The 57347-nt window shown below is 70.9% G+C and carries 50 protein-coding genes and 1 tRNA gene (1 of these 51 only partly in view); 12 read left to right on the forward strand and 39 right to left on the reverse strand.

What is annotated here, in order from left to right; genetic code table 11:
• Nucleotides 1-264: 264 nt before the first annotated feature.
• Both meaB and AB0472_RS22885 read right to left on the reverse strand, forming a co-directional pair.
• On the reverse strand, nt 265-1221 hold the full coding sequence (gene meaB, locus AB0472_RS22880; protein ID WP_366358408.1) for a methylmalonyl Co-A mutase-associated GTPase MeaB: 957 nt from the start codon (nt 1219-1221) through the stop codon (nt 265-267).
• A 55-nt stretch (nt 1222-1276) separates the two neighbouring features.
• Complete coding sequence (locus AB0472_RS22885; RefSeq protein ID WP_366358409.1) at nt 1277-2482, reverse strand: acetyl-CoA C-acetyltransferase; 1206 nt, start codon at nt 2480-2482, stop codon at nt 1277-1279.
• A gap of 149 nt (nt 2483-2631) precedes the next feature.
• Between AB0472_RS22885 and mce the strand changes: the two genes are divergently transcribed.
• The 7 genes from mce to AB0472_RS22920 all read left to right on the forward strand — a co-directional run bounded on the left by mce (nt 2632) and on the right by AB0472_RS22920 (nt 12537).
• Complete coding sequence (gene mce / locus AB0472_RS22890; RefSeq protein WP_123974084.1) at nt 2632-3072, forward strand: methylmalonyl-CoA epimerase; 441 nt, start codon at nt 2632-2634, stop codon at nt 3070-3072.
• A gap of 222 nt (nt 3073-3294) precedes the next feature.
• Complete coding sequence (gene scy / locus AB0472_RS22895; RefSeq protein WP_366358411.1) at nt 3295-7143, forward strand: polarized growth protein Scy; 3849 nt, start codon at nt 3295-3297, stop codon at nt 7141-7143.
• A 195-nt stretch (nt 7144-7338) separates the two neighbouring features.
• The gene (locus tag AB0472_RS22900) at nt 7339-8274 is read left to right on the forward strand and encodes a cellulose-binding protein (RefSeq protein ID WP_366358412.1); all 936 of its coding nucleotides are present in this window, start codon (nt 7339-7341) and stop codon (nt 8272-8274) included.
• Between the two features lie 271 nt (nt 8275-8545).
• A complete protein-coding gene (locus AB0472_RS22905) occupies nt 8546-9502 on the forward strand; it encodes an ATP-binding cassette domain-containing protein (protein ID WP_366358414.1) in 957 nt (318 codons plus the stop codon).
• Between the two features lies 1 nt (nt 9503).
• Nucleotides 9504-10280, forward strand: a complete 777-nt coding sequence (locus AB0472_RS22910; RefSeq protein ID WP_366358416.1) for an ABC transporter permease — start codon at nt 9504-9506, stop codon at nt 10278-10280.
• Between the two features lie 122 nt (nt 10281-10402).
• Nucleotides 10403-11659: an ATP-binding cassette domain-containing protein gene (locus AB0472_RS22915; protein WP_366358417.1), complete on the forward strand. Its 1257-nt coding sequence runs from the start codon at nt 10403-10405 to the stop codon at nt 11657-11659.
• Nucleotides 11656-12537, forward strand: coding sequence for an ABC transporter permease (locus AB0472_RS22920; protein ID WP_366358419.1), 882 nt, complete (start codon nt 11656-11658; stop codon nt 12535-12537). Before AB0472_RS22915 ends, AB0472_RS22920 begins: the two co-directional genes overlap by 4 nt.
• Before the next feature lie 25 nt (nt 12538-12562).
• Here AB0472_RS22920 and AB0472_RS22925 read toward each other — a convergent pair whose 3' ends face one another.
• The gene (locus AB0472_RS22925) at nt 12563-12904 is read right to left on the reverse strand and encodes an ATP/GTP-binding protein (RefSeq protein WP_366358421.1); all 342 of its coding nucleotides are present in this window, start codon (nt 12902-12904) and stop codon (nt 12563-12565) included.
• Between the two features lie 223 nt (nt 12905-13127).
• Here AB0472_RS22925 and AB0472_RS22930 point away from each other — a divergent pair, with 223 nt between their 5' ends.
• A complete protein-coding gene (locus AB0472_RS22930; RefSeq protein WP_366358423.1) occupies nt 13128-14156 on the forward strand; it encodes an LLM class flavin-dependent oxidoreductase in 1029 nt (342 codons plus the stop codon).
• 103 nt (nt 14157-14259) lie between these two features.
• Here AB0472_RS22930 and AB0472_RS22935 read toward each other — a convergent pair whose 3' ends face one another.
• Nucleotides 14260-14652 carry an SCO5389 family protein gene (locus AB0472_RS22935; RefSeq protein WP_093499046.1) on the reverse strand — a complete coding sequence of 131 codons (393 nt, stop codon included), beginning with the start codon at nt 14650-14652 and terminating at the stop codon, nt 14260-14262.
• A 305-nt stretch (nt 14653-14957) separates the two neighbouring features.
• Between AB0472_RS22935 and nucS the strand changes: the two genes are divergently transcribed.
• Complete coding sequence (gene nucS, locus AB0472_RS22940) at nt 14958-15629, forward strand: endonuclease NucS (protein ID WP_366358425.1); 672 nt, start codon at nt 14958-14960, stop codon at nt 15627-15629.
• 607 nt (nt 15630-16236) lie between these two features.
• Here nucS and AB0472_RS22945 read toward each other — a convergent pair.
• The 3 genes from AB0472_RS22945 to AB0472_RS22955 all read right to left on the reverse strand — a co-directional run bounded on the left by AB0472_RS22945 (nt 16237) and on the right by AB0472_RS22955 (nt 20625).
• Nucleotides 16237-18825 carry an ATP-binding protein gene (locus AB0472_RS22945; protein ID WP_366358427.1) on the reverse strand — a complete coding sequence of 863 codons (2589 nt, stop codon included), beginning with the start codon at nt 18823-18825 and terminating at the stop codon, nt 16237-16239.
• A gap of 442 nt (nt 18826-19267) precedes the next feature.
• Complete coding sequence (locus tag AB0472_RS22950; protein WP_093499049.1) at nt 19268-19591, reverse strand: STAS domain-containing protein; 324 nt, start codon at nt 19589-19591, stop codon at nt 19268-19270.
• A 185-nt stretch (nt 19592-19776) separates the two neighbouring features.
• Nucleotides 19777-20625, reverse strand: coding sequence for a 3-hydroxyacyl-CoA dehydrogenase family protein (locus AB0472_RS22955; protein WP_366358430.1), 849 nt, complete (start codon nt 20623-20625; stop codon nt 19777-19779).
• Nucleotides 20626-20834: 209 nt separating this feature from the next.
• On the opposite strand from AB0472_RS22955, the gene AB0472_RS22960 reads away from it, so the two are divergent.
• Nucleotides 20835-21407, forward strand: a complete 573-nt coding sequence (locus AB0472_RS22960; RefSeq protein ID WP_366358432.1) for a cob(I)yrinic acid a,c-diamide adenosyltransferase — start codon at nt 20835-20837, stop codon at nt 21405-21407.
• 31 nt (nt 21408-21438) lie between these two features.
• On the opposite strand, the gene AB0472_RS22965 is transcribed toward AB0472_RS22960, so the two are convergent.
• The 4 genes from AB0472_RS22965 to AB0472_RS22980 are packed head-to-tail and all read right to left on the reverse strand — an operon-like array spanning nt 21439 to nt 24265.
• The gene (locus AB0472_RS22965) at nt 21439-21651 is read right to left on the reverse strand and encodes a hypothetical protein (protein WP_366358434.1); all 213 of its coding nucleotides are present in this window, start codon (nt 21649-21651) and stop codon (nt 21439-21441) included.
• Nucleotides 21648-22061: a hypothetical protein gene (locus AB0472_RS22970; RefSeq protein ID WP_366358436.1), complete on the reverse strand. Its 414-nt coding sequence runs from the start codon at nt 22059-22061 to the stop codon at nt 21648-21650. The genes AB0472_RS22965 and AB0472_RS22970 overlap by 4 nt, the downstream gene beginning before the upstream one ends.
• 51 nt (nt 22062-22112) lie before the next feature.
• Nucleotides 22113-23576: a HAMP domain-containing sensor histidine kinase gene (locus AB0472_RS22975; RefSeq protein ID WP_366358438.1), complete on the reverse strand. Its 1464-nt coding sequence runs from the start codon at nt 23574-23576 to the stop codon at nt 22113-22115.
• Nucleotides 23573-24265 (reverse strand): response regulator transcription factor, encoded by a 693-nt coding sequence (locus AB0472_RS22980; protein WP_366358440.1) that lies wholly within the window; start codon nt 24263-24265, stop codon nt 23573-23575. Before AB0472_RS22980 ends, AB0472_RS22975 begins: the two co-directional genes overlap by 4 nt.
• Nucleotides 24266-24590: 325 nt before the next feature.
• On the opposite strand from AB0472_RS22980, the gene AB0472_RS22985 reads away from it, so the two are divergent.
• Nucleotides 24591-26417 (forward strand): glycoside hydrolase family 18 chitinase, encoded by a 1827-nt coding sequence (locus AB0472_RS22985; protein ID WP_366358442.1) that lies wholly within the window; start codon nt 24591-24593, stop codon nt 26415-26417.
• Nucleotides 26418-26503: 86 nt separating this feature from the next.
• On the opposite strand, the gene AB0472_RS22990 is transcribed toward AB0472_RS22985, so the two are convergent.
• The 26 genes from AB0472_RS22990 to AB0472_RS23115 form a co-directional block, all read right to left on the reverse strand.
• Nucleotides 26504-26950, reverse strand: coding sequence for a DUF2550 domain-containing protein (locus tag AB0472_RS22990; protein ID WP_366358444.1), 447 nt, complete (start codon nt 26948-26950; stop codon nt 26504-26506).
• 130 nt (nt 26951-27080) lie between these two features.
• Nucleotides 27081-27455 carry a F0F1 ATP synthase subunit epsilon gene (locus AB0472_RS22995; protein WP_181805896.1) on the reverse strand — a complete coding sequence of 125 codons (375 nt, stop codon included), beginning with the start codon at nt 27453-27455 and terminating at the stop codon, nt 27081-27083.
• Between the two features lie 134 nt (nt 27456-27589).
• Nucleotides 27590-29023, reverse strand: coding sequence for a F0F1 ATP synthase subunit beta (gene atpD / locus AB0472_RS23000; protein WP_366358445.1), 1434 nt, complete (start codon nt 29021-29023; stop codon nt 27590-27592).
• Nucleotides 29024-29944, reverse strand: coding sequence for a F0F1 ATP synthase subunit gamma (locus AB0472_RS23005; RefSeq protein ID WP_366358447.1), 921 nt, complete (start codon nt 29942-29944; stop codon nt 29024-29026).
• A gap of 21 nt (nt 29945-29965) precedes the next feature.
• Nucleotides 29966-31555: a F0F1 ATP synthase subunit alpha gene (gene atpA / locus AB0472_RS23010; protein WP_351497084.1), complete on the reverse strand. Its 1590-nt coding sequence runs from the start codon at nt 31553-31555 to the stop codon at nt 29966-29968.
• 122 nt (nt 31556-31677) lie between these two features.
• Nucleotides 31678-32499, reverse strand: coding sequence for a F0F1 ATP synthase subunit delta (locus AB0472_RS23015; protein ID WP_366358449.1), 822 nt, complete (start codon nt 32497-32499; stop codon nt 31678-31680).
• The gene (locus tag AB0472_RS23020; protein ID WP_294011079.1) at nt 32496-33041 is read right to left on the reverse strand and encodes a F0F1 ATP synthase subunit B; all 546 of its coding nucleotides are present in this window, start codon (nt 33039-33041) and stop codon (nt 32496-32498) included. The genes AB0472_RS23015 and AB0472_RS23020 overlap by 4 nt, the downstream gene beginning before the upstream one ends.
• Nucleotides 33042-33078: 37 nt before the next feature.
• Nucleotides 33079-33330 carry an ATP synthase F0 subunit C gene (atpE, locus tag AB0472_RS23025; RefSeq protein WP_093499060.1) on the reverse strand — a complete coding sequence of 84 codons (252 nt, stop codon included), beginning with the start codon at nt 33328-33330 and terminating at the stop codon, nt 33079-33081.
• Nucleotides 33331-33401: 71 nt separating this feature from the next.
• Nucleotides 33402-34238, reverse strand: a complete 837-nt coding sequence (atpB, locus tag AB0472_RS23030; protein WP_093499061.1) for a F0F1 ATP synthase subunit A — start codon at nt 34236-34238, stop codon at nt 33402-33404.
• 210 nt (nt 34239-34448) lie between these two features.
• Nucleotides 34449-34880, reverse strand: coding sequence for a hypothetical protein (locus AB0472_RS23035; protein WP_366358452.1), 432 nt, complete (start codon nt 34878-34880; stop codon nt 34449-34451).
• Between the two features lie 302 nt (nt 34881-35182).
• The gene (locus tag AB0472_RS23040) at nt 35183-36604 is read right to left on the reverse strand and encodes an MraY family glycosyltransferase (protein WP_366358453.1); all 1422 of its coding nucleotides are present in this window, start codon (nt 36602-36604) and stop codon (nt 35183-35185) included.
• A gap of 150 nt (nt 36605-36754) precedes the next feature.
• Entirely contained in the window at nt 36755-37999 is a 1245-nt protein-coding gene (glyA, locus tag AB0472_RS23045; protein WP_366358455.1) for a serine hydroxymethyltransferase, read from the reverse strand.
• 426 nt (nt 38000-38425) lie between these two features.
• Complete coding sequence (locus AB0472_RS23050; protein WP_093499065.1) at nt 38426-39109, reverse strand: protein-tyrosine-phosphatase; 684 nt, start codon at nt 39107-39109, stop codon at nt 38426-38428.
• Nucleotides 39106-39753 carry an L-threonylcarbamoyladenylate synthase gene (locus AB0472_RS23055; RefSeq protein ID WP_350777730.1) on the reverse strand — a complete coding sequence of 216 codons (648 nt, stop codon included), beginning with the start codon at nt 39751-39753 and terminating at the stop codon, nt 39106-39108. Before AB0472_RS23055 ends, AB0472_RS23050 begins: the two co-directional genes overlap by 4 nt.
• A gap of 61 nt (nt 39754-39814) precedes the next feature.
• Nucleotides 39815-40660 carry a peptide chain release factor N(5)-glutamine methyltransferase gene (gene prmC / locus AB0472_RS23060; RefSeq protein ID WP_093499067.1) on the reverse strand — a complete coding sequence of 282 codons (846 nt, stop codon included), beginning with the start codon at nt 40658-40660 and terminating at the stop codon, nt 39815-39817.
• Between the two features lie 42 nt (nt 40661-40702).
• Complete coding sequence (prfA, locus tag AB0472_RS23065; protein WP_366358458.1) at nt 40703-41779, reverse strand: peptide chain release factor 1; 1077 nt, start codon at nt 41777-41779, stop codon at nt 40703-40705.
• Between the two features lie 112 nt (nt 41780-41891).
• Entirely contained in the window at nt 41892-42116 is a 225-nt protein-coding gene (gene rpmE, locus AB0472_RS23070) for a 50S ribosomal protein L31 (protein ID WP_030049623.1), read from the reverse strand.
• Between the two features lie 286 nt (nt 42117-42402).
• The gene (locus AB0472_RS23075) at nt 42403-43527 is read right to left on the reverse strand and encodes an LCP family protein (RefSeq protein ID WP_366358460.1); all 1125 of its coding nucleotides are present in this window, start codon (nt 43525-43527) and stop codon (nt 42403-42405) included.
• Between the two features lie 229 nt (nt 43528-43756).
• A complete protein-coding gene (locus AB0472_RS23080) occupies nt 43757-45559 on the reverse strand; it encodes a trypsin-like serine protease (RefSeq protein WP_366358461.1) in 1803 nt (600 codons plus the stop codon).
• A 287-nt stretch (nt 45560-45846) separates the two neighbouring features.
• Entirely contained in the window at nt 45847-47898 is a 2052-nt protein-coding gene (gene rho / locus AB0472_RS23085; protein WP_366358463.1) for a transcription termination factor Rho, read from the reverse strand.
• A 407-nt stretch (nt 47899-48305) separates the two neighbouring features.
• On the reverse strand, nt 48306-49235 hold the full coding sequence (thrB, locus tag AB0472_RS23090) for a homoserine kinase (protein ID WP_366358465.1): 930 nt from the start codon (nt 49233-49235) through the stop codon (nt 48306-48308).
• Between the two features lie 288 nt (nt 49236-49523).
• Entirely contained in the window at nt 49524-50582 is a 1059-nt protein-coding gene (gene thrC, locus AB0472_RS23095; protein ID WP_366358467.1) for a threonine synthase, read from the reverse strand.
• A gap of 6 nt (nt 50583-50588) precedes the next feature.
• Nucleotides 50589-51881 carry a homoserine dehydrogenase gene (locus AB0472_RS23100; protein ID WP_366358469.1) on the reverse strand — a complete coding sequence of 431 codons (1293 nt, stop codon included), beginning with the start codon at nt 51879-51881 and terminating at the stop codon, nt 50589-50591.
• A 158-nt stretch (nt 51882-52039) separates the two neighbouring features.
• Nucleotides 52040-53431, reverse strand: a complete 1392-nt coding sequence (gene lysA / locus AB0472_RS23105; RefSeq protein WP_366358471.1) for a diaminopimelate decarboxylase — start codon at nt 53429-53431, stop codon at nt 52040-52042.
• A 16-nt stretch (nt 53432-53447) separates the two neighbouring features.
• A complete protein-coding gene (nrtL, locus tag AB0472_RS23110) occupies nt 53448-54425 on the reverse strand; it encodes an ArgS-related anticodon-binding protein NrtL (protein ID WP_366358473.1) in 978 nt (325 codons plus the stop codon).
• 443 nt (nt 54426-54868) lie between these two features.
• Nucleotides 54869-55315 (reverse strand): response regulator, encoded by a 447-nt coding sequence (locus tag AB0472_RS23115; RefSeq protein ID WP_366358475.1) that lies wholly within the window; start codon nt 55313-55315, stop codon nt 54869-54871.
• A gap of 152 nt (nt 55316-55467) precedes the next feature.
• Between AB0472_RS23115 and AB0472_RS23120 the strand changes: the two genes are divergently transcribed.
• Nucleotides 55468-55539 (forward strand) — tRNA-Arg (locus tag AB0472_RS23120).
• A 175-nt stretch (nt 55540-55714) separates the two neighbouring features.
• Here AB0472_RS23120 and AB0472_RS23125 read toward each other — a convergent pair.
• Together AB0472_RS23125 and AB0472_RS23130 are read right to left on the reverse strand one after the other, a co-directional pair.
• A complete protein-coding gene (locus AB0472_RS23125; RefSeq protein WP_366358476.1) occupies nt 55715-56098 on the reverse strand; it encodes a DUF6083 domain-containing protein in 384 nt (127 codons plus the stop codon).
• A gap of 202 nt (nt 56099-56300) precedes the next feature.
• Nucleotides 56301-57347: the 3' portion of a tyrosine-type recombinase/integrase gene (locus tag AB0472_RS23130; RefSeq protein ID WP_366358477.1), read on the reverse strand. 327 nt of this gene lie beyond the right edge of the window; the window shows 1047 of its 1374 coding nt (coding positions 328-1374); its start codon lies beyond the right edge, outside the window; its stop codon occupies nt 56301-56303.

The raw sequence follows: 57347 nt of genomic DNA on the forward strand, positions 1-57347 counted from the left end.
ACCCACGCCACCCCGACCAAACAGAGCCGACGAAATCCACAACAGCACGACAACGCCCCGCAAGGGGCGCGGGGAACTGCGCGACCGGCCCCCACCGACGCACACCCGACGCACCACCCACGCCACCCCGACCAAACAGAGCCGACGAAATCCACAACAGCACGACAACGCCCCGCAAGGGGCGCGGGGAACTGCGCGACCGGCCCCCACGGGCCCGCAGGCGAACACGAGACCCCGCGCCCACCGTTGTCGGCCCGGCCCGCGTCAGCCCTCCGTGAGGCTTGCCACGAGTTCGTCGGCCGCCCGGTACGGGTCCAGGTCGCCGGCCACGATGCGGTCCGCGAGAGCGTCGATGTGGCGGTCGCCGTGGAGGTCGCCGATCCGGGCGCGCAGCGCCGTCACCGCGATGGTCTCGACCTCGCGAGCGGCACGGGCCAGGCGGCGCTCCGCGAGGACGCCCCGCTCCTCCATCCAGGCGCGGTGCTTCTCCAGCGCTTCCACCAGCTCGTCGATGCCCTCCGCCCGCGCGGCGACCGTCTTGACGATCGGAGGCCGCCAGTCACCGGGGCCCCGGGACTCGCCGAGGCCGAGCATGTGGTTCAGCTCGCGGGCCGTGGCGTCCGCACCGTCCCGGTCGGCCTTGTTGACGACGTACACGTCCCCGATCTCGAGGATGCCCGCCTTGGCCGCCTGGATGCCGTCCCCCATGCCGGGGGCGAGGAGCACCACGCTGGTGTCCGCCTGGGAGGCGATCTCGACCTCGGACTGGCCGACGCCGACCGTCTCCACCAGGATCACCTCGCAGCCCGCCGCGTCCAGGACCCGGATCGCCTGGGGAGCCGCCCAGGCGAGGCCGCCCAGGTGACCCCGGGTCGCCATCGAGCGGATGTAGACGCCGGGGTCGGAGGCGTGGTCGGACATGCGGACGCGGTCGCCCAGGAGGGCTCCGCCGGAGAACGGGGAGGACGGGTCGACGGCCAGCACGCCGACCCGTCTGCCCTGTTTGCGATAGGCGGTCACGAGCGCCGAGGTGGAGGTCGACTTGCCGACGCCCGGGGAGCCGGTCAGCCCCACCACGTAGGCGTTGCCGGTCAGCGGCGCGAGTGCCGCCATGACCTCCCTGAGCTGCGGGGACGCCCCCTCCACCAGGGAAATCAGACGGGCCACCGCTCGCGGTCGGCCCTCCCTGGCCTGGGCCACCAGTGAGGAGACGTCCTGCATCACAGCTCCGTTCGCTCCGTTCGTTGCCGTTCGCCGTCAGCCCGGCGAAACGTACTCAGGCCTTCGGTACCCGCACGATCAGCGCGTCACCCTGACCGCCGCCACCGCACAGCGCGGCCGCGCCGACCCCGCCGCCCCGGCGCTTGAGCTCCAGGGCCAGGTGCAGGACGAGCCGGGCGCCGGACATGCCGATGGGGTGGCCCAGGGCAATGGCACCACCGTTCACGTTCACCTTTTCGGTGGACACCCCGAGGTCCTTCATTGACTGGACGGCGACCGCGGCGAAGGCCTCATTGATCTCGATGAGGTCCAGGTCGCCGACGTTCAGGCCCTCCTTCTCGAGCGCGTGGTTGATGGCGTTCGACGGCTGGGACTGGAGGGAGTTGTCCGGTCCGGCCACGTTGCCGTGGGCGCCGATCTCGGCGAGCCACTCCAGGCCCAGCTCCTCGGCCTTGGCCCTGCTCATCACGACCACGGCCGCCGCGCCGTCGGAGATCTGCGAGGAGCTGCCGGCGGTGATCGTGCCGTCCTTCGTGAACGCCGGGCGGAGCCTGCCCAGCGACTCGGCCGTGGTGTCGCCGCGGATGCCCTCGTCCTTGCTGAAGACGACCGGCTCGCCCTTGCGCTGCGGGATCTCGACCGGGGTGATCTCGGCCTCGAAGATCCCGTTCTTCTGGGCGGCGGCGGCCCGCTGGTGGGACAGCGCGGCCACCGCGTCCTGCTCCTCGCGGCCGAGGCCGAGGCGGGTGTTGTGCTTCTCGGTCGACTCGCCCATCGGGATGTTCTCCCAGGCGTCGGTCAGGCCGTCGTACGCCATCGCGTCGAGCATCTCGATGGAGCCGTACTTGAAGCCCTCGCGGGACTTGGGCAGCAAGTGCGGGGCGTTGGTCATCGACTCCTGGCCGCCCGCGACCACGATGTCGAACTCGCCGGCGCGGATCAGCTGGTCGGCCAGCGCGATGGCGTCGAGGCCGGAGAGGCACACCTTGTTGATCGTGAGCGCCGGGACGCTCATCGGGATGCCGGCCTTCACGGCGGCCTGGCGCGCCGGGATCTGGCCGGCGCCGGCCTGGAGCACCTGCCCCATGATCACGTACTGCACCTGGTCGCCGCCGATCCCCGCACGGTCGAGGGCGGCCTTGATCGCGAAGCCGCCGAGGTCGGCTCCGGAGAAGGACTTCAGCGAGCCCAGCAGTCGTCCCATGGGCGTCCGCGCGCCCGCGACGATCACCGAGGTGGTTCCCGAGGTTCCAGAGGTCATGAGCTGCGAATCCCCTTACCGGCTGCACTGCCGAGGAGTGAACGAGGGTTTACTTCGAATGTATTGCGTGGCACTCCGTGCCGTCATCGGGCCGTCAGTGTGATCGCTGGCACGTTGCGTAACCATCTCCGTGGCGCTGGACTGAGTCCATGCTGACGCGAATCGACCACATCGGGATCGCCTGCCACGACCTCGACGCGACCGTCGAGTTCTACCGGGCCACGTACGGCTTCGAGGTGTTCCACACCGAGGTCAACGAGGAGCAGGGCGTGCGCGAGGCCATGCTCAAGATCAACGAGACGTCCGACGGCGGCGCCTCCTACCTGCAGCTTCTCGAACCGACCCGGGAGGACTCGGCGGTCGGCAAGTGGCTCGCGAAGAACGGCGAGGGGGTCCACCACATCGCCTTCGGTACGGCGGATGTGGACGGGGACGCGGCCGACATCCGGTCCAAGGGCGTACGCGTTCTGTACGACGAGCCACGGATCGGCTCCATGGGGTCGCGGATCACCTTCCTGCACCCCAAGGATTGCCACGGCGTACTGACAGAACTGGTCACTTCGGCGGCTGTTGAGTCACCTGAGCACTGACCCTCGTACATATGGGCCGGTAGGGTTGGGGGCGGTCGCCCCTTCGCACGTTCGCAGGGCCGGGGCGGCCGCATGCCGGGGTCCGGGTTTCGGGGGACGAGCGTCGGGGCAGCAGCCCGTGCTCCGCCGTTGATCTGACACCATTCCCCGGGGGCCCCGTTCGGCGGATGGACGGAGCTCGTTCGGAGAAGGTTGCGACCAGGGGACGGATGGGACCGCGCAGTGCGGGGCTACGAGAGCCAGGAGCGAGAGCCGGCGGCTGACGTCGACCACCTCTCTCGGTTCGAGGCCGAGATGAAACGGCTGAAGACCGAGCGGGAAAAGGCGATCCAGCATGCCGAGGACCTCGGCTACCAGGTCGAGGTGCTGCGCGCCAAGCTGCACGAGGCGCGGCGCACCATCATGTCCCGGCCCGCGTTCGACGGCGGTGACATCGGGTACCACGCCGAACAGTTGCTGCGGAACGCCCAGGTACAGGCCGACCAGATCCGCCAGGAGGCGGAGCGGGTGGCCGCGGAGGCCCGGGCGCAGACCCAGCGCATCCTCCAGGAGCACGCCGAGCAGGCCGCGCGGCTCCAGGCCGAGCTGCACCAGGAGGCGGTGACCCGCCGCCAGCAGCTGGACCAGGAGCTGGCCGAGCGCCGGCAGACCGTCGAGTCGCACGTCAACGAGAACGTGGCCTGGGCCGAGCAGCTGCGCGCCCGCACCGAGTCGCAGGCCCGGCGGCTGCTCGACGAGTCGCGGGCCGAGGCCGAGCAGGCGATGACGGCCGCCCGCGCGGAGGCCGAGCGGCTGGCGACCGAGGCGCGGCAGCGGCTGCAGGCCGACGCCGAGGCGGCCCGCGGGGAGGCCGAGCAGCTGCTGCTGCGCGCCCGCCGGGACGCCGAGCGGCTGCTGAACGCCGCGTCCACGCAGGCCCAGGAGGCCACCGACCACGCGGAGCAGCTGCGCAGCTCCACCGCGACGGAGTCGGACACCGCCCGCCGGCAGGCGAGCGAGCTGAGCCGGGCCGCCGAGCAGCGGATGGCGGAGGCGGAGGAGGCGCTGCGCAAGGCGCAGTCCGAGGCCGAGAAGCTGGTCACGGAGGCCGAGGCGAGCGCCTCGAAGGCCCTGTCCAGCGCCGAGGCCACCAACGAGCAGCGCACCCGCACCGCCAAGGAGCAGGTCGCCCGGCTGGTCAGCGAGGCCACCAAGGACGCCGAGGCCACCAAGGCGAGCGCCGAGCAGGTCGTCGCGGACGCCAGGGCCGAGGCGGAGAAGATCATCGCCGAGGCCTCCGAGAAGGCCCGCAGCCTCACCGCCGAGGAGAGCGCCTCCCAGCTGGCGAAGGCCGCCAAGACCGCCGAGGACGTCCTGAACAAGGCGTCCGAGGAGGCCAAGCAGACCACGAAGGCCGCCGCCGAGGAGGCCGAGCGGATCCGCACCGAGGCGGAGACCGAGGCGGACCGGCTGCGCGCCGAGGCGCACGACATCGCCGAGCAGCTCAAGGGCACGGCGAAGGACGACACCAAGGAGTACCGCGCCAAGACCGTCGAGCTGCAGGAGGAGGCCCGCCGGCTGCGCGGCGAGGCCGAGCAGCTGCGGTCCGACGCGGTCGCCGAGGGCGAGTCGATCCGCGCCGAGGCCCGGCGCGAGGCCGTGCAGCAGATCGAGGAGGCGGCCAAGTCCGCCGAGGAGCTGCTCGCCAAGGCCAAGGCGGACGCCGACGAGCTGCGGCAGACCGCGACCGCGGACAGCGAGAAGGTCCGCACCGAGGCCATCGAGCGCGCCACCACGCTGCGCCGGCAGGCCGAGGAGACCCTGGAGCGCACCCGCCAGGAGGCCGAACGGCTCCGCGCGGAGGCCCAGGAGCAGTCCGAGGCGATGCAGGCGGACGCCGAGCGGGCCGCGCGCGAGTTGCGCGAGGAGACCGAGCGCGGCGTCGAGGCCCGGCGCGCGGAGGCCGCCGCCGAGCTGACCCGCCTGCACACCGAGGCCGAGGACCGGCTCGCCCACGCGGACCAGGCGCTGACCGAGGCGCGCGAGGAGGCCGGCCGGATCCGCCGGGAGGCCGGCGAGGAGACCGACAGGCTGCGCTCCGAGGCCGCCGAGCGGATCCGTACGCTCCAGCAGCAGGCCGAGACCGAGGCGGAGCGGCTGCGGGACGAGGCCGCCGCCGACGCGTCGGCCTCCCGTGCGGAGGGCGAGAGCGTCGCCGTACGGCTGCGGTCCGAGGCCGCGGCCGAGGCGGAGCGGCTCAAGCAGGAGGCCCAGGACACCGCCGACCGGGTCCGGGCCGAGGCGCAGGCGGCCGCCGAGCGGCTGTCCACCGAGGCGTCCGAGACGCTGGCCGCCGCCCAGGAGGAGGCCACCCGGCGGCGCCGCGAGGCCGAGGAGCTGCTCGGTTCCGCCCGCCAGGAGGCCGACCAGGAGCGCGAGCGGGCCCGCGAGCAGAGCGAGGACCTGCTGGCCCAGGCGCGCAACCGCGTCGAGGAGGCACAGGCCGAGGCCGTACGGCTGATCGAGGAGGCGGACCGGCGGGCCACCGAGATGGTGTCGGCCGCCGAGCTCCACGCCCAGCAGGTGCGGGACTCCGTCTCCGGGCTGCACGAGCAGGCGCAGGAGGAGATCACCGGGCTGCGCTCGGCCGCCGAGCACGCCGCGGACCGCACCCGGCGGGAGGCCGAGGAGGAGTCCGACCGGGTCCGCGCCGACGCGTACGCCGAGCGGGAGCGGGCCAGCGAGGACGCCACGCGGATCCGGCGCGAGGCGGCCGAGGCGTCCGAGGCGGCGAAGTCGCTCGCCGAGCGGACCGTCGCCGACGCGATGACCGAGTCGGAGCGGCTGCGGTCCGAGGCGGCGTCGCACGCCCAGCGGGTGCGCACCGAGGCCTCCGACGCCATCGCCCAGGCGGACCAGGACGCCACGCGCACGCGTGCCGAGGCGCGTGAGGACGCCAACCGGATGCGTTCGGACGCGGCGACCCAGGCGGACACCCTCATCACCGAGGCGCGCGGCGAGGCCGAGCGGCTGCAGAACGAGACCATCGCCGAGGCCGACCGGGTCCGCGCCGACGCCATCGCGAAGGCGGAGAAGCTGATCTCGGACGCCACCGGCGACGCGGAGCGGCTGCGCGCCGAGGCCGCCGAGACGGTCGGCTCCGCCCAGCTGCACGCCGACCGGACCCGGGCCGACGCCGAGCGGCTCAAGGCGGATGCGGAGGCCGAGTCCGAGCGGATGCTGAACGCCGCCCGCGAGGAGGCCGATCGCACCCTCGACGAGGCCCGCAACGACGCCAACAGGCGCCGTCAGGACGTGGCCGAGCAGGTCGACACGCTCATCAACGAGACGACCGCCGAGGCCGACAAGCTGCTCACCGAGGCGCAGCAGCAGGCGATGAAGACCACCGCGGACGCCGAGTCGCAGGCCGACACCATGGTGGGCGCGGCCCGCAAGGAGGCCGACCGGCTGGTGTCCGAGGCCACGGTCGAGGGCAACACGCGGGTGGAGAAGGCCCGCACGGACGCGGACGAGCTGCTGGTGGGTGCCCGCCGGGACGCCACCGCCATCAGGGAGCGGGCGGAGGAGCTGCGCGAGCGCGTCACCGCCGAGATCGAGGAGCTGCACGAGCGGGCCCGCCGCGAGGCCGCCGAGACCATGAAGTCCACCGGCGACCGCTGTGACGCACTCATCAGGGCCGCCGAGGAGCAGCTCGCCAAGGCCCAGGCCAAGGCCAAGGATCTGGTCTCGGAGGCGAACTCGGAGGCCGGAAAGGTCCGGATCGCCGCCGTCAAGAAGGCCGAGGGTCTGCTCAAGGAGGCCGAGCAGAAGAAGGCCACGCTGGTCCGGGAGGCCGAGGAGCTCAAGGCCGAGGCGATCCGCGAGGCCCGCCGCACGGTCGACGAGGGAAAGCGCGAACTGGAGATCCTGGAGCGCCGGCGGGAGAACATCAACGGCGAGATCTCCCGTGTCCAGGACGTCCTGGAGGCGTTGGAGTCCTTCGAGGCGCCGTCGGCCGGCAAGGACGGCGGGGTCAAGGCGGGCAGCACGGTGGGCGCGCCGCGTTCGGGTGGCAAGTCGTCAGAGGGCTAGAGGCCGGGGGTGGTTCTGTAGTGTTCTGGGGCTTTTGATTAAATCTGTGGCAGAGGCTTTGGCAAGCGATCTCACAGCTAGCCACTCAAAAGGGGTGTCATTCTCCAGATCAAACACGTATCCGCTCGATGACACACCGCTTCGGCCCCTAGGATTCCCCCTATCACCTCACCGGTCTCTTTCGACAGGAACCCCATGAGCGACACTTCCCCCTACGGCTTCGAGCTAGTGCGGCGTGGGTACGACCGCGCTCAGGTGGACGAACGGATCTCCAAGCTCGTCTCCGACCGTGACAGCGCTCTCGCCCGCATCACCGCTCTGGAAAAGCGCATCGAGGAGCTCCACCTCGAGACGCAGAACGCCCAGGCCCAGGTAAGCGACGCTGAGCCGTCGTACGCCGGCCTCGGCGCGCGTGTCGAGAAGATCCTCCGCCTCGCCGAGGAGGAGGCGAAGGACCTGCGCGAGGAGGCCCGGCGCGCCGCCGAGCAGCACCGCGAGCTCGCGGAGTCGGCGGCCCAGCAGGTGCGCAACGACGCAGAATCGTTCGCTGCGGAGCGCAAGTCCAAGGCCGAGGACGAGGGCGTCCGGATCGTCGAGAAGGCCAAGAGCGACGCCTCGCAGCTGCGCGCCGACGCGCAGAAGGACGCGCAGTCCAAGCGTGAGGAGGCGGACGCCCTCTTCGAGGAGACCCGTGCGAAGGCCGCGCAGGCCGCCGCCGACTTCGAGACGAACCTCGCCAAGCGCCGCGAGCAGTCCGAGCGCGACCTGGCGTCCCGCCAGCAGAAGGCCGAGAAGCGCCTCGCGGAGATCGAGCACCGCGCGGAGCAGCTGCGGCTGGAGGCCGAGAAGCTGCGCACCGACGCCGAGCGCCGCGCCCGCCAGACCGTCGAGACGGCGCAGCGGCAGGCCGAGGACATCGTTGCGGACGCGAACGCCAAGGCCGACCGGATCCGCTCGGAATCCGAGCGCGAGCTGGCCGCCCTGACCAACCGCCGCGACAGCATCAACGCCCAGCTGACCAACGTCCGCGAGATGCTGGCGACGCTGACGGGGGCGGCGGTGGCCGCCGCCAGCTCGCCGACGGAGGACGAGCCGATCTCCCGCGGAGTCCCGGCGCAGCAGTCCCGGTAAGCGCTAGCAACGTCAAAGGCCCGCGTTCCCTTCGGGGGGTGCGGGCCTTCGTCGTGGGGTGCGGTGAGTTGTTACCGGGGTGGCTGATCTCCGTTCCGACAGTGCGGGATGCGTGTGGTTGCTCGCGCAGTTCCCCGCGCCCCTGAAGGGGCGCCGGCCGCAGTGCCCTTCTTCTAGGGGCGCGGGGAACTGCGCGACCAGCCCCCACCGGCGTGCACCCGGCCACGGCGCTCAGGTGGCAGCCCCGGTAGGCCGGTCTTAGCGTGGCCGCATGATCGAGTTGGCGGGACTGACGAAGCGCTACGGCGACACGACGGCGGTCGACGACCTCACGTTCACCGTCAGGCCCGGCATCGTGACCGGGTTCCTCGGGCCCAACGGTGCCGGGAAGTCCACCACCATGCGGATGATCCTCGGGCTCGACCACCCCACGGCCGGCCGGGTGCGGGTCGACGGCAAGCGGTACGAACAGCTCAAGGACCCGCTGACGTACATCGGGGCGCTGCTCGACGCGAAGGCCGTGCACGGCGGGCGCAGCGCCTTCAACCACCTGCTCTGCCTCGCGCAGAGCAACGGGATCCCGCGGGCGCGGGTGGCCGAGGTGCTCGACACCGTCGGGCTGACGGCGGTGGCGCGGAAGAAAGCCAAGGGCTTCTCGCTCGGGATGGGGCAGCGGCTCGGGATCGCGGGGGCGCTGCTCGGCGACCCGCGGATCCTGATGTTCGACGAACCGGTCAACGGCCTCGACCCCGAGGGCATCCACTGGATCCGGACCCTGATGAAGACCCTGGCCGCCCAGGGCCGCACCGTGTTCGTCTCCTCGCACCTGATGAGCGAGATGGCGCTGACCGCCGAGCACCTGGTCGTCATCGGGCAGGGACGGCTGCTCGCCGACACCTCGATGGCCGACTTCATCCGGACGAACTCCCGGTCGTACGTCCGGGTCCGCTCCCCGCAGCGCGAGCGGCTGCTCGACGTGCTGCACGCGGCCGGGATCACCGTCGTCGAGACGGGGACCGGGGCCCTGGAGGTGGAGGGCGGGAAGGCCGAGCCGATCGGGGAGCTGGCGGCGCAGAACGGGGTCGTCCTGCACGAGCTGAGCATCCAGCAGGCCTCCCTGGAGGAGGCGTTCATGCAACTGACGGCGGAGTCCGTGGAGTACCACGCGCACGCCGACTCGCCCCCGGTGCCGCAGGCCTGGGGCTCCGGCTGGGACAAGGGAGCGTGAGATGGCCGTCGTCACCCAGGTCGTTCGGTCCGAGTGGACCAAGATCCGGTCCGTCGCGTCGACGGTGTGGACGCTGTCGCTGGCCGTGGTGGTCACGGTGGCCCTCGGAACGCTGCTCTCCGCGCTCGCGAACAGGCAGTTCTCCAACATGCCGGCCCGTGAACGGCTCTCCTTCGACCCGACGAACATCAGCTTCGCCGGGATGACCCTCGGTCAGCTGGCGATGATCGTGTTCGGGGTGCTCGTCGTGTCGAACGAGTACAGCACCGGCATGATCAGGGTCTCGCTGGCCGCTGTGCCGCAGCGGGCCACCTTCCTGTTCAGCAAGATCGCGGTGGCGGCCGGTCTGGTGCTGGTGGTCGGCATGGTGACGAGCTTCGCCGCCTTCTTCCTCGGGCAGGCCGTGCTCGGCTCGCACCGGGCCCACCTCGGCGATCCCGGGGTGCTGCGTGCGGTGGTCGGCGGCGGGCTCTACATGACGCTGATCGCGATGTTCTCCATGGGCGTGGCCGCGATGCTGCGCTCGCCGATGCTGTCGCTGGGCATCCTGATGCCGTTCTTCTTCCTGATCTCCAACATCCTCGGGAACGTCGACGCGACCAAGAAGATCGGCCGGTTCCTGCCGGACCAGGCGGGCAGCCACATCATGCAGGTGGTGCCGAGGGTCGGCGACGACGTGCCGTACGGCCCCTGGGGCGGGCTCGGGATCATGGGGCTGTGGGTGGTCGCGGTGCTGGCCGGCGGGTACGTCCTGCTGAAGCGGCGCGACGCCCAGTGACCGGGCCTGCGAGGCCGAGACTTTGCTCGCTCTTGGCCGGAACCGTCAGCTCCCCGATATCCTCCTAACCCTTACGGGGGGCGTCTGCCCCGCTGTCCTGATCCTTTCGATGGGTGCGGAGCATGATCGAGGCTGTAGGCCTGACCAAGCGCTACGGTGACAAGACCGCCGTGTACAACCTTTCCTTCCAGGTACGACCCGGAGCCGTCACCGGCTTCCTCGGGCCGAACGGCTCGGGCAAGTCGACGACCATGCGCATGATCCTGGGCCTGGACAACCCGACCGCCGGCTCCGTGACGATCGGCGGCTTCCCCTACCGCAGGCTCCCCAACGCCGCCCGTCAGGTCGGCGCGCTGCTCGACGCCAAGGCGGTGCACGGTGGCCGGTCCGCCCGCAACCACCTGCTCTCCCTGGCCCAGCTGTCCGCCATCCCGGCGCGCCGGGTCGACGAGGTGCTCGGCGTGGTGGGCCTCCAGGAGGTGGCCGCAAAGCGCTCGAAGGGCTTCTCGCTCGGCATGGGCCAGCGCCTCGGCATCGCCGCCGCGCTGCTCGGCGACCCCCAGGTACTGCTCTTCGACGAGCCGGTCAACGGCCTCGACCCCGAGGGCATCCTCTGGGTGCGCAACCTGATGAAGTCCCTCGCCGCCGAGGGCCGTACGGTCTTCGTCTCCTCGCACCTGATGAGCGAGATGGCGCTGACCGCCGACCACCTCATCGTCATCGGCCGCGGCCAGCTGCTCGCCGACATGAGTGTGACGGACTTCATTTCGGCCAACTCCGCCGACTTCGCGCGGGTACGCACCCCGGACACCGAGCCGCAGCTGCGCGAGAAGCTCAGCTCGGCGCTGACCGAGGCCGGCGGCCACGTCCTGCCGGAGCAGGACGGTGCGCTCAGAGTGACCGGGCTGCCGCTGCCCCGGATCAGCGACCTCGCGCACGAGGCGGACGTACGGCTGTGGGAGCTCTCGCCGCACCAGGCCTCGCTGGAGGAGGCGTACATGCGGATGACGCAGGGCGCCGTGGACTACCGGTCCTCGATCGACCAGAAGGAGGGCCTGCAGCAGCCCCTGCCGCCGGGCGCCCAGCCGCCGATGCCGGTGCCCGGGCAGGGCCAGCCGGGCTGGTACGCCCCGCCGCCGCCCCAGCAGGGCGGCCGGCCGTTCGCGGGGCCGTACGGGGCGCCGGGGGCGCCCGCCGCGCCCGGGACCGGGTACGGCGCCCCGCAGGGCCCCTACGGGCCTCCGCAGGCCGCCCCGAACCCCTACGCGCAGCCGGCTCCGGCTCCGGCGGCCGCTCCGGCCCCCGCCGCCCCTGCTCCGGCCCCCGCCGCCCCTGCTCCCGCCCCCGCCGACCTGACCAAGCCCGAGGACGCCCGATGAGCACCCACCAGCCTCCGCTGCCGCAGGCCGCCCCGTCCGCGCCCGACTGGCAGCCGGCGTCCGGCGGTTCGTACCCCGGCTACGTCTCGCCGATCCCGGTGGTGCGCACCCACCTCGGGCACGCGATCGCCTCCGAGTGGACGAAGATCAGGTCGGTGCGTTCGACGATCTGGACGCTCGGCGTCTTCGTCCTCCTCGTGATCGGCATCGGCCTCCTGGCCGCCGCGGTGGTCAGCAACTCCTCCTCGTCCGACGAACTGACCGGCAACAACGCGCTGTCGCTCGGCTTCTTCGGCCTGCTGCTCGGCAGCATGTGCATCATCACGCTCGGCGTGCTCACGACCGCCTCGGAGTACGGCACGGGCATGATCCGTACGACGACGGTGGCCTGCCCCTCCCGCGCCCGCGTGCTCGCGGCGAAGGCGATCGTCTTCTTCGCGGTCGCCTTCGTGATCACCCTCGCGGCGAGCGCGTTCGTGGCCATGACGCAGGTGTCGATGCTGAGCGACGTCGCCCGGACGCCGACCGGCGGGGAATGGCTGAAGGGAACCGTCGGCGTCAGCCTCTACATCGCGCTGCTCGGGCTGCTCTCGCTGATCATCGGCTCGATCATCCGGCACTCGGCGGGCGCCATCACCATCATGATCGGCGCGGTCCTCGCCCCGCTGGTGATCGCGCTGTTCATGTTCTCGTCGTCGCTGGAGACGGTGCGCACGGCCCTGTTCGAGTACTCGATCCCGAACCAGCTGAGCATCTTCTACTCCAACTCCCTCAGCGATTCCGGCCCCACGGGCTGGGACCCGCTGTGGATCATCCTGGGCGTGACGGCCGTCGCCTTCGCGGGTGCGTACGTGCTCCTCGAGAAGCGCGACGTGTAGAACGGCGTCACGGCCTGTACGGCGCTCAGAACTTCGGCGCGTTCCTGGACCGCTGCACCCGCGTGGTGCGGCGGTCCTTCGCGTTCCAGCAGGCCTTGTGCCAGTGCCGGCGCTCGTCCACGCCCGAGTGCTCCGGCCAGGCCACCACGTGCGGGACGCCGGAGGCGATCACCTGGTCGCAGCCCGGGCAGCGGTACGTCTTGCCGAGGGCGCTGGCGCCGGCCACGTGCCGGACGCTCCACTCCTCGCCCTGCCAGCTCTCGGTGGACTGCCAGCCGCCGTAGCGGTCCGCGCGGTCGTCCTCGGCGCTCCGGCCGGACGAGGCCGCTCCGTTCGGGCCCTTGGGTCGGTTGCGACGCGGGGACACGGGACACCTCTCGGGGCTATACAGGAAGCACGGGCTGTGTCCAGCCTACGACGCGCGCGTGGGGGTACGCGTAGGGCACGAACCCGCACAAGTCCCCCTCCAGGGCGACCCATTCTCCAGACAATCCGCAAATCTCTCCGCCAGGCCGTGTCCTCGGCACGTGTCAGACGGTTATGCCCGGTGGGGGAGCTCCGGGTCGGAGCCAGGAAAGCAGGAAGAAACGATGCGCGTAGGTAGTTTTGTGCTGGCCGCCCAGTTCCCGGGCCAGGGTCAGGGGGAAGCCCTGCACCGGGCGGTACGCACGGCGGAGGTGGCCGAGGAGTCCGGTCTGGACGCGGTCTGGCTGGCCGAGCACCACTTCGTGCCGTACGGCACCTGCCCGTCGGCGGTCACGCTGGCGGCTCTGCTGCTGGGCCGCACCCGGCGGCTGCGGGTCGGTACGGCGGTGAGCGTCCTGCCGACCGTCCATCCGGTCGCCCTCGGCGAGCAGGCCGCGCTGCTGCACGTGACGAGCGGCGGCCGTTTCACGCTCGGCGTGGGGCGGGGCGGGCCGTGGGTGGATCTGGAGGTCTTCGGATCGGGTCTGGAGGCGTACGAACAGGGCTTCCCCGAATCACTCGATCTGCTGATGCGGTGGCTGCGCGAACCGGCCGTGTCGGCGTCCGGACCGCGCTTCTCGTTCCGTGAAGTCCCCGTCGTGCCACGCCCGTCGGAGGCGCTGACGGAGGCGCCGGGACCGGAGGTGGTGGTCGCCTGCACCTCGGCGGCGAGCATCCGGCTGGCCGCCGAGCGGGGGCTGCCGATGCTGCTCGGGATGCACGTCGGCGACGAGGAGAAGGCCGAGATGGTCGCGTTGTGGCGGCAGCACGCGCGGACGGCCGGGCGGCCGGGCGACGAGATCGCCGCGGCGGCCCATGTCTCGGCCGGCGTCTGCCAGATCGCGGACAGCCGCACCGACGCCGCGGAGACCCTGACCAAGGCGATGCCGGGCTGGCTCAAGCAGGGCCTGGAGGCGCACGTGACGGTGGACGGCCGGTTCCGCTCCATGCGGGACCCGCTCGCGTACACCGAACTGCTCTGCGGACTCCACCCGGTGGGTACCCCGCGGCTGTGCGCCGACCGGCTCGCCGCGACCTCCGAGCGGACCGGCATCTCCCGTTTCGCCCTGCTGACCGAGGGCTCGGGGGATCTGGCGGCCACGGAGGAGAACGTACGACGGCTGGGTGCCGAGGTACTGCCGCACCTCCGGTGACCTCACCGCCGCGGGGAGCTTGCCGCCCCAGTGACTGATGCACCTCCCGCGTGTGGAGCGGCAAGCAAGCGGCTCACTGCGTCAGCAGGACCGACGCACGGCGTCAGCAGTCCCGTAGCTCCGGGGACTGGTTCAGCAGCTGGTTGCGCACAGAGGTGAAGCGGGCCAGCGTCTCGTCGACCGAGGCGTCCAGCGGGAACACCGCCACACGGTGGCAGTTCTGGAAGGCCAGCCGGACACCGAAGTGCCGCTGCAGGGCGCCGCGTATGGCGTCACTCGCGAGCGCACGCAGCAGCTGACCGCGTGCCTGCTCGTCCGGCGGAGGCGTCTGGTTGTCGGCGAACTCTCCGCCGTCCACCTTCAGCTGGGCCACCAGGGAGCTGATCATCTCCCATGCGTAGGGCAGGGAGGTCCGGACGCAGTCGACGAAATCTGCTTCGTCGACCTCGCCTCGCTCGGCCTGTTCGAGTAGGGCCGGTGAGACGTCGAGCGACATGGGTACTCCTCTCGCACCCCCGAACAGCAGGGGTTGGCGGACAGGTAAGGGAGTTCGCGATACCGAACACGCTGAGTACACAATCCGCGACCTCCCGTTTACTACGGTAGGCAACGGGCGGTGACCCCACCAGGAGATTGCGTATATGCGACGGTCCCTTTAGGCACACAATCGGCCAGGTTTGAACAGGCGTGTGCAGGCGACCCTTCAGGAGCGGTCGCGGGGGCGCGTCCGAGGCCGCTCGGATGCCGCTCGGTTCCGGGCGAATCGCGTGGAGGGCGGCGCGTCGAGTAGCGTTGCCGACCATGCGTCTCGTCATCGCCCGGTGCTCCGTCGACTACGCCGGCCGGCTCACCGCCCACCTTCCCTCCGCTCCCCGTCTGATCCTCGTCAAGGCGGACGGCAGTGTCTCGATCCACGCGGACGACCGGGCCTACAAGCCCCTCAACTGGATGTCGCCGCCGTGCACCCTCAAAGAGGGAACGGGGGACGAGGACGGCGTCTGGACCGTCATCAACAAGGCGGGCGAGAAGCTCATCATCACGATGGAGGAGGTCCTGCACGACTCCTCGCACGAGCTGGGCGTCGACCCGGGGCTGATCAAGGACGGCGTGGAGGCGCACCTGCAGGAGCTGCTGGCCGACCGGATCGAGACGCTCGGCGACGGCTACACGCTCATCCGGCGCGAGTACATGACGGCCATCGGGCCGGTGGACATCCTCTGCCGCGACGCCGAGGGCCAGACCGTGGCGATCGAGATCAAGCGCCGAGGCGAGATCGACGGCGTCGAACAGCTCACCCGCTACCTCGAACTCCTGAACCGCGACCCCCACCTCGCCCCCGTCCGGGGCATCTTCGCCGCCCAGGAGATCAAGCCCCAGGCCAAGGTCCTCGCCACCGACCGCGGCATCGGCTGCACCATCCTCGACTACAACGCCCTCCGCGGCATCGAGGACGACAAACTCCGCCTGTTCTGACCGGGCGGGCCGACGCCCCTGAACCAGGCCGACACATGGGGCCCCTTCTGCCAGGGCCCGACAAGTCCGCGCCGCCCCACCTCCAAACCGCCGCAACGACACCCAGCCCCGACGGCGGTCAACGCCGGTACCGGACCGACCTGAGCCGGGCTCGGCACCGCCGTGTCGCGTCACCGTGGCTGAGCGCCGCCGCGGCGGACCCGGCGTGGGCCCACGCCCCCGAGCAAACCGACGCGTCCGCCCGACACACTCGGCCGCCCAACCCCCCTGAAACCGCCGCAGCGACGCACCACCCCTACGACGAAGACCGGCGCCGCCGAACCGGCTCAAGGCGGACTCGGCACCGCCGGTCCACGCCATCGTGGCTGAGCGCCGCTGCGGCGGATCGAGTGCGGGCGACTCCGCTCCGCCCGCACCCCACACATGGCGCCGCCCAACCCCATTGACGCCGCCCCGCCCTCAACGGCACCGCCCGCTCCGGAACCGCCGCGACGGCGCTCAGCCCCTACGGCGGTGGGCGGCGGTGCCGTACCGGCCTGGGGCGGGTTCGGCATCGCCGGTTCGCGTTGCCGGGGATGAGCGCCGTCGTGGCGGAGTGGGGCGAGGGTCAGATCAGTGTGCCGGTCGATCTTCCGGGGCTGACGCCGTCCGATCCGGAGGCGCTCGTCGCGACGCTCGGCGAGTTGGACGCCGGGCCGCTCGCCGAGTTCGTGGCGTCGGAGGGCGTGGCGGAGTCCGTGGGTCCACCGGAGGAGGACGAACCGCCGGTCGGCGTGCCGGACGATGAAGAACCTCCGGTCGGCTGACTCGACGCCGTTCCCGAGGACGACGGGGACGTCGGTGGCTTGCTCGTCGTCGGCTTCGTCGGCTTGCTCGTCGTACCGCCCCCGGAGGACCCCTTCGTCCCCGATGCCGAAGCCGAAGGCGTCTCCGTGTCGGACGGGGGTGTGGGGTCGTCCGACGTGCCCAGGGTGCCGTCGGGGCCCGGATCCGTCGGCTTGGGCGTCGTCGCGCCGGTGTTGCCCGTGCCCGTGGTCCGGCCGGGGTCGGCGCCCAGACTGCCGTCGCCGGTGTCCTCGCTCGCCGACGGGTTGACGCTCACGTTGTTGGACGGGTCGTCGGCGTTGTTGTTGGAGGTCATGCCGAGGGTGACCACGGTGCCCAGGACGGCCGTCAGGAGCACGCCCGCGCCCACCGCGACCAGGTTGCGGCGGGCCATGCGGACCAGGCCGCCCCCGCCGCCCTGGGAGGGCGCCGGCTGCCCCGGGACCCTCTGGGTCACCAGCGTGTCGGAGACCGGCGAGTGCACCGCGGGGAAAGGCGTGGTGACCCCGCCGGCCGGGGATATGGACTCCTCGTGGCGGGCGTCGGAAATCTCGTCGCCCGCCATCGCGGCGGCCGGGATGACCTCGCCCGAGCGGTCGGCCACCAGGGCGAGAGCCCGTCGGCCGGCCGTCGTGCCCCGCTTGTCGGAGAGCGCCCCGCGCAGCCCGATCGAGGCCTCCAGCTCGGCCCGCGCCCGGTCCAGCCAGCCGCCGCAGAGCGCGAAGATGCCGAGTTCGTGGTGGAAGTAGGCCTGGTCGCCGACCTCGCCGGCGAGGCGGGAGGCCTCGGCGCCGGCCCGCAGGGCGTGTTCCCAGGCGCTCCAGTGCAGCCCCGCCGCGAACGCGGGCGCGGCCGTGCGGGCCAGTCGTACCGGCGTGCTCTCCTCGTCCTCCGCCGGCGGCACCGTCTCGGGGACGATCACCGTCAGGGCGGCGAGGATCGCGTCGGACTCGGCGCAGACCCGCTCCGGGGTGACCGAGGGGTGCCCGGCCCACCAGCCGTAGTGCTGGGCGGCGGTGAGGGCCTGGGCCGCCGCGTCGTCGGCGTATCCGGCGGCCTCCAGCTGCTGCAGGACGCCCGCGGCGAGCCGGTAGCGGGAGCCCACCGGGGAGACCAGTCCGCAGCCCGCCAGCTCGCCGAGGGCCGCGTCCGCGTGGGTGTCGCCGACGAGGGCCGGCAGATGGGCCTGGTGCGGCACCTCGCCGCCGAGGGCGACCGCGAAGCGCAGGGTGGCCCGGGCGGAGGCGCTGAGCCGGGAGGCGAGCAGCGGGGCGGCCGCGGCGGCCTCGCCGAGGGACGGCAGCGGGACCTCGTCGGTCGCCTCGGTGTCGAAGGTCGCCTCGACCGGGAGGTCGGAGAGCGCGGCGATGTCGGACAGCTCGGGCAGGTCGGACGCGAAGACGCCGTATTCGTCCACGGCGCCCGTGGTGGCCCGCACCTGGTCGCGCTGGCGCAGCAGCGCGCCCGCCTGGACGAACCGCAGCGGCAGGCCCTCGGACTCGAACCAGAGGTCGCCGGCCCAGTTGGCCTCCTCCTCGGTGAGGACGCGGCCGACCGCGCGCTCCAGGATGTCGACGCCGCCGGCCCGGTCCAGGCCGCTGAGGAAGACCTCCTCGACGGCGGAGTCGGCGGACGGCGCCGGCACGTCCGGGGTGGCGCCGATCAGGAAGGCGCACTCGGGGGTGGCGTCGATCAGCTCGTCGAGCCCGGTGCCGCCGAACTCGATGTCGTCGAGGACGACGACGGCGCCGATGTCCCGGACCAGTCCGAGGAGCTCGTCGTGGTCGGGGCGGTGCTCGGACGCCTTGTAGACGGCGTGGAAGAGGTCGTGGAGCAGGTCCTCGTGCGTGCGGTGGAAGCCGTTGAGGCGGACCACGCCGTCGGGGGCGAGGTCGGAGCAGTCGTCGGCGACCAGGTCGAGGAGGGCGGTGCGGCCGGAGCCCGCGGGGCCGGTGAGGCGCACCGAGCGGCCGCGGGCGAGGAGCCGGACGAGCCGCTCGCGGTCGTCCTGGCGTTCCAGGAGCGGCAGCTCGGTCCGGGCGGGGCCGGGCGGAACCGGCGGCCGGACGGCGCGCTCGTACTCGGCGCGCTCGGCGGCCGTGCGCTTCTCCGGTCGGGCGGGGCGCTCGGTCGGCGGGCAGGGTTCTATCTCGCTGCCGTCGACCGGATTGACGGTCAGCAGGAAGTCGCCGGTGACCAGCCGCGTGATGCGGGCGGCCGCCGGCGTGCTCTGACCGAAGTCGGTGGTGAGGGAATCCCTGGGCGGGCGCTGGCGCGGCGTGCTGCCTCCCCCAGTCTCGAACAGGCTCGACCGGGAGGTACCCCCATCGTCCTGGCCGTACCCCGCGGGTCCCGGGTTGTTCGGGTCCATAGGTTCCTAGCCCCCCAAAAGCGTCGTGTGCCGTGAAAACCGGCCCCTCCCGGCCTGTTGCACACCGCGCTGTCGCTTCTGGTCCGGGCCCGCGCTCGAAGGGTGGCAAGGGCGGCGGGCGACCGAACCTTAAACCTTCGCACAGTATCTACGACAGCCCGGGGTACCGCGCCGTCCGAGACATCACGGTCTCGTGAGGATTGCGTCTGACGTGCGGATGCGCGCCGTCCGACCGGGTCACCCCCGTCGCCCGGTTCACACCGGATCGCCGCGTCCCGGCGATTCGCCACCGCACACCCGGCCGGCCACCACGGGCCGGCCCGCCATCGGCCTCCCGTCACCACGGCCCAGCCGGCCGGCGGTCACCGCGGCAGAACCGGTCACCGCTCGCCGCGGCCCGGCCCGGTCCGGTCGGGCACGGCCCGGCCGCCGAGTCCCGGTGTCACACCCGCGGCAGCGACTCCGCCCCGATACCCCCCTCGATCGCCAGGATCCGGTGCAGCCTGGTGGCCACCAGCAGGCGCTGCATCTGCGGCGGCACGCCGCGCAGCACCAGACGGCGGCCGCAGCGGCCGGCCCGCCGGTGGGCCCCCATGATCACCCCGAGTCCGGTGGCGTCCCAGGAGTCCAGCTCGGACAGGTCCAGCACCAGATCGCCGACTCCGTCGTCGACGGCCGAGTGCAGGACCGTACGGGCGTCCGCCGCGCTGCGGACGTCGAGGCGGCCCCCGACGACCAGCTCGGCGTGGTCGCCCCTGATGTACATATGCGCTCCCCGAGAGTGCGTGTCCTACTCCGTGAAAGTGTTGTCCGGTATTGCAACGTCTGACTGCGTTCGCCGGTCAGAGGTTGCCATCTGTAAGCGAACCGATACCGAATTCACCCCGGAGAGTGAAACCTCCGGGGTTTGTGCGTTTTGACAGGCGGTCAGAGGGTCTACGTACTGATGTTTCAGTACGAGTAGAAGCCCTGCCCGCTCTTGCGCCCGATGTCACCGGCGTCAACCATCCGGCGCATCAGCTCCGGCGGGGCGAACTTCTCGTCCTGCGACTCGGTGTAGATGTTGCTGGTGGCGTGCAGCAGGATGTCGACGCCGGTGAGGTCGGCCGTGGCCAGCGGCCCCATGGCGTGACCGAAGCCCAGCTTGCAGGCCAGGTCGATGTCCTCGGCGGTGGCGACGCCCGACTCGTAGAGCTTGGCGGCCTCGACGACGAGCGCCGAGATCAGCCGGGTCGTCACGAAGCCGGCGACGTCCCGGTTGACGACGATGCAGGTCTTGCCGGTGGACTCGGCGAACTCCCGCGCGGTGGCGAGGGTTTCGTCGCTGGTCTTGTAGCCGCGGACCAGCTCGACGAGCTGCATCATCGGCACCGGCGAGAAGAAGTGGACACCGACGACCCGTTCCGGGTGCTCGGTGACGGCCGCGATCTTGGTGATCGGGATCGCGGAGGTGTTGGAGGCGAGCACGGCGTCCGGGCGCACGATCTTGTCGAGCGCGCGGAAGATCTCGTGCTTGACCTCCAGCTTCTCGAAGACGGCCTCGACCACGACGTCCGCGTCGGCTACCGCGTCCAGGTCGGTGGTCGTGGTGATGCGGGCCAGGGCGGCGTCGGCGTCGTGCGCCTCCAGCTTCCCCTTGCTCACGAACTTGCCGTACGAGGTCTGGATCCCGCCCACGGCACGGTCCAGTGCCTCGTCGGTGACGTCTCGCAGGACCACGTCCCAGCCGGCCTGCGCGGCGACCTGGGCGATGCCCGAACCCATCAGGCCGGCCCCGATGACGGCAAGCTTCCGTGCCACTCCGCTCCCCTTACACGCTGTTGAGGTATGCCTCTTGGGCGGGACCCTAGCGCTGGTCGGGGGCCGGGAAACCCGGTAAGTAATGCGTGTCACGGTCTCAGGACGTGAGACAACCGTCACGTCCCGTCAGCCGGCCCCGGCGCCGGCGTCCGTTTCGGGCCGGGTACGGCGCGGTCCGCCGCCACCGGGGACACCCTTACGCTGGCCGCATGGTCAATCTGACGCGCATCTACACCAGGACCGGCGACCGGGGCACCACCGCTCTGGGGGACATGAGCCGGGTCGCCAAGACCGATCTGCGGATCTCCGCCTACGCCGACGCCAACGAGGCGAACGCGGCGATCGGGACGGCGATCGCGCTGGGCGGCCTGCCGGAGGAGGTCGTCAAGGTGCTCACCCGGGTGCAGAACGACCTCTTCGACGTCGGCGCGGACCTGTCGACCCCCGTGGCGGAGAACCCCGAGTTCCCGCCCCTGCGCGTCGAGCAGTTCTACGTGGACAGGCTGGAGGCGGACTGCGACCGCTTCAACGAGCGGCTGGAGAAGCTCCGCTCCTTCATCCTGCCGGGCGGCACCCCGGGCGCGGCCCTGCTCCACCAGGCCTGCACGGTCGTACGGCGGGCCGAGCGGTCGACGTGGGCCGCGCTGGAGGTGCACGGCGAGGTGATGAACCCGCTGACGGCGACCTACCTCAACCGGCTGTCGGACCTGCTGTTCATCCTGGCCCGGACGGCCAACAAGGAGCTCGGGGACGTGCTGTGGGTGCCGGGCGGGGAGCGCTGAGCGGCCAGACGCCCCCGCCCGCCCCGTCGCCTCAGCGGCCCGTGTCGTCCTGGGCCGCGTCCTTGTCCGCCTGCGCGAGCGCGGACTCGGCCGCGTCCGCCTTCTGCTGCATCTCCACGTAGCCGGAGGGCGCGCCGGAGGGCGTGGCTGCCGCCTTCCCCGGTGTTCCGGCGCCATGGGCACAGCCGGCGGCGAGTCCCGCGAGGGCGGCGAGCGCGACGGCCGCGAGCCTGAGGCCCCTCAACTCGCGCTCCCCGCCGCGTCCCCGGCGTTGTCCTGGCACCAGGCCCGGACGTCGGCCAGATCCCGCTTCCGCTGCTCCAGGGTCGGCACCAGGGACCTGCGGAAGGTGAGCCGGTCCTGGAGGTACGTGGCGACCTCGTCGTGCCCCGCCGCCTTCGCGTTGTCCAGCCGCCGCTGCAGCCGGGCCACGGAACCCCGCTCGTCCGCCCCGGCGTTCAGCCGCCGCAGTGCCCGGTCGATGCGCTGGTCGATCCTGGGGACCCGCTTGCACAGGGCCCGGGCCCCGTCGCCGGTGGGGGTCGCCTTCGGCGCGGGCGTGGCGTCGGCGACGGCCGCGCCGGTACCGGCGGCCAGCAGGGCCGCGGTGGCGAGCCCCACGAGCAGGGTGCGCCGGTGCTGTCGTGCGTGCATCGTGTTCTCCGTTCCGCGGACGGCCCCGTCGTCCGTCCGACGCGACGGAGGCTAGGAACCGTCTTTGGGAAAACCCTGTGACTGGTTTGTCCGGGCTGTGGCGATCAGCCAGTCCCGGTGGGCCGGGAGCGCACCGCCCGCCCGGGGCAGCCGTACCTCGAAGCGGGCGCCGCTGCCGTCCGGACCGGCCATGACCGTGACCCGGCCCCGGTGCAGTGCGGTCTGCTGGGCGACGAGGGTCAGGCCGAGCCCCGAGCCGGAGCTGCCGGGGCCACGCCGGAACCGCTCGAAGACCCGGCTCCGTTCGGCGGGCGGCACGCCCGGCCCGCGGTCGTCGACGGTGATCACGGCCTGCCCGTCCGCGCCGCGCAGCCCGACCGTGACGGTCGCCCGGCCGTCCGGCTCCCGGCCGTGCGCAAGGGCGTTGGCGAGCAGGTTGTCCAGGAGCAGCCGCAGCCCGGGCTCCCAGCCGTGGACCGTGAGCCCGGGTGCCGCCTCGACGGTGATCAGGGCGTCCGGGGCGCCCCGCCGGGCCTCGGCCGCCGCCGCGTCCGCGGTCTCCGCGAGGTCCACGGTCACCAGGGCCTCGGCCTCGACCAGGTCGCCGCGGCCGAGTTCACGCAGCATCACCAGCAGGCCGAGCAGCCGGGCGTGTTCGTGGCGCAGATCGGCGAGGACCTCCGTGCGGTCCGGCTCGGAGAGGTCGGGGTGGGCGGCGAGGATGTCGAGGTTGGTGCCCATGCTCATGAGCGGGGTGCGCAGTTCGTGGGAGGCGGCGGCGGAGAAGGAGCTGGCGGTGTGCAGGGCCTCGGCGGTGCGGGCGGCCTGTTCGTCGTAGCGGGCGAGGGCCTTCTGGAGGGTGGCCGCCAGCTCGTCGACCTCGGTCACCCCGGTCGGCTCGTGGTGCAGCCGGGCGGCGCTGGTGCGCGGGTCGAGTCCGGCGGTACGACGGCCCAGGCGGCGCAGCGGGCCAGTCGCGCCGGTGGCGATGCCCCAGGCGAGCAGGCCGGACAGGGGGGCGGCAAGGACCGTCGTCACCGCCACCCGGCGCCGCACGAGGCGGAGTTGGGTCTGGTCGGCGGCGTCGGTGGAGAAGACCCACAGTGTCCCGGGGCCGCGGGCCGTCCGGATCGGCACGGACAGCGCGCGCCAGCCGGTGGCACCGTCCCGGACGGTGACCGGCGTGTCCGCCCGCGCCGGGAGCCGCACCGTGGTGTCCGGCTGGGGGCCGCCGCTGAAGGTGGCGTCGGGTCCGACGACGCGGACGCCGACGTCGAGGGCGGCGCTGTACAGCAGGCGTTCGCGGTTGTCGGCCGCCTTGGGCCGGCCGCCGGCACTGGCCCGCAGCAGGGCGCGGGCGTCCGGGGTCACGGCGGCGGCGCGGGTCCGCAGGTGGTCGTCCTCGGCGCCGTGCAGATCCTGCCTGACGAGCTGGAGCAGCAGCCATCCGGAGGCCAGCACCAGCAGCGGCACGGTGACCCCGACCGCGAGTCCGATGCGGGTGGACAGCCTCATGGTGCGTCCCGCAGGACGAAGCCCACACCGCGGACGGTGTGGACGAGCCGGGGCCGGCCGCCGGCCTCCAGCTTGCGCCGCAGATAGCTGACGAAGGTGTCGACGGCGTCGGTGCGCACGTCGAAGTCGTAGCCCCACACCCGTTCCAGGAGCTGGTCCCTGCTGAGGACGAGCCCGGCGTTCCGCGCGAGCACCGCCAGCAGTTCGAACTCGCGCCGGGTCAGCTCCAGCGGCCGGCCGTCCCGCGTGGCGGTACGGGCCGCCGGGTCGATCACCAGGCCCGCGATCCTCAGCACCTCGCCCGCGGGCGGCCGGCGGCGCAGCAGCGCGTGCAGCCGCAGCACCAGTTCCTGCAGGGCGAACGGCTTGACCAGGTAGTCGTCGCCGCCCGCCTGGAGACCGGCGATACGGTCGGCGGTCTCGTCGAGCGCCGAGAGCATCAGGACGGGGAGGTCCCGGCCGTCGCCGCGGAGCCGTTCGCACACCTCGATGCCGCTCAGGCCGGGCATCGACACGTCGAGGACGAGGACGTCCGGCGGGGTCCGCCCGATCGCCGCGAGCGCCGCGTGGCCGTCGTCCGCCGTCCGCACCCGGAAGCCGCTCAGCCGCAGTCCGCGCTCCAGCGAACGCCGGATGGCGGGATCGTCGTCCACGACCAGGACCGATCCGGGGCCGCCCGTCGCATCCATGTGCCCTCCCCTCACCGTCCGGTCAGGGTACGGCTCTCCTGCTCGGGGCGTACGGGGGGCCGGCCGGGGCCTTGCCGGGCCGGAGCGGGCCGAGGCCACGGTGCGGGCCCTCGTCAGCCGGTCGCGGGCCGAGCGGGAACCGCGCAGCCGGGGGCAATCGACGGTGCCGGGGCGGGAGTTGGGATCCGCGGATTCGTATACGGAGCCGCACACAGAGTGGTCCAGACCTATTGACCGGTGGTCCAGACCTTTCTATTCTCGCGGCACCATGGGCATGAAGGCTCAGTCATGCCCACGTCACCCCCGATCAAGAGGGAGGCGCAGCATGCGCTTCAGACACAGAGTCGCGGCAGGGCTCGCGACGCTGGTGCTCCCCCTGGCCGGTCTGGTCGGCCTCGCGGGCCCCGCCCAGGCCGCGACGTCCGCCACCGCGACCTACGCCAAGACCTCGGACTGGGGTACCGGCTTCGGCGGCCAGTGGACCGTCAAGAACACCGGCACCACCACCATCAGTTCCTGGACCGTCGAGTGGGACTACCCCTCCGGAACCTCGGTCACCTCCGCGTGGGACGCGGACGTCACCTCCTCCGGCACCCACTGGACCGCCAAGAACAAGTCCTACAACGGCTCCATCGCCCCCGGCGCCTCCGTCTCCTTCGGATTCAACGGCGCGGGTTCGGGATCGCCGAGCAACTGTCTGCTCAACAGCACGAGTTGTGACGGCGGCACCACCACCCCCGGCGACTCGGCGCCCTCCGCGCCGGGCACCCCGACCGCCTCCGGCATCACCGACACCTCGGTGCAGCTGAGCTGGTCCGCCGCCACCGATGACAACGGCGTCAAGAACTACGACGTCCTGCGTGACGGCAAGGTGGTCTCCACGGTGACCGCCACGTCGTACACCGACTCGGGCCTCACGGCCGGCACCGACTACTCGTACACGGTCCAGGCCCGCGACACCGCGAACCAGACCGGACCGGCCAGCGGCGCGGTCGCCGTCCACACCACCGGCGGTACGACCACTCCCCCGACCACCGGTTCCAAGGTCAAGCTCGGCTACTTCACCGAGTGGGGCATCTACGGCCGGAACTACCAGGTCAAGAACCTGGTGACGTCCGGGTCCGCGGCGAAGATCACGCACATCAACTACGCCTTCGGCAACGTGACGAACGGCCAGTGCGCGATCGGCGACGCCTACGCCGACTACCAGAAGACGTTCACCGCCGACCAGTCGGTCAGCGGCGTCGCCGACACCTGGGACCAGCCGCTGGCCGGCAACTTCAACCAGCTGCGCGAGCTGAAGGCCAAGTACCCGAACATCAAGATCCTGTGGTCCTTCGGCGGCTGGACCTGGTCCGGCGGGTTCGCGCAGGCGGCGGCCAACCCGACCGCGTTCGCCAACTCCTGCTACAACCTGGTCGAGGACCCGCGCTGGGCCGATGTGTTCGACGGCATCGACATCGACTGGGAGTACCCGAACGCCTGCGGGCTGAGCTGCGACACCAGCGGCTCGGCGGCCTTCAAGAACCTGATGGCCGCGCTGCGCGCCAAGTTCGGCTCGAACAACCTGGTCACCGCGGCCACCACCGCCGACGGCTCGGCCGGCGGCAAGATCGACGCCACCGACTACGCGGGCGCCTCCCAGTACGTCGACTGGTACAACGTGATGTCGTACGACTTCTTCGGCGCCTGGGCGACCACCGGCCCGACCGCCCCGCACTCCCCGCTCACCTCGTACTCGGGCATCCCGACCGCCGGCTTCGACACGGCCGACGCGATGGCCAGGTTCAAGGCGCAGGGCGTGCCGGCGAGCAAGCTGCTGATCGGCATCGGCTTCTACGGCAGAGGCTGGACCGGCGTCACCCAGGACGCACCGGGCGGCACGGCCACGGGCGCGGCGACCGGGACGTACGAGGCGGGCATCGAGGACTACAAGGTCCTCAAGACGTCCTGCCCCGTCACCGGCACCGTCGCGGGCACGGCGTACGCCCACTGCGGCACCAACTGGTGGTCCTACGACACCCCGTCGACGATCGCCGGCAAGATGAGCTGGGCCAAGTCCCAGGGCCTCGGCGGCGCCTTCTTCTGGGAGTTCAGCGGCGACACCAGCAACGGTGAACTGGTGAGCGCCATCAGCTCCGGGATGTCGTAGCCCCCTGAGGAAAAGGTGTCCTGAGCAACATCGACCCTCCCCCGGACTGCGTCCGGGGGAGGACCCCACCCAGCGGGTGAATGCGGCTACGCCACGTTCACCCGCTGTCCTGGCGGGGCTGCTTCCAGCCACGCGAGGAATCCGGTCAGCGCGTCCTCGCTCATCGCGAATTCGAGGCGGGTGCCGCGATGGGTGCAGGCCAGGATGACGGCGTCGGAGAGCAGGGCCAGTTCCTCCTCGCCCTCGGGCAGGCGGCGGCCGGCCACCTCGATCCGGTCGCGTTCCAGGACCCGGCGGGGCCGGTAGGCGTAGGAGAAGACGCGGTACCACTCGACGCTGTCGCCGTTGTAGCGGGCCACGCCGTAGCTCCAGCCCTTGCCGCTGGTGTCCGTGTTCTCAGGGACGTCCCAGCGCAGGGAACAGTCGAAGGTACCGCCGGAGCGCTGGATCAGTCTGCGGCGCAGGCCGAACAGGAAGAGTCCCACCACCACCAGCACGACCACGATTCCGGCCACAGTCAGAGCGAGGACCATCGGCACCGACCTCCCCGTCTCCTAGGTAATGGAACGTAAAAACACCCAGATCCACCTCAGCCGCGGCTGGGACCGGAGTGGCTCCGGTCCCAGCCGCGGCTGGGTTACGTCAACGCATGAACGCAGTCTGTCAGCGCGCGGTCGCCGCCCGCAGACGGACGTCGGCGCGTCGCTCGGCGGTGGCGTCACCTTCCGCCTTCGCGCGCTCCAGCTCACGCTCCTCACGCTGGACGTCGATCTCGTCCGACAGCTCGGCGGTCTCGGCGAGCAGCGAGAGCTTGTTGTCCGCGAACGAGATGAAACCGCCGTGCACCGCGGCGACGACCGTTCCACCATCACTCGTACGGATGGTCACCGGGCCCGACTCCAGCACACCGAGCAGCGGCTGGTGACCGGGCATGACGCCGATGTCGCCGGACGTGGTGCGCGCGACGACCAGGGTGGCCTCGCCGGACCAGACCTGGCGGTCCGCGGCGACGAGCTCGACGTGCAGCTCAGCAGCCAAGGGTGGCTCCTCGGGTCACCACCCGGCAGGGGCGCCGGGTGTTGGGGTCAATTCTAGTAGGCGTGCGTGAGGGGGCGGGACGCGCCCGCCCCCTCACACGAAGAACACAAGGAGTTCCGGAGAACTCAGGGTGTTCAGGAGACGCCCAGCTCCTTGGCGTTGGCCTTGAGGTCCTCGATGCCACCGCACAGGAAGAACGCCTGCTCCGGGAAGTGGTCGTACTCGCCGTCGATGATCGCGTTGAACGCGGCGATCGACTCGTCCAGCGGGACGTCCGACCCGTCGACGCCGGTGAACTGCTTGGCGACGTGGGTGTTCTGGGACAGGAAGCGCTCCACGCGACGGGCACGGTGGACGACGAGCTTGTCCTCCTCGCCGAGCTCGTCGATACCGAGGATCGCGATGATGTCCTGGAGGTCCTTGTACTTCTGGAGGACCGTCTTCACGCGCATCGCGGTGTTGTAGTGGTCCGCCGCGATGTAGCGCGGGTCCAGGATCCGGGACGTGGAGTCCAGCGGGTCCACGGCCGGGTAGATGCCCTTCTCGGAGATCGGACGGGAGAGAACCGTCGTCGCGTCGAGGTGGGCGAAGGTGGTGGCCGGGGCCGGGTCGGTCAGGTCGTCCGCGGGGACGTAGATCGCCTGCATCGAGGTGATCGAGTGACCGCGGGTCGAGGTGATGCGCTCCTGGAGGAGACCCATCTCGTCGGCAAGGTTCGGCTGGTAGCCCACCGCGGAGGGCATGCGGCCGAGCAGGGTCGAGACCTCGGAACCGGCCTGCGTGAAGCGGAAGATGTTGTCGATGAAGAACAGCACGTCCTGCTTCTGGACGTCACGGAAGTACTCGGCCATGGTGAGGCCGGCCAGCGCGACGCGCAGACGGGTGCCCGGGGGCTCGTCCATCTGGCCGAAGACCAGGGCGGTCTTGTCGATGACGCCCGAGTCGGCCATCTCCTCGATGAGGTCGTTGCCCTCACGGGTGCGCTCGCCGACACCGGCGAACACGGAGACACCGTCGTGGTTGTTGGCGACGCGGTAGATCATCTCCTGGATGAGCACCGTCTTGCCGACGCCGGCACCGCCGAACAGACCGATCTTTCCACCCTTGACGTACGGGGTGAGAAGGTCGATGACCTTGACGCCGGTCTCGAACATCTCGGTCTTCGACTCGAGCTCGTCGAAGTTCGGGGCCTTGCGGTGGATGGACCAGCGCTCGCCCGTGTACTGCTCGTCGACGTTCAGCACGTCACCGAGGGTGTTGAACACCTTGCCCTTGGTGAAGTCGCCGACCGGGACGGTGATGCCGTCGCCGGTGTCGGTGACCGGGGCCTGGCGGACCAGACCGTCGGTGGGCTGCATGGAGATGGTGCGGACCAGGCCGTCACCCAGGTGCTGGGCGACCTCCAGGGTCAGCGTCTTCTTCTCGCCGGCGTTGGCCGGGTCGGCCACCTCGACGTGAAGGGCGTTGTAGATGTCCGGCATCGCGTCGACGGGGAACTCCACGTCGACGACCGGGCCGATGACCCGGGCGACGCGGCCCGTGGCCGTCGCGGTCTCAACAGTGGTCATTTATCGGTCACTCCCCGCGGTCGCGTCGGCCAGAGCGCTGGCGCCACCGACGATCTCGCTGATTTCCTGGGTGATTTCGGCCTGGCGGGCCGCGTTGGCAAGACGGGAGAGCGTGTTGATCAGCTCGCCCGCGTTGTCGGTGGCCGACTTCATCGCGCGCCGCGTGGCGGCGTGCTTCGAAGCCGCCGACTGGAGGAGCGCGTTGTAGATGCGGCTCTCCACGTAGCGCGGCAGCAGGGCGTCGAGGACGTCCTCCGCCGAGGGCTCGAAGTCGTACAGCGGGAGGATCTCGTCGCCCTTGGCGGCACCCTCCTCCGCGACCTCGTCGAGGCTGAGCGGCAGCAGCCGGTCGCCGAGCGCCGTCTGCGTCATCATCGACACGAACTCGGTGTAGACGATGTGGAGTTCATCCACCCCGCCGTCCACCGTCTCGGTCTCGATGGCCTCGATCAGCGGCGCCGCGACCTTCTTGGCGTCCGCGTACGAGGGCTCGTCGGTGAAGCCCGACCACGACTCCACGACCTTGCGCTCGCGGAAGTTGTAGTGGGCCAGACCGCGGCGGCCGACGATGTAGGTGTCGACCTCCTTGCCCTCCGCCTCAAGGCGCGCCGTCAGCTGCTCGGCGGCCTTGATGGCGTTGGAGTTGAAGGCGCCGGCCAGACCGCGGTCGCTCGTGAGGAGCAGGACCGCGGAACGGGTCGGCGTCTCCGCCTCGGTGGTCAGCGGGTGCTTGGTGTTCGACCCGGTACCGACCGCCGTGACCGCGCGGGTGAGCTCGTTCGCGTACGGTGCGGAGGCCCGCACCTTGCGCTGCGCCTTGACCACACGCGAGGCGGCGATCATCTCCATCGCCTTGGTGATCTTCTTGGTCGCGGTGACGGATCGGATGCGACGCTTGTAGACCCGGAGCTGGGCTCCCATGAGTCAGGTCCCTTCCTTACGTCACTTGGCCGCGGCCGGGGCGTCCTCGCCGAGAAGCTTGCCGTCCGAGGTCTCGAACTGCTTCTTGAAGTCGGCGATCGCGTCGGCAACAGCGGTGAGGGTGTCGTCCGACATCTTGCCGCCCTCCTTGATGGAGGTCATGAGGCCCTGCTCCTTGCGGTGCAGGTACTCGAGCAGCTCCTTCTCGAAGCGGCGGATGTCGGAGACCGGGACGTCGTCCATCCGGCCGGTGGTGCCGGCCCACACGGAGACGACCTGGTCCTCGGTCGGCATCGGCTGGTACTGCGCCTGCTTGAGCAGCTCGACCAGACGCTGACCGCGCTCCAGCTGCGACTTCGACGCGGCGTCCAGGTCGGAACCGAAGGCGGCGAACGCCTCCAGCTCGCGGTACTGGGCCAGGTCCAGACGCAGACGGCCGGAGACCTGCTTCATCGCCTTGTGCTGCGCGGAACCGCCGACTCGGGAGACGGAGATACCGACGTTCAGCGCGGGGCGCTGACCGGCGTTGAACAGGTCCGACTCCAGGAAGCACTGGCCGTCGGTGATGGAGATGACGTTGGTCGGGATGAACGCCGAGACGTCGTTGGCCTTGGTCTCGACGATCGGGAGACCGGTCATCGAGCCGGCACCCATCTCGTCGGAGAGCTTGGCGCAGCGCTCCAGCAGGCGGGAGTGCAGGTAGAAGACGTCACCCGGGTAGGCCTCGCGGCCCGGCGGGCGGCGCAGCAGCAGCGACACGGCGCGGTAGGCGTCGGCCTGCTTCGAGAGGTCGTCGAAGATGATGAGGACGTGCTTGCCGTCGTACATCCAGTGCTGACCGATGGCCGAGCCGGTGTACGGCGCCAGGTACTTGAAGCCGGCCGGGTCGGACGCCGGGGCGGCGACGATGGTCGTGTACTCCAGCGCGCCGGCCTCTTCCAGGGCGCCACGCACGGAGGCGATGGTCGAGCCCTTCTGGCCGATGGCGACGTAGACGCAGCGGACCTGCTTCTTCGGGTCGCCCGAGCGCCAGTTGTCACGCTGGTTGATGATCGTGTCGACGGCCAGGGCGGTCTTGCCGGTCTGGCGGTCGCCGATGATCAGCTGACGCTGGCCGCGGCCGACCGGGGTCATCGCGTCGACGGCCTTGTAGCCGGTCTCCATCGGCTCGTGGACCGACTTACGGGCCATGACGCCGGGAGCCTGCAGCTCCAGGGCACGGCGGCCGGACGTCTCGATCTCGCCGAGGCCGTCGATCGGGTTGCCGAGCGGGTCGACGACGCGGCCGAGGTAGCCCTCGCCGACCGCGACGGAGAGGACCTCACCGGTGCGCTGCACCGGCTGACCCTCCTCGATGCCGCTGAACTCACCGAGGACGATGGCGCCGATCTCGCGCTCTTCCAGGTTCAGCGCGAGGCCGAGGGTGCCGTCCTCGAACTTCAGCAGTTCGTTGGCCATGGCCGAGGGAAGACCCTCGACCTTCGCGATGCCGTCGCCGGCAAGGGTGACCGTACCGACCTCCTCGCGCGAGGCCGCGTCCGGCTTGTACGACTGGACGAAGTTCTCCAGCGCGTCCCGGATCTCCTCCGGCCGGATCGTGAGCTCCGCCATCTGGGTTCCCTGCTCTCCTTGTTGGGCCCGAAGTTTCACTTGGGGGGTCTGGGGGCGACCCCCAGGATTCTTCTGCACGGCCCAACCAGGGCCGTAAGTACGTACTGCTTCTTGAGTTGGTGCTAGCTCGCCATACGGCGGGCGGCGTCCTCAAGGCGGTCCGCGATGGAACCGTTGATGACCTCGTCACCGACCTGCACCCGGATCCCGCCGACGACCGCGGGGTCGACGTCGAGGTTGAGGTGCATCGTGCGGCCGTAGAGCTTCGCGAGGGCGGCACCCAGGCGCTGCTTCTGCGGCTCGCTCAGCGGCACCGCGGAGGTGACGACGGCGACGACACGGCTGCGGCGCTCCGCGGCGAGCTTGGAGAGGGCCTCCAGGCCCGCTTCCAGGCTACGTCCCCGCGGCACCGTCACAAGGCGCGTGACCAGACGCTCGGTGACCGGCTTGGCGCGGCCGCCGAGCAGCTGGTGCAGCAGCTCGGTCTTCGCGGCGGCGCCGGCCTTGCGGTCGGTGAGCGCGGCGCGCAGTTCGGTGTTCGAGGAGACGATCCGGCCGAACCGGAACAGCTCGTCCTCGGCGTCGTCCAGCGTGCCGGACTTCTCCGCGGCGGTGAGGTCGGCGGTGTTCGCCAGCTCCTCCAGCGCGTCGACCAGGTCACGGGACTGCGACCAGCGGGACCGGACCAGGCCGGACACCAGGTCGGCGGTGGTCTCGGAGACCTGGCCGCCGATCAGGCGCCGGACCAGCTCGGCCTTGGCCTCGCCGGCCTGTGCCGGGTCGGTGAGGACCCGGCGCAGGCCGCCCTCGCGGTCGAGCAGCGCGGTGACGGCCGCCAGCTCGTCGGCGAGCCGCGTCGCGTCCACGGACGTGGAGTCCGTCAGCGCGTCGAGACGCTCACGTGCGGCTGCCAGGGCCTCGCGGCTCGCTCCGTGGGCTGTCATCGAGCCGCCTCGGCCTTCTCCTCAAGCTCGTCGAGGAAGCGGTCGATCACACGGCTCTGCCGGGCGTGGTCCTCGAGGGACTCGCCGACGAGCTTGCCGGCCAGGTCGGTGGCCAGGTGGCCGACGTCCTGACGGAGCGCCTGCGCGGCGGACTTGCGGTCGGCCTCGATCTGGGCGTGACCGGCGGCGACGATCTCCTCACGCTGCCGCTGGCCCTCGGCGCGCATCTCGGCGATGAGCGCGGCGCCCTGCTCCTGAGCCTCCTGGCGCAGGCGCGCGGCCTCGTGCCGGGCCTCCGCCAGCTGCGCCTTGTACTGCTCGAGGACGCTCTGGGCCTCGGTCTGCGCGGCCTCGGCCTTCTCGATACCGCCCTCGATCGCCTCGCGGCGCTGCTCCAGAACCTTGTTGATGTTCGGAAGGAGCTTCTTGGCGAGGAAGCCGAAGACGATGACGAAGGCGATCAGGCCGATGACGAGCTCTGGAACCGGCGGGATGAGAGGGTTTTCGGGCTTCTCCGCCGCCAGCTGAACCAAGAGGCTCATATCAGTGCCTTTCGTCTATTGGTGCGCGACGGTCGGGTCAGGAGGTCGGGTAGACGAACGGCATGACCAGACCGATCAGGGCGAGCGCCTCACAGAAGGCGAAGCCGAGGATCTGGTTGGCGCGGATGAGGCCGGCAGCCTCGGGCTGACGGGCGAGCGCCTGCGTACCGTTACCGAAGATGATGCCGATGCCGACGCCCGGGCCGATCGCGGCGAGGCCGTAACCGATCGAGCCGAGGTTGCCCTTGATCTGGGTGGCGGCGAGGGTGGCCTGCGCAAGAGCGGACATGCCGGTTCTTCCTTCTCTTTCAAGGACCGGTGGGGGTTGGCCACCGGATGACGGGGTGGTGGTGGGACGGCTCAGTGGTGCTCGGCGAGCGCGCCCTGGATGTAGCTGCAGGTCAGCAGTACGAAGACGTACGCCTGGACAGCCTGGATGAAGAGCTCGAAGGCGGTCATCACGAGGACCATGACGAACGAGACACCGGAGTAGGCGATGCCGATGCCGTTCAGCATGTACCAGCTGGCGATCGTGAAGAGCAGCAGCAGGGTGTGCCCGGCGAACATGTTCGCGAAGAGTCGGACGGCGTGGGTGAACGGCCGGACGATGAGGTTCGAGAAGAACTCGATCGTCATGGACAGCGGCAGCACCGCGCCCAGCGTCTTGTCGTAGCCGGTGACGTTCTTGAAGAAGCCGACGAAGCCCTGGCGCTTGAAGGTGAGCGCGACCCACGTGATGTACACGATGCCGGCCAGGGCCGCGGGGTACGAGATGATCGCGGTGACCGGGAACTGGGCGACCGGGATGATCGACCAGAGGTTCATCATCCAGATGAAGAAGAACAGCGAGACGACGAACGGAACGTACTTCTCGCCCTCCTTCTTGCCGATCGTCTCGTAGACCACGCCGCGCCGGACGAAGTCGTAGCCGGTCTCGGCGATCATCTGGAGCTTGCCCGGGACGACCTTCGGCTTGGCGAAGGCAGCCCAGAAGAAGCCCACGATGACGATCGACCCGAGCAGCGCCAGCAGCATCGTCTTGTTGAAGTACAGGTTGCTGTCCGCGTCGCCGAAGAGCGGCTTGAACAGGAACGAGTGGAGGCCCGGAGCCGGGAAGCCACACCCGTCGAACAGGTGACAGCTCGTGTCGAAAGCGAGCGTCTGCGTCGGGTCAGCACTCACCGCGGGCTCCTTCATCGTGGCGCATGGGTACGGCAACCTCGTTGTGTCGGCGCGGCGCAGGGCCGCGGTTCGGCACGGGACTGGTGTTACGGATGTGGGGGCGGCTGGGGGGCATCTCGCCTCGCGATTGAACAGGCGTCAGCTCAGATGCCCGCGCCCGCGATGCCGCAGTTGGCACCGGACGATAGCAGCATCTCTCGTACGCCTTTATCCCGGCCCTACCTCTCACGACGACTGTCCGGTCTTCTCGGACTTCTCGGACTTCTCGGGTTCGACGTAGAGGATCTTGGCCTTCATGTGGGCGCGGGTCTGTGCGGTGATCCACGTGAGCGTGGCGACCACCAGCACGATGGCGAAGGCCCGGGGATTGAACAGCGTCGTGTTCTTGAACACGGCCATGAAGACGATCAGCAGCAGCAGTTGGGCCGCGTAGAGCATCAGGCCCATCATCTGGAACAGCTGAGGGTACGACTTCGCGGTGCGCTGGAGGACGTAGAGACCGATCCCCATGAAGAGGATCACGATCACCGTCGCGACGAGCGCCCCGATCGCCCCCTTGCCGCCCGCGACCACCCCGCTGACGACGGCGGCGAGCACGCCGACGGCGGCCGTGGGTACGGCGGCCTGGGCCAGGTTCCGGGCGTCATTGGACGGCATGGCGGCAACTCCGCTTTCACAGGGGGGCAGGTGTCGTCATGGACGAGCGTAGTCCCGGTCGGAGGGTCGAAGACCTCACGCTGACGGACCGTCGCAGTCGGGTCCTTCGACTCTGTCCGGGGTTCTCGTGAACCGTATCACAAACTATTTGATGAGGTCTTTACCTGCTAGGTGTGCTCGCTGTCACACATGAGAGTGAACATGCGCGTCTGAGCGAAAACCGAGCCGTTGTGTCTGGTATTGGGGGCCTTTGGTACCCCACGACTTGGCAATGCTCTAGTCAGATTCTTACCTTGGCGGGGTCAGCGGGAGGTCTCGGAAGCCCGCCGGTCCAGGAGGCGCGAGCGGGGGCCGATGGCGGTCGCGCCGTTGACGGGGACCGCCGCCGCACCGCTCACGGAAGCCGCCGCGGCACCGTTCACCGAGGCCGCTCCGGCCGTCACCGGGGAGCGGTGCTCGTCGCCCGGCTTCTCCGGTTCCGCCGGTTCTTCCAGCTCAGGGGATGCCGCGACCTGTGCGGTCGCCACCGACGGCTCCTCGGCCGGCTCGACCGCCCCACGGCGCCGGTAGCGGGGCGGCACGAAGGCCTGCGCCCAGACCGGCGCCCGCGGCGTGAACCGGGGCAGCAGGAGCAGCCCCAGGCCGATGGCGCTCAAGAACACCACGCCGAGCACGATCCACATGGACGCCGAGTTCACCGAGTAGGCCAGCGCCCCGAAGCCGATCAACGCGGCCCAGAAGTACATGATCAGGACGGCCCTGCTGTGCGAGTGGCCGACCTCCAGGAGCCGGTGGTGCAGGTGCCCGCGGTCCGCCGCGAACGGCGACTGGCCGCGCCAGGTGCGCCGCACGATCGCCAGCACCAGGTCGGCGGCCGGCACCGCGATGATCGTCAGCGGCAGCAGCAGCGGGATGTAGACCGGGACCATCTGGTGCACGGTGCTGCGCTCGGACCCGGCGAACAGGTTCATCGCGTCCGGGTCGACCTGCCCGGTGACCGAGATCGCGCCGGCGGCCAGCACCAGGCCGATCAGCATCGACCCTGAGTCGCCCATGAAGATCCGGGCGGGATGCATGTTGTGCGGCAGGAAGCCCAGGCACATGCCCATGAGGATGGCCGAGAAGAGGGTCGCCGGGGCGGCGGCCTCGATGCCGTACGAGTACCAGATGCGGTAGGCGTACATGAAGAACGCCGCGGCCGCGATGCAGACCATGCCGGAGGCCAGGCCGTCCAGGCCGTCGACGAAGTTCACCGCGTTGATGGTGATGACCACCAGGGCGACCGTCAGCAGGGTGCCCTGCCACGGGGTCAGCGCCACCAGGCCGACGCCCGGGATGGGCAGCCACAGGATCGTCAGACCCTGCATGACCATGACGCCCGCGGCGATCATCTGACCGCCCAGCTTGATCAGCGCGTCGATCTCGAACTTGTCGTCGAGCACACCGATCAGCCAGATCAGCGCCGCGCCGGAGAGCAGCGCCCGCGGCTCGTTCGACTTCTCGAAGACCTCGTTCAGGTTGGACATGTGGTCGGCGACCAGCAGGCCCGCGCACAGGCCGAAGAACATCGCGATCCCGCCGAGCCGCGGAGTGGGCTCCCGGTGCACGTCACGCGCCCGGATCTCCGGCATGGCCCCCGCCACGATCGCGAACTTCCGCACCGGCCCTGTCAGCAGGTACGTCACCGCGGCCGTGATGCAGAGCGTCAGCAGGTATTCACGCACAGGCTTCCCCACATGTCTCGCTGGCCATCACAGCCCCACACCCTAGCGAGGGACGCATATGTATGGGGACTTCCGGGTAGCGACGATGGTTGCACGCAAGGCTGTGAGCCGGGCTCACAGCGGGGTGTACGACGCTGCGCCTACCCCGTCTCACCCGGGATACGGCGGAAATCTACCGGTGAGCTCACGCACCTCGGCACGCGCCCTCCCCGCGTCAGTGACTCCGCTCACCACGCCCGCCAGCAGCGCCGCGATCCGGGTCATCTCCGCCTCTCCCATGCCCTGCGTGGTGACGGCGGCGGTGCCCAGCCGCAGCCCCCGCGCGTCGCCGTACGGCAGGGCACAGCAGTCCAGCACGATCCCGGCGGCCGCGAGCCGCCCCCGGGCGGTCTTCCCCTCGACGCCGAGCGGCGCGGTGTCGAGGGTGATCAGATGCGTGTCGGTGCCGCCGGTCGTGACGGCCAGTCCCGCCTGCGCCAGCCCGGCCGCCAGCACCCTCGCGTTGGCGACCACCTGATGGGCGTACGCGGTGAACGCCGGTGTCGCCGCCTCCCCGAACGCGACCGCCTTCGCGGCTACGGAGTTCATCTGCGCGCCGCCCTGCGTGAACGGGAACACCGCCCGGTCCAGCCGCTCGGCCAGCTCGGGCGCACCGCACAGCAGCATCCCGCCGCGCGGCCCGCGCAGCACCTTGTGCGTGGTCGCGCACACGACGTCGGCGTACGGCACCGGGTTCGGGGCCGCTCCCCCGGCGACGAGCCCGATGGGGTGCGCGGCGTCGGCGATCAGGTAGGCGCCCACCTCGTCGGCGACCTCGCGGAAGAAGGCGTAGTCGATGTGCCGGGGGTAGGCGATGGACCCGCACACGATCGCCTTCGGCCGGTGGCTGCGGGCCAGCGTGCGCACCTGGTCGTGGTCGATGAGCCCGCTCTCGGCGTCCACCCCGTACCCGACGAAGTCGAACCAGCGGCCGGAGAAGTTGGCCGGGGAGCCGTGTGTGAGATGGCCGCCGTAGGGCAGCCCGAGAGCCAGCACGGTGTCGCCGGGCCGCAGCAGGGCCGCGTACGCGGCGAGTACGGCCGACGACCCCGAATGGGACTGCACGTTGGCGTGCGCGGCCCCGAAGAGCGCCTTGGCCCGGTCGACGGCGAGCCGCTCGGCGACGTCCACGAACTCGCAGCCGCCGTGGTACCGGTTGCCCGGGTACCCCTCGGCGTACTTGTTGGCGAGCGGCGACCCCAGCGCGGCCAGCACGGCCGGCGAGGCGAAGTTCTCGGCGGCGATCAGCTGCAACGACGTCGACTGCCGCGCCAGCTCCCCCAGCAGGATCTCGGCCAGCTCGGGATCCTGCCGTCGCAGCAGATCGCCCTCGAGGAGGGCAGGGGTGACCGACATGAGGGGCTCCGGGCGGTCGACGGTGACGTATGACCAATGTAGGCCCGGTATGGGACGGACGCGCGGTTTGCGCGTACGGGTGGGGCACCGGAGGGGTGGATACGGCCGGCCGCGCGACCGCGGGTGCGTGGTCGCTCCGCCGCCGGAGGGGCGATCGCGGGCGGTCCCGCGACCGCGGGTGCGTGGTCGCTCCGCCACCGGAGGGGCGATCGCGACCGGCCGCGCGACTGCAGGTGCGTGGTCGCTCCGCCACTGGAGGGGCGGTCCCGCGACTGCGGGTGGGTGGGGGTTGCTCGCGCAGTTCCCCGCGCCCCTTACGGGGCGCTTCGCCTCGCGCAATCCGCCACCGCCGTGGGCAGGCGTTCCGCAGGGCGGAACGGGTGGGCACGGCCTGCGGCGCCGGGTGACTGTGTGAGCGACGTGGACCTACATCCGCGCCGGAACACCGGTCAGCGCCGTGACCACCGGGTCCAGGGCCTCGTGTATCTCGTCGCCGATGGACTGGAAGAAGGGCAGCGGGGCGCCGTACGGGTCGTAGACCTCGTCCGCCTCCGCCGTCGGTGCCAGCAGCCACCCGCGGAGCGCCGCCGCCGCACGGACCAGCGCACGGGCCCGGACGACCACGCCTTCCGACGTCGGCGGCAGCGTCGCCGGGTCGATCGCGCGGACCAGCCGGGTGAACTCCTTCAGCGTGAAGGTGCGCAGGCCCGCCGAGTGGCCCATGGAGATGACCTGGGCGCGGTGGTCACGGGTGGCGGTCAGGACCAGGTCGGCCCGGATCACGTGCTCGTCGAGCAGTTCGCGGCCCACGAAGCCGGAGGCGTCCGCCCCGAAGTCGGCGAGGACGGCCTCCGCGTTGGCCTCCATGGGCGCGCCCTCATGGCCCCAGGTACCCGCGCTCTCCACGACCAGCCCGCCGCCGAGGAAGGCGCCGAGCCGGTCCGTCACGAGATGGCGGGTCAGCCGCTCGGTGATCGGCGAGCGGCACACGTTGCCGGTGCTGACGTGGAGGATGCGGAAGCTGTCGCGCGGCAGCCCCACGAACGTCGTCGTGATCTCCGCCGCGCTCTCCCCGTTGCCTATGCCACGCCCCGCGTCAGGGGCTGTCAATTCGCCACCTCAAGGTCGGGTACGACCTTCCGCAGCTCCTCCGCCGAGATCGCGCCCGCGCGCAGCAGCAACGGAACTTCGCGGGTGACGTCGACGATCGACGACGGGACGTTGCCGGGGGTCGGGCCGCCGTCGAGGTACACGGAGACGGAGTCGCCGAGCATCTCCTGCGCGGCGTCACAGGTCTCCGGGGACGGGTGCCCGGTGAGGTTGGCGGAGGACACGGCCATCGGGCCGACCTCGGTGAGCAGCTCGATGGCGACGGGGTGCAGGGGCATGCGGACGGCCACCGTGCCACGGGTGTCGCCCAGGTCCCACTGGAGGGACGGCTGGTGCTTGGCGACCAGCGTGAGGGCGCCCGGCCAGAACGCGTCGACCAGCTCCCAGGCCAGCTCGGAGAAGTCGGTGACGAGGCCGTGGAGCGTGTTCGGGGAGCCGATCAGCACGGGTGTGGGCATGTTGCGGCCCCGGCCCTTGGCATCGAGGAGGTCGGCGACCGCCTCCGAGGTGAACGCGTCGGCGCCGATGCCGTACACCGTGTCGGTCGGCAGCACCACCAGCTCGCCCCGGCGGACGGCGGACGCGGCCTCGCGCAGACCCGTCACGCGGTCGGTCGCGTCGTTGGTGTCGTATCGCCGTGCCATGTCTAGCGGGCCTCCTCGTACACGTACATCTGGACGTCGGAAAACACTGCCTGCGGGGTGCTCACGGCAGCGCCTTGCGGGCGGTCGCGAAGCGGGGGCGCCGGTTGAGGTCCGGGTGGTCGGCCGCGTCGGCCCAGCCCCGCTCCTCGGTGAAGATCCACGGCACCTGGCCGCCCTGGGTGTCGGCGTGCTCGATGACGACGACACCACCCGGGCGCAGCAGCCGGTGCGCGGTGCGTTCGATGCCCCGGATCAGGTCGAGGCCGTCCTCGCCGGAGAACAGGGCCAGCTCCGGGTCGTAGTCCCGGGCCTCGGGGGCGACGTACTCCCACTCGGTGAGCGGGATGTACGGAGGGTTCGAGATGACCAGGTCCACGTGGCCGTCGAGGTCGTGGAAGGCGTCCAGGGCATCGCCCTGGCGCAGGTCGACCCTGGAGCCCGCCATGTTCTTGCGGGTCCACTGGAGCGCCTCCTCGGACAGCTCCACGGCGTGCACGCGCGAGCGCGGGACCTCCTGGGCGAGGGCGAGCGCGATGGCGCCGGAACCGGTGCACAGGTCGACGATGCGGGGCTCGACCACGTCCATGGCGCGCACCGCGTCTATGGCCCAGCCGACGACCGACTCGGTCTCCGGGCGCGGCACGAACACGCCCGGCCCCACCTGGAGTTCGAGGTACCGGAAGTACGCCCGCCCGGTGATGTGCTGGAGCGGCTCACGCTGCTCCCGGCGGGCGATGACCTCCCAGTAGCGGGCGTCGAAGTCGGAGTCCTTGACGGAGTGCAGCGCGCCCCGCTTCACGCCGTGCACGAACGCGGCGAGCTCCTCCGCGTCGTTGCGCGGCGAGGGCACGCCTGCGTCGGCCAGCCGCTGGGTGGCCTGGGCCACCTCCGCGAGCAGCAGGTTCACGCTGGTCCTCCGTGTCGTACTCGGTCGTCGTGCGTACGTGCCTTACGCGGCCGCGAGCTTGGCCGCCGAGTCCGCGTCGACGCAGGCCTGGATCACCGCGTCGAGGTCGCCGTCCAGGACCTGGTCCAGGTTGTACGCCTTGAAGCCCACGCGGTGGTCGGAGATTCGGTTCTCCGGGAAGTTGTACGTGCGGATCTTCTCGGAGCGGTCGACGGTGCGGACCTGGCTGCGGCGGGCGTCGGCGGCCTCCTTCTCCGCCTCCTCCTGCGCCGCGGCGAGCAGCCTGGAGCGCAGGATACGCAAGGCCTGCTCCTTGTTCTGCAGCTGGCTCTTCTCGTTCTGGCAGGAGGCGACGACTCCGGTGGGGATGTGCGTGATGCGCACGGCGGAGTCGGTGGTGTTGACGGACTGCCCGCCGGGCCCGGAGGACCGGTAGACGTCGATCCGGAGGTCGTTCGGGTTGATCTCGACGTCGACCTCCTCCGCCTCCGGGGTGACGAGGACACCGGCGGCCGAGGTGTGGATCCGGCCCTGGGACTCGGTGGCCGGCACGCGCTGCACGCGGTGCACACCGCCCTCGTACTTGAGCCGTGCCCAGACGCCCTGGCCGGGCTCGGTGGCGCCCTGGCCGCCCTTGGTCTTCACGGCGACCTGGACGTCCTTGTAGCCGCCGAGCTCGGACTCGGTGGAGTCGATGACCTCGGTCTTCCAGCCGACGCGCTCGGCGTACCGCAGGTACATGCGCAGCAGGTCACCGGCGAAGAGGGCGGACTCGTCACCGCCGGCGCCGGCCTTGATCTCCAGGATGACGTCCTTGTCGTCGGACGGGTCCCGGGGCACGAGCAGCAGGCGCAGCTTCTCGGTGAGCTCGTCGCGCTGCTTGTCCAGCTCCTTGACCTCGGCGGCGAAGTCGGGGTCGTCGGCGGCCAGTTCACGCGCGGTCTCGATGTCGTCGCCGGTCTGCTTCCAGGAGCGGAACGTGGCGACGATCGGGGTGAGTTCGGCGTAGCGCTTGTTCAGCTTGCGCGCGTTGGCCTGGTCGGCGTGGACCGACGGGTCGGCGAGCTTCTTCTCCAGGTCTGCGTGCTCGACGACGAGATCCTCGACGGCCTCGAACATTTTTGGCTCCTGATACTGCTACGGCGTGGGAGGGGAAGGCGGGCGACCAAAAACGCCGGTCCCGGGCACGCCCTCGCGGGGGCGTGGCCGTGGACCGGCGAAATGGGGCTCGCTACTTCTTGGAGCCGGCGGCAGCCTTGCCGAAGCGGGCCTCGAAGCGGGCCACGCGGCCACCGGTGTCGAGGATCTTCTGCTTGCCCGTGTAGAACGGGTGGCACTCGGAGCAGACCTCGGCGCGGATGGTGCCGCTCGTGATCGTGCTGCGGGTGGTGAACGACGCGCCACAGGTGCAGCTGACCTGCGTCTCGACGTACTCGGGGTGGATCTCGCGCTTCAAGGTGTCTCCTAGATATCGGGAGGGCACCGGGTCGCTGCCGCGGGCTTGCGGGGCGTGAACCGGGGCCGACGTACCAGTCTGCCAGGGCTGGCCGTATCTCCCAAAACCGGGGGGCTTTGATCTTTATTCCGGGGGTGGGGGGACAGTCGCGCCCGGAGGGGTGCCGCGGTCTCGCCGCGTGCGGGTGCCGGTCGTCCGGGGGCCGCTCGCGCAGTTCCCCGCGCCCCTTTCAGGGGCGTCGGCCGCGGGGAACTGTGCGACCAGCCCCCACTCACCCGCACTCGGACTACGACGTCACGACCCCCTTGGCCTGCCCCGTCGCCGTCCCCTTCGTCGCGGACGCCGGGATCGGCTCGTCGTTCTTCAGGGCCTTCCACACCCGTTTCGCCTTCGCCTCGGCCACCACCACCCGGTTCGGGTTCGACGGGTCGTACTCCACCGGCATGGTGACCATGTGCATGTTCTTGGAGCTGATGGACTTCAGGCCGTCCGCGAAGTCGATCAGGGAGTTCACCGAGCCGAGGTCCGAGTCGGTGGTGACCGCCTTCGTCGCGGTGTCGGCCAGGTTGTACAGCTTCTTGGGGCTGGTGAAGACGCCCACCTGCTCGACCTGGTCGGTGAGGGCCTTGACGAACGCCTGCTGGAGCTGGATACGGCCCAGGTCGGAGCCGTCGCCGACGCCGTGCCGGGTGCGGACCAGACCGAGGGCCTGCCTGCCGTCGAGCGTGTGGGTGCCGGCCTTGAGGTCGAGGTGGCTCTCCGGGTCGTCGATCGCCTTCGTGGTGGTGACCTGGACACCGCCGAGCTCGTCGATGAGCTTCTGGAAGCCGGAGAAGTCGACCTCCAGGTAGTGGTCCATCCGGATGCCGGTCATCGCCTCCACCGTCCTGACCGCGCAGGCCGCGCCGCCCGTGGAGTACGCGGAGTTGAACATGACGCCGGTCGCCGCGGAATGCCTGGTGCCGTGCGCGTCGGTGCACGCGGGGCGGTCGATCAGGGTGTCCCGGGGGACGGAGACCACGGCGGCCTTCCGGTGGCCCTTGTAGACGTGGACGATCATCGCCGTGTCGGAGCGGGCGCTGCCGTCGTCCGCGCCACCGCCGAGCTTCCTGTTGGCTCCGGACCGTGTGTCCGAACCGAGGACCAGGATGTTCTCGGAACCGTTGTCGGCCTTGGCGGGCCGGTCGGAGCCGAGCATCTGGTTGATGTCGACGGTCTTGAGGTTGCCGTTGAGCTTGAAGTACAGGTAGCCGACGCCGGCGCCGCCGAGGACGAGGATGCCGGCCGCCGTCCAGGCCGTGACGCGCAGCGCCCTGCGGCCCGTCCCGTGCGTCCCGTGGGACCGGCGGTGGCTGGTGGCCTTCGTACCGGGCCCGGATATACCCGGGCCGGGCGTGCTCTCGGCGGACATGGGCTCCTCTGTTCTCGTACGGCTGGTCGGTTACCCCCTGCTTTCAGGGTCAGGCCCGGCGTACCAGGATCATCGGCACGTATCCGGACCATCGTCGCTCCGCCTGGTCAGACGGCGAAACTCGGGAAAGGGTTGCACAACGCAGTGTGCCCACCGCCTGGGGCGATGGGCACACTGCGTGACCGGCAGTCATCGGGCAAGCGGGGCGAACCCTCGCTCACCTGCCATGTCAGCCGAAGATGTCGTACTGCTGGAAACCGGTACCGAGCGACTTCCTTGTGCCGAAGATCTCACTGGTCGCCTTGCCGGTGCCCGGGTACAGGTACAGCGTGCCGCCGGTCGTCCGGGCCACGAGGTCGGCCTTGCCGTCGCCGGTCAGGTCGCCGACCGCGGCGAGGGTGTTGTAGCCGGTCCAGCCGGAGCGGACCTTCACCCGGGCCGAGAAGAGGCCGGTGCCGGACTTGCCGGTGCCCTTGTACAGGTACAGGTCGCCGCCGCTGCTCCTGCGCACCAGCAGGTCGGCCTTGCCGTCACCGTTGAAGTCGCCGACGCCGCGCAGCTGGTTGTACTGGTTCCAGCCGCCGCCGACCCTGACGCGGGCGGCGAAGGTGCCGTTGCCCTTGCCCGGGTACAGCCACAGCACGCCACTGGAGTCCTCGCAGAGCACGTCGGGCAGGTAGTCGCCGGTGAGGTCCCCGGGGATGACGACGGCCTTGCGGGTCTTCCAGCCGGAGAAGATCTTCTTCGTGGCCCAGGAGCCGCTGGTCTGGGCGCTGTTCAGCACGAAGTGGTCCCAGTAGACGTCACCCGTGGAGGACACCCGGTAGACGAGGTCCTGGAAGCCGTCCCGGTCGAGGTCGGCCTGGAGGATGACGTTGACGCCGCTCCAGTCGCCCCAGGACTGGCGGGCGGCGAACGAGGTGCCCTTGGAGTCCAGCTCGTAGCCGACCTTGTTCGACGACTTGCGGGCGAACAGGTCGGCCTTGCCGTCGGTGTAGCTCAGGTTCGAGTCGGCGATCTGCGCGTGGACGGCACCGACGTAGGTGCTGACCTTCGTGAAGACGCTGTAGGAACCCCGCACGACGCACTCGACGCCGTTCTCCGTGACGCCCCAGGAGACCACGCCGACGACCCGGCCGCCGACGACCAGCGGGCCGCCGGAGTCGCCGTTGCAGGTGGCGGTGGTGCCGGTGTCGGTACCGGTGGCGGGCTTGCCGGCGCAGACCATGTGGCCCTTGGCGAACAGGCCGCCGAAGTAGGCCGAGCAGGTGCTGTCGGACCGCATCGGCAGCATGGCCGTCTTCAGGGTCTCGGAGATGTCGTCCGAGGTGGAGCTGGTGCGGCCCCAACCGAAGACCTTGGCGTTGGTGCCGGCCTTGTAGGAGGTCGTGTCGGCGCTGGTCGTCGGCCTGATCGGGGTGGCCTTGACCGGGGTGGCCAGGGTCAGCACCGCGACGTCGTTGTTGATGGTCGACGGGCTGTACGACGGGTTGTTCCACTGGCGCAGGACGCCGCTGACCTTGCCCCCGTGCAGGTCGACGTCGGTGCCGTCGCTGTTGCTGGTGGGCAGCGAGGCGGTGCCGGTGACGACGACGCCGTAGGCCTTCCAGTTGTAGGCCTTGCCGTGCTCGTCCTTGACGCAGTGCGCTGCGGTGAGGATCTTCGTCGGCGAGACGACCGAGCCGCCGCAGAAGAAGGAGACGTCGTCGGTGGTGTCCTGGTACCAGAGCTGGGCCATCCAGGGCGCCTTGGCGATGGTGGTCGCACCACCACCGATGATCTTCGGCGAGACGGTGGAGCCGCTGGAATCCGTCTTGGTCGTCGTCTTCGTCGTCTTCGTCGTCTTCGTCGCCTTCGTCGTCCCGCTGTTGGCGGCGACGGCGCCGGCGAGGCGCTCGTCCAGCGTGGCCTGCGACGGCGCGGCGACCGTCGGCCCGGCCGTGGGCGTCGGCCGGATGGCCGCGCTGGCAGAGGTCGAGATCAGTGCGGCCGCGACGGCGGCGGCGACTCCGGCCGCCGCGACGGGCACCACGAACCGTGTCAGACGTCTGTGACGACCGCTCCCGGACGTGGGTGTACCCACCTAAGTCCCCCCTCGGGATCAGGAGTTCGCGAATCGGTCAACTGACCGAGGGGCGCGATCGTACACCGGGGAGGAAAACGCGAGGAGCCGCGCCCTGCCGTTGCAGGGAGCGGCTCCTGAACGCGCCCCGAAGGGGCGCTGGGGGTACCCCCCCCGGCCGAAGGCTGGGGGAGGAACTGCGCGACCAGCCACGACGAACCCGCAGCCGACGACTGGTCCGCAGCCCCCTTTGTCGGCTAGTCCCCGTTGCCGGGGGTGGGCGTCGTCTTCTGGATCTGCATCAGGAACTCGACGTTCGACTTCGTCTGCTTCATCTTGTCGAGCAGCAGCTCGATCGCCTGCTGCTGGTCCAGCGCGTGCAGCACGCGCCGCAGCTTCCAGACGACCGCCAGCTCCTCGTTGCCGAGCAGGATCTCTTCCTTACGGGTGCCGGACGCGTCGACGTCCACCGCGGGGAAGATGCGCTTGTCGGCGAGCTTCCGGTCGAGCTTGAGCTCCATGTTGCCGGTGCCCTTGAACTCCTCGAAGATCACCTCGTCCATGCGGGACCCGGTGTCCACCAGGGCGGTGGCGAGGATGGTCAGCGAGCCGCCGTCCTCGATGTTGCGGGCCGCACCGAAGAAGCGCTTCGGCGGGTACAGGGCGGTCGAGTCGACACCACCGGACAGGATGCGGCCGGAGGCCGGCGCGGCGAGGTTGTACGCACGGCCCAGACGCGTGATCGAGTCGAGCAGCACGACGACGTCGTGGCCCAGCTCCACCAGGCGCTTGGCGCGCTCGATGGCGAGTTCGGCGACCGTGGTGTGGTCCTCGGCCGGGCGGTCGAAGGTCGAGGAGATGACCTCGCCCTTGACCGACCGCTGCATGTCGGTGACCTCCTCCGGACGCTCGTCGACGAGGACGACCATCAGGTGGCACTCGGGGTTGTTGTGCGTGATCGCGTTGGCGATCGCCTGCATGATCATGGTCTTGCCGGTCTTCGGCGGGGCCACGATCAGACCGCGCTGGCCCTTGCCGATCGGCGACACGAGGTCGATGATCCGGGTGGTCAGCACGCCCGGGTCGGTCTCCAGGCGGAGCCGGTCCTGCGGGTAGAGCGGGGTCAGCTTGTTGAACTCCGGGCGGCCGCGGCCGTGTTCGGGCGCCATGCCGTTGACGGAGTCGAGGCGGACCAGCGCGTTGAACTTCTCGCGGCGCTCGCCCTCCTTGGGCTGGCGGACCGCGCCGGTGATGTGGTCGCCCTTGCGCAGGCCGTTCTTGCGGACCTGGGCGAGGGAGACGTACACGTCGTTCGGGCCGGGCAGGTAGCCGGAGGTCCGGATGAACGCGTAGTTGTCGAGGATGTCGAGGATGCCCGCGACGGGGATCAGGACGTCGTCGTCGGCCAGCTGCGGCTCGGCGCCGCCGATCTCGTCACGGCCACGGCGGCCACGGCGGTCCCGGTAACGGCCGCGACGGCCACGGCGTCCGCCGTCGAAGTCGTCGTCGTCCTGCGGGCCGACGTTGCGGTCCTGACGGCCGCCGCCCTGCTGCTGCGGCTGCGGCTGACGGTCCTGCCGGTCCTGCCGGTCCTGCTGACGGTCCTGGCGGCCACCCTGGCCACCGCCCTGCTGCTCGTCGCCCTTGCCACGGCGGTCGCGGTCCCGGCCGCGGTCCCTGCGGTCGCGGCGGCCGCGGCCCTCGTCACCGGCGTCGGCGCGGGCGTCGCCCTGCTGCTGGGACTGCGCGGGCGTCTCGGCCTTCGGCTCGGTCCGCGCCTCGGCGGCGATGGTCTCGGCGCCGGTGGCGGTGGGGCTGCCGGCCTCGGCGGTGGCCCGGCGACGGCGGCGCTCGGCCGGGGCGTCGTCCCCGTCGCGCTCGGCCTCGCCCGCGCGCCCGGCCGGCTGGCCGGGGATCTCGATCTGCTGCTGGGCCACGGCCTTCTTCTCGGCGGGGGCCTCGACGGCCTGCTCCGCCTTCTTCTCGCCGGCCTCGTCACCCGTGCGGGCCTTCGAGGTGGCCCGGCGCTTCGGCTTGGTCTCGGCGGCGGCCTCGGCCTTGGCAGGGGCTCCGCCCCCGGCCTGCGCCTCCTTGATGACCTCGATCAGCTGGCTCTTGCGCATCCGCGCGGTGCCCCTGATGCCGAGGCCGGATGCGACCTGCTGAAGCTCGGCCAGCACCATGCCCTCGAGGCCGGTACCGCGGCGCCGCCGGGAGCCGGCACCGGAGGCAGGCGCGGAGGCGTCCGTGGCGGGCGCGGCAGCGGTCTCCTCGACACGTGCGCCCATCAGATCGGTGGTGTCGCTCACGAAGGGTCCTTCCCTGGAGCGGACGTCGGCCTGTCTGGCTCGGCGACCGGTTGTGCTGTCCGGCTTTCGGTCCTTGCTTGTGTGGACCGTGCCGGGGCGGTTGTCCGCCAGTGCGGCGGAAGAGATATCTGGTGACGGCGCTTCCGACGAGCCGTGGCACCCGGTGTCACGTGGCGTGGTAGCACCTGTTCCGGAGCGTGCCCAGCGGCCCTCTCAGTGCCCGGGTACGGCGTACTGCCCAGGTACGTCATACAGAACGCTGAATGGCTTGGGAGACTCCCGGAAGAATGTCTGTCCCGGACGGGGACACGAAGCACCTCGCCATGGTGGGGTCGGGTGCAGACTTGAGGTTAACACTACCGGATCCAACAAACATTCCCCCTCTCCAAATCCGGCAATCGTGCGCGTCAGATGTCGCCGGCGGGCGCGAGCGGCAGCACGCTCGCTCCCTGAAGGTCCAGGTCCAGCCGGTTGGCGGCCCAGCCGGCACCGGCCAGGGCCTGCACCTTTTCGGCGCTGCCGGCGTCGGCGAGCGCCATCACGGTGGGTCCGGCGCCGGAGATCACGGCCGGAACGCCGTCGGCGCGCAGCCGCTCCACCAGGGCGGCGCTCTCCGGCATGGCGGGGGCGCGGTACTCCTGGTGCAGGCGGTCCTCGGTGGCGGGCAGCAGCAGCTCGGGGCGCCGGGTGAGGGCCTCGACGAGCAGGGCGGCGCGGCCCGCGTTGGCGGCGGCGTCGACGTGCGGCACGGTGCGCGGGAGCAGTCCGCGCGCGGTCTCCGTCAGGACCGGCTTTCCGGGCACGAAAACCACCGGAACGATGGAATGGTTGGGCTCCATCCTGATCGCCCGCGCGGCGCCGGACTCCATCCAGGAGAGCGTGAATCCGCCGAGCAGGCAGGCCGCGACGTTGTCGGGGTGGCCCTCGATCTCGGTCGCGAGCTCAAGGAGCGCCGCGTCGTCGAGGCGGGCCTCGCCGCCTATGGTCACGGCACGCGCGGCGACGATGCCGGCGCAGATGGCGGCCGAGGAGGAGCCGAGGCCGCGGCCGTGCGGGATGCGGTTGGCGCACACGATCTCCAGGCCGCGGGGCTGTCCGCCCAGCAGGTCGAAGGCGGTGCGCAGGGAACGTACGAGAAGGTGGCTCTCGTCGCGCGGCAGCGTCTCGCTGCCCTCCCCCGCGATGTCGATGTGCAGCCCGGAGTCGGCCACCCGGACGACGACGTCGTCGTAGAGCCCCAGCGCGAGGCCCAGGGCGTCGAAGCCCGGACCGAGGTTGGCGCTGGTGGCGGGGGTGCGCACCCGGACGGCGGCGGCGCGGAACGCTGGACCGGCCATCGCTCGATGACTCTCCTTGAGCTGCGTGATGGTCGAATGACATTCGATAGGTACGTGGGGGACCCTCGGGCCGTGGAGACGGCGCGGCACCGCGCCATATGCGGAGGCATATGCAGCGGGCGGGTTCGGTACAGCCTATCGAAGGAAGGTTCTGTGGCGACATAGGGCGCACAGGAGGCGCACGATGCGTGTCGTAAGCCCCCTGTGCCCCCTCCGTAGGGAGTTCCCGGTCGGGGACGCCCTACGGGGACGCCGGAGTCCCCGGTCGGGGACGCCCTCGGTGACCGCCTAGGCGAGACCCAGCCGCTCGGCCGCGGCGGCCGCGTCGACCGGCACGGTGACCGGCTGCGGGGCGCCGGCGACGGCCCAGTCGGGGTCCTTCAGGCCGTTGCCGGTGACCGTGCAGACGATCCGCTGGCCGGGGTCGACCTTGCCCTGCTCCGCGGCCTTCAGCAGACCGGCGACGGACGCGGCGGAGGCGGGCTCCACGAAGACGCCCTCCTGGGCGGCCAACAGCCGGTAGGCGCGCAGGATCTCACGGTCCGTCACCTCGTCGATGAGGCCCTCGGACTCGTCCCGGGCCGCGAGCGCGAACTGCCAGGAGGCGGGGTTGCCGATGCGGATCGCGGTGGCGATGGTCGAGGGGTCCTTGACGATCTCGCCGCGCACGATCGGGGCGCTTCCGGAAGCCTGGAAACCCCACATGCGGGGCGTCCGGGTGGAGATGCCGTCGGCGGCGTACTCCTTGTACCCCTTCCAGTACGCGGTGATGTTGCCCGCGTTGCCGACCGGCAGGACGTGGATGTCCGGCGCGTCGCCGAGCATGTCGACGATCTCGAAGGCGGCCGTCTTCTGCCCCTCGATGCGCACCGGGTTGACCGAATTGACCAGCGCCACCGGGTAGTTCTCGCTCAGCTTGCGGGCGAGGGTGAGGCAGTCGTCGAAGTTGCCGTCGACCTGGAGGATCTTCGCGCCGTGCACGAGGGCCTGGCCCATCTTGCCGAGCGCGATCTTGCCCTGCGGGACGAGCACGGCGGAGACCATGCCCGCGCGCACGGCGTACGCGGCGGCGGAGGCGGAGGTGTTCCCGGTGGAGGCGCAGATCACTGCCTGCGCGCCCTCCTCCTTGGCCTTGCTGATGGCCATGGTCATCCCGCGGTCCTTGAAGGACCCGGTCGGGTTCGCGCCCTCCACCTTCAGGTGGACCTCGCAGCCCGTGCGCTCGGAGAGCACCTGCGCGGGCACGAGGGGCGTGCCGCCCTCACGGAGCGTCACGACCGGCGTGGTGTCGGAGACGGGCAGCCGGTCCCGGTACTCCTCGATGATTCCGCGCCACTGGTGGGTCATTGCTGGTTACTCTCCTTCAACCCGCATGATGCTGGCGACACCCCGCACGGTGTCGAGCTTGCGCAGCGCCTCGACGGTCCCGGAGAGGGAGGCGTCGGAGGCCCGGTGGGTGACGACGACGAGGGAGGCCTCGCCGTCCTTGCCGGTCTGCCGAACCGTATCGATGGAAACCCCGTGCTCGGCGAAGACGGTGGCGACCTGGGCGAGGACACCCGGTTTGTCGGCGACGTCGAGGCTGATGTGGTAGCGCGTGACGACATCGCCCATGGGTGACACGGGCAGACCGGCGTACGCCGACTCGCCGGGCCCCGTTGCCCCGCTGAGCCGGTTGCGGCAGACGGCGACGAGGTCGCCGAGGACCGCGGAGGCGGTCGGGGCGCCGCCGGCGCCGGGACCGTAGAACATGAGCTGTCCGCTGGCGTCGGACTCCACGAAGACGGCGTTGTACGCGCCGCGCACGGAGGCGAGCGGGTGGGTCAGCGGGATCATGGCGGGGTGCACGCGGGCCGTCACCGAACCGCCGTCCCCGGCGCGCTCGCAGATGGCGAGCAGCTTGATGGTGCAGCCCATGTTCTTGGCGGAGGCGAAGTCGGCGGCGGTGACCTCGGTCATGCCCTCGCGGTAGACGTCGTCGAGCCGGACGCGCGAGTGGAAGGCGATGCCGGCGAGGATGGCGGCCTTGGCGGCGGCGTCGAAGCCCTCGACGTCGGCGGTCGGGTCGGCCTCCGCGTAGCCCAGCGCGGTGGCCTCGTCGAGGGCCTCCTGGTAGCCCGCCCCCGTGGAGTCCATCTTGTCGAGGATGAAGTTGGTGGTCCCGTTGACGATGCCGAGCACCCGGTTGACCTTGTCGCCGGCCAGGGACTCGCGCAGCGGCCGGATCAGCGGGATGGCACCGGCGACGGCGGCCTCGTAGTAGAGGTCCTTGCCGTGCTGCTCGGCGGCCGCGTGCAGGGCGGCGCCGTCCTGGGCGAGCAGGGCCTTGTTGGCCGACACGACCGACGCGCCGTGCTCGAAGGCGCTGGTGATGAGGGTGCGGGCGGGTTCGATCCCGCCGATGACCTCCACCACGACGTCGATGTCGCCGCGTTTGACGAGCGCGGTGGCGTCGGTGGTGACCAGCTCCGGGTCGATGCCCTCACGGACCTTGGAGGGCCGCCGTACGGCGACACCGGCCAGTTCGACCGGGGCGCCGATCCGCTGGGCGAGGTCGTCGGCGTGCGTCGTCATGATGCGTGCCACCTCTGAGCCGACGACCCCACAGCCCAGCAGCGCCACCTTCAGCGGACGCGTACGCATCATCCGACCTCGTTTCCTCATACCGTCTACGGTTGGACCAGTCTCACTTACCGGACGGAAGTTTCTACCCTTCGTCCGGATCGTGAGACATCTATTTCACTGTGCGGTGATGGCAGACAGGAGATCTTCCTCCTGCGCCCTCCCCCTGCGTCGTCCGGCTGTCATCCGACGTCGAGCCGGAGCAGGTCCTCCTCCGTCTCCCGCCGGACGATCACCCGGGCCGCGCCGTCCCGCACCGCGACGACCGGCGGCCGGAGCACGTGGTTGTAGTTGCTGGCCATGGAACGGCAGTAGGCGCCGGTGGCCGGTACGGCGATCAGGTCACCGGGTGCCAGGTCGCCCGGCAGGAAGGCGTCCTTCACCACGATGTCCCCGCTCTCGCAGTGCTTGCCGACGACGCGGGCCAGCATCGGCTCGGCGTCGCTGGTCCGGGACACCAGGGCGACGCTGTACTCGGCGTCGTAGAGCGCGGTGCGGATGTTGTCGGACATGCCGCCGTCGACGGAGACGTAGGTGCGGAGGTTGTCGAGCGGCTTGATGGTGCCGACCTCGTAGAGGGTGAAGGCGGTGGGGCCGACGATGGCCCGCCCCGGCTCCACGGAGATCCGGGGCGTCCGCAGCCTCGCGGCCTCGCACTCCCGCGTCACGATCTCGGTGAGCGCCTTGGCGATCTCGTGCGGCTCGCGCGGGTCGTCGTCACTCGTGTACGCGATCCCGAGCCCGCCCCCGAGGTCGATCTCGGGCAGCTCGACCCCGTGCTCGTCCCGGATGTCCCTGAGCAGCCCGACCACGCGGTGCGCGGCGACCTCGAACCCCGACACGTCGAAGATCTGCGACCCGATGTGCGAGTGGATCCCGATGACCTCGAGGCCGTCGAGCTGCAGCGCCCGCCGCACGGCCTCCGCGGCCTGCCCCCCGGCCAGCGGAATCCCGAACTTCTGGTCCTCGTGAGCGGTGGCGATGAACTCGTGCGTGTGTGCTTCCACACCCACGGTGATACGAATCTGCACGCGCTGCCGGATGCCGAGTTCCCGCGCGATGTGGGCGACCCGCACGATCTCCTGGAAGGAGTCGAGGACGATCCGCCCGACACCGGCCTCGACGGCCCTGCGGATCTCCGCCTCGGACTTGTTGTTGCCGTGGAAGGCGATCCGGTCGGCGGGCATCCCCGCGGACAGCGCGGTGGCCAGCTCACCGCCGGAGCACACGTCCAGGTTGAGCCCCTCCTCGTGCAGCCAGCGCACGACGGCCCGCGACAGGAACGCCTTCCCGGCGTAGAACACGTCGGCGTCCGGCCCGAAGGCGGTGCGCCAGGCGCGCGCCCGGGCCCGGAAGTCCTCCTCGTCGAGGACGTAGGCGGGGGTGCCGAACTCCTCGGCGAGGGTCTTCACGTCGACACCGCCGACGGCGACGACCCCGTCGGCGTTCCGGTCGACGGTCTGGGCCCACACCTTGGGGTCGAGGGCGTTGAGATCGGTGGGCGGGGCGGCGTAGTGCCCCTCGGGCAGGACGTCGGCGTGCCGGGGCCCGGCGGGGTGCGCGGAACGGCTCATTGCTCTTCGGGCTCTCTCAGAGGTGATCGGGTGCGTCGATGCCGAGCAGGGACAGGCCGCCGGCCAGCACCGTCCCGGCGGCTTCGGCGAGGGCGAGCCGGGCACGGTGGGCGGCCGAGGGTTTCTCGTCGCCGCGGGGCAGCACGGTCGGCAGGAACGGCAGCGCGGCGTCGGCGAGGGTGACGAGGTGCCGGGCGAGCCGGTCGGGGGCGCGACGGATTGCCGCGCCGCTGAGGATGCGGGGGTAGTCGGCGAGGGCGGTGACGAGACCGCCCGGGGCGTCGGGAACGTCGCCGGGCACGGCACCGAACCCGAGCCGCCCCGCTCCCCGCCCGACGGCCCGCACCCGGGCGTGCGCGTACCGCACCCGGAACAGCGGGTTACTCTCCCGCTGCACCAGATGGTCGGCGGTGATCCGGGGCCGGTCGTGGGCGGCGGGATGCAGCAGCGCCCACTGGGCGGCGTCGGGCCCGAGCGGCGCCGGGTCCTCCGGCGCCGGCACCGGCCGCAGACTCACCGGCTCCCCGTGCTCGATCTCACCCCGCCCGCCCTGCGTCGCGACGATCCTGACCACGGCGTCGGCGACGACCTCGGCGCGGACGTCGTACGGCACCCGCAGCGCGACCACCTGTCCGGCGAGGGCGTCCCCGTGGCCGTAGCCGGCCCCGAGGCGGCAGATCTCCCCGACCAGGGTGGCGGCCGGCGAGGCGCCGGAGCTGAGCGAGATGTTGAGGAAGCCGGGCCCGGTGACGACGACGTCCTCGACGCCGGTCGCGTCCGCGAGGTGGGGCACCAGGATCTCGGCGACCCGCGCCGGCGGCTGCCCGGCGGCCCCGGCGAGCTGCAGCGCGACGTTGGTCGCGTAGTCCCCGCACCCGCCGGGCCCGGGCGCCGTCACCACGACCCGCTCCGGCACGGCCACACGCAGCTCCCCCGCATCCACGGCACGGCGCACGGCACGCTGCACGGTACGGGAGAGCTCGACGGGAGTCACGGGACAAGCGTAGGGGAGGAAGGGGGTGGGTATGCGAGCCGGTTTGGCCAGGCTTCCGGCATGTGGACGGGGCGGTGGGGGCAGCGGGGGTGGGGGGTGACCGGGCGGGGGCGGGGTCGGGGGCGGCAACCGGCGGCGGGAGCGAGGGCGCCAGCCGGCGGCGGGAGCGAGGGCGGCAGCCGGCGGCGGGAGCGGGGGCGGTCGACGGGGCGGCCGAGGTCGCCGGGGGACGCCGGGGACGGGGACGCAGCCGACAAAGGGGGACGGCGGCGGCACAGCCGACAGCGCGGGGCAGCGGGGAGGCGGCGCAGTCGGCAGCCGGGACGGCCGGGGTCACCGGAGACGGCGGCGCAGCCGGCAGCAGAGATCGGAGAGCGAGGATCGGGAATCGGGAATCGGGAATCGGAGATGAGGATCAGGGATCGGGAATCGGAGATGGGGAATCAGGGGTAGGCGGGGTTGCCCCCGGCCCGCTCCCCCGAGCACCGGACCTCGTCCCCCTCGCCCCGGCCCAGCCGCCGCCCGATCAGTTCCCGCACCACCTGGACGAGTTCCGCGGGTTCGAAGGGCTTGGCAAGGAACGCGTCGACGCCGACGTCGAGACCGGTCTCGACCTCGTGCTGCGTGCAGGCGCTGACGATGGCGAGCGGAAGATCGTGGGTCCGCGGATCCGCACGCAGCAGGGCGGCGGTCCGCAGCCCGTCGAGCCGGGGCATGACGACATCAAGGGTGATCACGTCGGGACGCACCCGATGAACGACATCCAGACACTCGGCACCGTCGGCCGCGGTCACGACCTCGATACCCTCCAGTTCGAGATTGACCCTGATCAGCTGCCGGATGACCTTGTTGTCGTCCACAACAAGCACCCGGCCCGACGCCCCTGGCACAACTCGAGAGTAGGTCCGGACCGGCCACCGCGTCCGGGTTTTCCCGACTTCCGCACCCGCGGACGAGCCCCCTCGCGAAACCCGTTCCTGATCACCCCGACCGAGCTGGTAGTGTTCTACCCGTCGCCGCGAGCAACAGCTCAAGGCCAGACGCCCCCGTAGCTCAGGGGATAGAGCAACGGCCTCCGGAGCCGTGTGCGCAGGTTCGAATCCTGCCGGGGGCACCCCTTATGAGGTGCCCAAAGACCCCGTCACCAGCGGAAACGCTGAGGCCGGGGTCTTCTTGCATGTGCAGGCGTATGCGGCCCTGAGCGGCCCTATGACGGCCTCTGTGGACTATTTGTGGACAGGATCTTGGAGCATCGCCACAGGTCAGCCCACCGATTCAGCCGAAGCCCATTATCCGGCGTCCGGCCACTCCTCGGGAGCATGGGGCGGCTCCGGCTCGTTCAACCGCTCAGCCTGCCGGGCGTTCTCCCCTCGCAGGCTCGTCAACCACGGCCAGAGGTCCGGGAGTGTCTGCTCAGGACAGGCGAGACGATGCTCGATGCGGCACCGCTGGAAAGGCTCGGCAGGACAGACGCCGTACACCGCCACTCGCCCGTCGGACGTCTCGATCCACCGGTACTCCGCCGGCACCAGGTGGGCGAGCGGAGTCATGTCGGGCTCCAACAGCACCCAGTCGTGTTCGATCGTCGCCACTCGTTCCTGTGGCAGACCGCAGTACGGGCACATCAGCCGTGACTCACCCAGCCTGCGCGTCGACTTCTTGGAAGCCCCCATATAGCGAGGGTCGGCACTCTGTCCGGCCGCGCGTAGAGGGCGAATCGGACGGGACTCCTGGGGCGCCCGAGCAGCAGCGAGGGGGAAAGTGGCGCGAAAGGTGCATCCAGCAACCGGCGGCTTAGAAAGTGCGGCCAGTACACGACGAAGCCCCCAACCCGTGAGGGCTGAGGGCTGAGGGCTGTTCGCGGAGCGACCTATTTTACTCGTACTCGCTTAGGAGATCTTCAATCTTCCGGTTGGCGATCTCCTGTCGCCCGTCGATGCACTTCGCGTAGCGGCCGAGCAGGACTTCAACGCTGTTTCCTGCCCGCTGGGCCACCTCGGTGGGGTCAACGCCGGAGTTGAGCCAGGTCGATAAGGCTGAGTGCCGGAGGTCGTACGGCCGAGCAGCGAGTGGTGATTCGACCGCGGCCGGCGAAAAGGCCAGCGTCCGAGCCTCCTGCCAAACGCGGTAGTACGTCGACGACCCGACCACTCCCCCACGCTCGTTCGTGAACAACCGTCCGTCCTCAGCAGTGCCGAAGACGTCGAGGTGGTGCTTGAGAATGGTGACGAGCTGAGGCGGGATCGGAACGAGCCGGACCTCCTCTGCGGGGCGATTCTTGAGACCCCGGTCGTCATGAGTCTCACCTGAGTCCGTCCACTGCTTTCCGGCACTGGGCCGCGTCCGGTTCAAGAGCGCCGTACCCCACCCGCGTTCGGGCAGCTTCAGGTCCGCCTCGCTGAGCGCCACCGCCTCAGCCGGCCGGAAGGCTCCGTAGTACATGCAGGCGAACAGGCCGACGAGTCGACGACCGCGGGCCCGGTCGTACCCGCCGACGTACGACACGGCCGTCAGCAGAGCACGTGCCTGCTCGGGGTTGGCAACCACGCGCGGGTCGACCTCTCCGGCAACCTTCGGCTTCTTCCACCGGATCCGGGCCACCGGGTTCTCTTTGAACTCCCCGAGGTCCACCGCGTAGTGCAAAGCATTGACCAGGGTTCGTCGCTTACGCCGGACGGTCTCCGCGGCTGCCGCGGTGCCGTCGAGCTTCAGCCTCAGCGAGTCCAGGACCGTCCTTGCCAGGGCGGCATCACCGAGGTCTGCCAGAGGTCGCGAAGCTTTCGAGACCCAGCTCAGAGTGTTCGCGACGTCATCGGGCAACTCGCGCTCATCGGGCCCGGGAAGGACAAACGCCCAGTTGCGGAGCGTCTTCCTGATCAGCTCTTCAGGCGGCTGGCCAGGTCGGTCGGCCAAAAGAGCCAT

The organism is Streptomyces sp. NPDC086777, assembly GCF_040702065.1.
Taxonomy (GTDB): Bacteria; Actinomycetota; Actinomycetes; order Streptomycetales; family Streptomycetaceae; genus Streptomyces.

Excerpts from the sequence above, each read along its gene's own strand:
- AB0472_RS22990 (WP_366358444.1), bottom strand. The coding sequence starts at position 26,950 with ATGGTCCTCGCTCTGACTGTGGCCGGAATCGTGGTCGTGCTGGTGGTG.
- AB0472_RS22935 (WP_093499046.1), bottom strand. The coding sequence starts at position 14,652 with ATGTCGCTCGACGTCTCACCGGCCCTACTCGAACAGGCCGAGCGAGGC.
- AB0472_RS23100 (WP_366358469.1), bottom strand. The coding sequence starts at position 51,881 with ATGATGCGTACGCGTCCGCTGAAGGTGGCGCTGCTGGGCTGTGGGGTC.
- AB0472_RS22975 (WP_366358438.1), bottom strand. The coding sequence starts at position 23,576 with ATGAGGCTGTCCACCCGCATCGGACTCGCGGTCGGGGTCACCGTGCCG.
- AB0472_RS22910 (WP_366358416.1), top strand. The coding sequence starts at position 9,504 with ATGGCCGTCGTCACCCAGGTCGTTCGGTCCGAGTGGACCAAGATCCGG.
- thrC (WP_366358467.1), bottom strand. The coding sequence starts at position 50,582 with ATGACCCACCAGTGGCGCGGAATCATCGAGGAGTACCGGGACCGGCTG.
- AB0472_RS22985 (WP_366358442.1), top strand. The coding sequence starts at position 24,591 with ATGCGCTTCAGACACAGAGTCGCGGCAGGGCTCGCGACGCTGGTGCTC.
- mce (WP_123974084.1), top strand. The coding sequence starts at position 2,632 with ATGCTGACGCGAATCGACCACATCGGGATCGCCTGCCACGACCTCGAC.
- AB0472_RS22960 (WP_366358432.1), top strand. The coding sequence starts at position 20,835 with ATGGTCAATCTGACGCGCATCTACACCAGGACCGGCGACCGGGGCACC.
- AB0472_RS22930 (WP_366358423.1), top strand. The coding sequence starts at position 13,128 with ATGCGCGTAGGTAGTTTTGTGCTGGCCGCCCAGTTCCCGGGCCAGGGT.
- atpE (WP_093499060.1), bottom strand. The coding sequence starts at position 33,330 with ATGTCCGCTCTTGCGCAGGCCACCCTCGCCGCCACCCAGATCAAGGGC.
- AB0472_RS23015 (WP_366358449.1), bottom strand. The coding sequence starts at position 32,499 with ATGACAGCCCACGGAGCGAGCCGCGAGGCCCTGGCAGCCGCACGTGAG.
- AB0472_RS22970 (WP_366358436.1), bottom strand. The coding sequence starts at position 22,061 with ATGCACGCACGACAGCACCGGCGCACCCTGCTCGTGGGGCTCGCCACC.
- AB0472_RS23075 (WP_366358460.1), bottom strand. The coding sequence starts at position 43,527 with ATGTCCGCCGAGAGCACGCCCGGCCCGGGTATATCCGGGCCCGGTACG.
- prfA (WP_366358458.1), bottom strand. The coding sequence starts at position 41,779 with ATGTTCGAGGCCGTCGAGGATCTCGTCGTCGAGCACGCAGACCTGGAG.
- AB0472_RS22905 (WP_366358414.1), top strand. The coding sequence starts at position 8,546 with ATGATCGAGTTGGCGGGACTGACGAAGCGCTACGGCGACACGACGGCG.
- meaB (WP_366358408.1), bottom strand. The coding sequence starts at position 1,221 with ATGCAGGACGTCTCCTCACTGGTGGCCCAGGCCAGGGAGGGCCGACCG.
- thrB (WP_366358465.1), bottom strand. The coding sequence starts at position 49,235 with ATGGCCGGTCCAGCGTTCCGCGCCGCCGCCGTCCGGGTGCGCACCCCC.
- atpB (WP_093499061.1), bottom strand. The coding sequence starts at position 34,238 with ATGAAGGAGCCCGCGGTGAGTGCTGACCCGACGCAGACGCTCGCTTTC.
- lysA (WP_366358471.1), bottom strand. The coding sequence starts at position 53,431 with ATGAGCCGTTCCGCGCACCCCGCCGGGCCCCGGCACGCCGACGTCCTG.
- nucS (WP_366358425.1), top strand. The coding sequence starts at position 14,958 with ATGCGTCTCGTCATCGCCCGGTGCTCCGTCGACTACGCCGGCCGGCTC.
- AB0472_RS22885 (WP_366358409.1), bottom strand. The coding sequence starts at position 2,482 with ATGACCTCTGGAACCTCGGGAACCACCTCGGTGATCGTCGCGGGCGCG.
- AB0472_RS22915 (WP_366358417.1), top strand. The coding sequence starts at position 10,403 with ATGATCGAGGCTGTAGGCCTGACCAAGCGCTACGGTGACAAGACCGCC.
- atpD (WP_366358445.1), bottom strand. The coding sequence starts at position 29,023 with ATGACCACTGTTGAGACCGCGACGGCCACGGGCCGCGTCGCCCGGGTC.
- glyA (WP_366358455.1), bottom strand. The coding sequence starts at position 37,999 with ATGTCGGTCACCCCTGCCCTCCTCGAGGGCGATCTGCTGCGACGGCAG.
- AB0472_RS23005 (WP_366358447.1), bottom strand. The coding sequence starts at position 29,944 with ATGGGAGCCCAGCTCCGGGTCTACAAGCGTCGCATCCGATCCGTCACC.
- AB0472_RS23020 (WP_294011079.1), bottom strand. The coding sequence starts at position 33,041 with ATGAGCCTCTTGGTTCAGCTGGCGGCGGAGAAGCCCGAAAACCCTCTC.
- AB0472_RS23035 (WP_366358452.1), bottom strand. The coding sequence starts at position 34,880 with ATGCCGTCCAATGACGCCCGGAACCTGGCCCAGGCCGCCGTACCCACG.
- AB0472_RS22950 (WP_093499049.1), bottom strand. The coding sequence starts at position 19,591 with ATGTACATCAGGGGCGACCACGCCGAGCTGGTCGTCGGGGGCCGCCTC.
- AB0472_RS23055 (WP_350777730.1), bottom strand. The coding sequence starts at position 39,753 with ATGGCACGGCGATACGACACCAACGACGCGACCGACCGCGTGACGGGT.
- AB0472_RS22945 (WP_366358427.1), bottom strand. The coding sequence starts at position 18,825 with ATGGACCCGAACAACCCGGGACCCGCGGGGTACGGCCAGGACGATGGG.
- AB0472_RS22980 (WP_366358440.1), bottom strand. The coding sequence starts at position 24,265 with ATGGATGCGACGGGCGGCCCCGGATCGGTCCTGGTCGTGGACGACGAT.
- AB0472_RS22920 (WP_366358419.1), top strand. The coding sequence starts at position 11,656 with ATGAGCACCCACCAGCCTCCGCTGCCGCAGGCCGCCCCGTCCGCGCCC.
- AB0472_RS22900 (WP_366358412.1), top strand. The coding sequence starts at position 7,339 with ATGAGCGACACTTCCCCCTACGGCTTCGAGCTAGTGCGGCGTGGGTAC.
- AB0472_RS23125 (WP_366358476.1), bottom strand. The coding sequence starts at position 56,098 with ATGGGGGCTTCCAAGAAGTCGACGCGCAGGCTGGGTGAGTCACGGCTG.
- atpA (WP_351497084.1), bottom strand. The coding sequence starts at position 31,555 with ATGGCGGAGCTCACGATCCGGCCGGAGGAGATCCGGGACGCGCTGGAG.